Origin of the sequence: Poseidonibacter antarcticus, assembly GCF_003667345.1 — a bacterium.
GTDB lineage: Bacteria > Campylobacterota > Campylobacteria > Campylobacterales > Arcobacteraceae > Poseidonibacter > Poseidonibacter antarcticus.
The window spans coordinates 1-57,671 of record NZ_RCWF01000007.1; the positions used below are offsets into that span (position 1 = coordinate 1).

The window sequence follows — 57,671 nt, forward strand, 5'->3', positions numbered from 1 at the left end:
GTCAAGCTCTTCATCGCTGATAATACTGCAGGGTCCCCTTGTCGGAAACGTAGGTCACTGCCAGCTCTTGAGTATTTTTATTTCAAATTAGCTTAGCTTTTTACACTTTTTTAGTGTTTTAAGCTAAGCTTTTTTTTTGCGCGCGTTTTTTGCATAAAAAAAGGTCAATCTTTCGATTAACCTTCTTTTTTATTTCTATTTATTAGATTGATTCTAATATTTCAATTGATATAATTTTGTCTTTTTGTTCTATTTGATCTAGTACTGCAAAACTATCACTATCATCTGCTTGGATTTCTCCAAATACTGTATGATGTCTATCTAAATGAGGACAAGGAACAAAACATATAAAGAATTGGCTTCCACCTGTATTAGGACCTGCATGAGCCATTGCTAAGCTACCTTTTTTATGTACTTGTTTATCTTTATCTACTTCACATTCAATTGCCCAATCTGGACCACCCATACCTGTTCCATCAGGACATCCACCTTGAGCCATAAATCCAGGGATTACTCTATGAAAATTAAGGCCATTGTAAAAACCATCATTTGCTAATGTTGCAAAGTTTGCAACTGTATTTGGTGTTTCTTTATTGAATAATTTAATTAAAATTATTCCTTTATCTGTTGTAAATTTTGCATATTGGAATTTTGCTAATTCTTCTGTAGTATAATTATATTTTTTTAATTCTTTTCCGAACATTTTGTACCTTTTATTTATTTTCTGGAATTATATCGTTTTTAGGTGTTAGATAGTTTAATTTGATTAGATTTTTTGTGATTTCTTTAAATACTGGAACAGCAGACCATGAAGCATAATAATAATACCAATATTTTCCTCTTGAGATAGGATTCATAACTGTTACTCCTATTGTATAAGAATTTTTTCCATCATTAACAAAACCAAAAAATGATGAAATATATTTTCTAAGATATCTACCTTTTCTTGCAATTTGTGCTGTTCCTGTTTTCCCACCAATTTCTAAACCATCCATTTTTGCAGCTTTTCCTGTACCTTCATTAACTGTCTGAACTAGTAATTCTTTCATTTTTAAAGCAGTTTCTTTTGAAATTACTTTTTCTGGTTCATTATCATAAGCTTTATATTTATTATCATCATGATACAAATATGAAACTATTCGAGGTGTTCTCATATATCCATCATTGTTAAATACTGTATAAGCTTTCATTAACTGCATAAATGTTGTTGTTATGCCTTGACCGTATGAGTCTGTAGCTTTAAATACATTATCTTCACCATCACGATCTCCTGCTGAATATTGTTTTAAACTATGTATTAGTCCTTTTCTTTCATAAGGTAAATCTATTCCAGTTTTTCTTGCAAGTCCAAACCTTTTATATCCTTCATAAAATTCTGGACCTGATAATCTTTGTGCTATTGTTAAGGTACCAATATTTGACGAATAAATTACAATATCTTTTAATGTTAGATAATGTTTTTTAAATTGATGGTCATCTCTAATTGTAAATCTTCCTAATTTATATCGACCTTTTGGGAACTTACCTTTTTTATTTGCTTTTCCTTTTGTATTATATGCAAAAAATAGTTCGTTTTCTTTGATTCTATTTTTATCTAATACAAGAGAAATTGAAAGAGGTTTTATAACTGAACCTGGTTCAAATTGGTATTCGATTGCATTTACATTTAATGATGGGATATCTTTTTGTCTGATTTTTTCTGGATTAAATCTATTTGAACTTGCTAATGTTAGTATATTACCAGTCTTATTATCTAATACAGATACTATTATTTCATCAGCTCCTAGTTTTTCTTTATATAAATCAAGTGTTAGTTCATTATTTTTTTGAAGTTTCAATGGTATATTTAATTTTAAAGTTGCACCATCAATTCTTTTTCTTATTAATGAATCTTTATCAAATGAAATATATGAAAGTACATCTCTATTACCTTTAAGTATTCCATCTTTTGATTGATTAAGTACTTTATTATAACTTTTCTCTAAACCTTTAATTCCTTTTACTTTTGTTGTACCACTTTTGGTTTCAAATTTAGAAATATAACCTATAACAGGTGTTAGTGTATCTTCGTATGAAAATAATCTTTTTTCTCCACTTTCTCGTATACTTAATCCTCTAAGTATTTTCCCACCTTTTACTTTTCTTGAGATAAATACATTTAATCGTCTTAATTTAAAAGCTAATTCTTTTAAGTTTTTTGCTGTTCTTGAATCTATATTATAAGATAGTACTAAGTTTCCAGGCTTATTCTTTACTTTTTGAAGTTTTTCATTTAACTTGTTATATGGAATATTACTATAAATTGAAAATAAGTGTAAAAATAATTCTTTTTTATCTTGAGCTAAATGTCTAGTATCTATTGAGGCTTTATAAAGCTTTTTTGAAGATGCAATTTTAAAATTATCTGAACTTACAATATCTCCACGAACTGATAATTCTTTTTTTTCACTTTTAAGTGTAGGCATATGTCTATATTCTGTAATAGTTCTAAATACTGAAAAGACAAGTATTAATAGAAATAAAAAAATAATAGCAAATAATATTGCAATTTTTTTTGTTTTATTAATTTTTTCGATTTTATTTGAAGGCATCTTTATCCATAATATTATATAATAAGATATGTATTTTAACAAAAATAAGATTAAAGCAATAAAAAATAATTTATATTGTCAAAAAGCTGATTATACTTTATTGATATTAGTCTCTCTATTAATTTCCTTAAGTGTGATATTCTCGTACTCGCTTAGTATTTATACTGTTCAATTTTATGGATATGATCAATTTCATTTTTTTATTAGACAAGCTATGGTTGCTATTGTTGCCATACTAATAATGTGGACTTTTTCACTTTTTGATCCAGATAAACTAGTTGGAAAAGTAGGAATGACTTTATTTTTCTTATTTTTCTTTTTAATGGCTATTATGCCAGCTCTTCCAAGTTCTATGGTAACAGCATCTGGAGGTGCTAATAGGTGGATAAGATTACCAGGTTTTTCATTAGCTCCTGTAGAATTTTTTAAAATAGGTTTTATATATTTTTTATCTTGGTCTTTTCATAGAAAAGTTATGGACCAGCCAAAGAAAATTGGTTTAAAAAAAGAATCACTACTTTTAGCACCATATTTTTTAACATTTTTAGCTGTAGTTTTCATAGTTGCTTTTATGCAAAAAGATTTGGGACAGGTAGTGCTTTTAGGTATTATTTTAATAATATTACTTATCTTTGCAAATAGATCTTTTAAAATATTTTTAGTATTAGGTGCAGGAGCACTCATAGGTTTAGTTGGATTAATACTTGCTGCTCCTCATAGAATTCAAAGAATTTATTCTTGGTGGGCAATGGTTCAAGATGGAATATTATCATTTCTTCCTTCTTGGGCTGGGCAGTATTTAAGAATTGATGAGTTACCTGAACCGTATCAAGTTTCTCACTCTTTAAATGCAATGCATAATGGAAGTTTTTTAGGACAGGGTATTTCTAATGGTGATATTAAAGTTGGTTTCCTATCTGAAGTTCATACAGATTTCGTTTTAGCTGGAATTACAGAAGAAATAGGATTATTAGGCTTAATTTGTATTGTAGGAATTGTATTTAGCATTATTTGGAGAATATTTAGAATTAGTATTAGAGTTTCAAATCCTATATATCACCTTTTTAGTCTAGGGATTGCATTAATGATTATAATTGCTTTTTTAATAAATTCTTATGGAATATCTGGAATGATACCAATTAAAGGGATTGCTGTACCTTTGCTTTCTTATGGGGGATCATCTATGTTATCTATGTCCATTGCAATCGGTTTAGTTTTATCAATAAGTAGAGTTGTTCCTAGTGAAAGTAAAAAAATAAAAGATAAAGAGGTTTAGAATGAATGGAAGTGTTGTTATAACAGGAGGAGGTACTGGTGGCCATTTAAAAGTTGCTGATGCCTTTGTTGATGAATTTAATAAAAGGGGGATTCCTGTGATTTTTATAGGATCTTCTAATGGACAAGATAGACAATGGTTTGAAAATGATAAAAGATTTAAAGCTACATATTTTTTAGATACTAAAGGGGTAGTTAATAAAAATGGTTTCGGAAAACTTATATCTTTGTTTAATATAATATCAAAAACAAGTTATTGCTTAGGATTATTCTCAAAATATAATGTAAAGACAGTAATCTCTGTTGGAGGATTTTCAGCTGCAGCTGCGACTTTTGCATCAATTATAAAACTTGGATGTAAACTTTATATTCATGAACAAAATTCTGTAATGGGTACTTTAAATAAAGTTACTTCAAGATTTGCAACAGAACTCTTTTCTTCATTTGAAAAAAAATCTAAAATAAAAGATTATCCCGTATCTGAAGAGTTTTTTCAATTAGGAAGAATTAGAGATAAGGTTAAAACAATAGCTTTTTTTGGAGGTTCTCAAGGAGCGCTTGTAATTAATGATTTTGCTTTAAAACTTGCACCAAAACTAAATAAAATGGGTATTAATATAATTCATCAAACGGGTAAAAATGATTTTTCTAGAGTTAAAGAAGAATATAAAAAACTCAATATTAAAGCTGATATTTTTGATTTTTCTAAAGAGATTCCCAAAAAAATGGAAAAAGCAGATTTTGCAGTTAGCAGGGCAGGGGCTTCAACTTTATGGGAGCTTTGTGCAAACTGTTTACCAACTTTTTTTATTCCTTATAAGCATGCAGCAGCAGATCATCAGTATTATAATGCAAAAGATTTAGAAAATAGAGGTTTATGTTTTTTACAAAGAGAAGAAGATTTAAATGAAGAAGATTTTTTCAATGCAATAAATAGTGATATTCACGATATGAGTAAAAAATTAACTTCTTCAATTAATTCAAATGCTGTTTCTTTAATATGTAATATTATAGTTCAAAATAATAAGAAGTAATATTCCAAATAAAATTCTATAAATTCCAAAGGCAACAAAAGTAAAAGTTTCAAGAAATTTTAGAAATAATTTAATAGTAATAAATGCAACAATAAAAGATATGATAAATCCAACGGCAAGATTTACAATATGTACATCAGAGAATAGTTCTTTATAATGCTTCATTAAATCATAAGCAGTTGTAGCACACATAACAGGAAAAGCTAAGAGAAATGAAAACTCTGCACTAGCTTTTCTATTAAGTCCTACTAACATAGCTCCAATAATACTAGAACCTGCTCTTGAAGTTCCAGGTATTAAAGCAAATATTTGAGCTAATCCAATCCAAATTGCTTGCTTGTAAGTTACATCTTCAACATCTAAGGTATGAGTTTTTTTTTCATTATAAAACTTTTCTACAATTAAAAATATAATTCCACCTATAATAAACATATATGCAACTATTTCAATTGAAAACATTGCTTTTACATCTTTTGCAAATAAAAATCCAATACCTGCAATAGGTAAAAAAGCAATAAATACCTTTGTCCATAAACTAATATGTTTAAATGTAAATTTAGAGGGATAGTTTAATATTACAGCTAGAATTGCTGCAAATTGTATAATCACCTCAAAAGCTTTATTGATACTAGTTTGCTCAATTCCTAAGAATTCACTAGCAACTATTAAATGTCCTGTTGATGATATTGGAAGAAATTCTGTAACTCCTTCAATTATTCCTAAGATTATAGTATCGAATATTGTCATATATTATTTTCCCTATTTTGTTAATTTTAAAAAAAGTTTTAAACTTCTTTTTTCTTTTATTCCAATATTATAATCAATTTTTTTTAGATAATCTAAAATATCTTTATTTGATATTCCTGTTCTTTTAGAATATTGATTTAATATGTATGTTGGTATTTTTATATGATTTTTATTAAATTTCTTAGTAAGTTTAGTGAGTTCTTTTTTATTAGAAGAATAACATAAAACTGCAAATACAAAAGGTAGCTTATATTTATCATTCCATTCTTGTGCTAAATCAATAAAGCTTGTCTTTTTATTTTCATGATAATATTTTAGTGCTTTGTCTCCTATTAAAACTTTTCCATTTAGTTTTAATACTTTTGCTAATGCATTAGAAGTTTCACTTTGATAATCTTTTTCATCAATTCCTGGTATTAGTAGTACAGATAATACATCTTTTTTTGCGATAATTCCTAGGTCTAATTTTTTTTCATGTCTTGATGCAATTGATGAAATAAAAGCCGAATCTACTTTTCTTTTTTTTAATTTTTTATTTATTAAAGAGGGATAAGATTTTTTATATTCAATGATTGCTTTAGTCTGTGTTGATCTTATATTTTTCTTTATATACACATGAAATGGTAATAAATTTATAAAATCTATTTTTGCAAAAATCATAATAAGCGAAGTCCTTTAACTTAAAATTCTTTTGCTATAATAATCAAAAAAGAATAAATAAGGGTTTAAAGTGGTTAAAGTAGAATTTTTAGGGCCTATTAATAAAGAATCAATGAATCTTGATATATCTAATTTATCACAGTTGTCTGAAATATTAAAAAAAGATGATGAAGTTTCATTGTGGTTAGAAAACTGTGCAGTTGCAATAAATGATACACTAGTATCAAGAAAAGATATAGAGCTTTTTTCTGGAGATAAAATTTCATTATTACCACCTGTTTGTGGTGGATGATAGAAAAAAGGCAGAATATGAAAAATTTAGAATTATTTGAAGGTAGTTTACCTGTTGAAAAAATTACAAATGCTTGGTATGCTAAATATAAAAGCTCAAATTATGGAGCAATAATTACCTTTGTAGGGGTTGTAAGAGATGAAGATAAAATAGATGGTTTATCTTTTGATATTTATGAACCTATTTTAGATACTTGGTTTAACTCCTGGATAGAAAAAGCAAAAAAATTAAATGCAATTGTTTTAATGGCACATAGTTGTGGCGATGTATTTAATCATGAAAGTTCATATATTGCTGCTGTTTGTTCTCCTAAAAGAAGAGTTGCTTTAGAATTAATAGATGAATTTGTTGAAGATTTTAAAGCTCAAGCTCCAATTTGGAAATATGATATTATAAATGGAAATAGAGTATATGCAAAAGATAGAAGTACAGCAATAAAAGGTTCAGGGATATTATCATGAGAGTAGATTTACACAATCATACAACTTTATGTAATCATGCAAGTGGTACGAGTGAAGAATATTTATTAAGAGCAATTGAATTAGGAATAGATATATATGGATTTTCAGATCATGCACCTATGAATTATGATCCAAAATATAGAATGGATATATCTGATAAACCTTTATATGAAAAAGAAATATTAGATTTAAAAGAAAAATATAAAGAAAAAATTGAAGTTTTATTAGCTTATGAAGTTGATTATCTTGAAGGTTATATATTAGATGAAATAATTAATGCAAAAGTTGATTATCTAATTGGTTCTGTTCATTTTTTAAAAAACAAAAATGATATGTGGGGTTTTGATAATCCTGAATTTATTGGAGTTTATAAATCAAAAGATATTGATACTATATGGACTGAATATTTTGCTGCAATTGAAGCAATGGCAAAAACTGGTTTATTTGATATTGTTGGACATTTAGATTTAATTAAAGTATTTAAATTCTTACCTAAAAAAGATATTAGACTATTAGCAAAAAATGCACTTCTAGCAATAAAAAAATCTAATATGGTTTTAGAAATAAATACAGCAGGCTTGCGAAAACCAATAAAAGAGACTTATCCTTCTAGAACACTTTTAGAATTAGCCTATGAATTAGATATAAATATTACATTTGGTTCGGATGCTCATTCAGTTGATCAAGTTGGTTTTAAATATGAAGAAGGCAAATCTTTAGCAAAAGATATAGGTTATACAAAATGTATGACTTTTTCTAATAGAGACTCTCAATTAATAATTTTATAATTTGAGTATATTAGGAAAAAGTATACTTTTTTTATTACTTGTATAGTTTTTATACACTGATTTTAGCTTATTTTTTATTATTTTTGATAAAATTGTCGCATATATAAATTCAAGGAGCTATAACAATGGGTAAATTTGTTAACAATACAGAAGAGTTTTTTAAATATTGTGAAGATAATGAAGTAAAGTTTGTAGATTTTAGATTTACAGATATGAAAGGAATGTGGCATCACATTTCATATATGATGAGTGCAGTTACTGAAAGTCAATTAGAATTCGGTATGCCTTTTGATGGTTCTTCTGTTGATGCATGGCAGCCTATCAATAAATCGGATATGATTTTAAAACCAGATGTAGGAACTGCTTTTTTAGATCCATTTACAGCTGATTCTACAATTATTGTAATTTGTGATGTTTATGACATCTATAAAAATGAGTTATATGAAAAATGTCCAAGATCTATTGCTAAAAAAGCATTAACTCACTTAAGTGAGTCTGGTGTTGGTGATGTTGCATACTTTGGACCAGAAAATGAATTTTTTATTTTTGATGATATCAAAATCATTGATAATATTAATGAATCATATTATAGAGTTGACTCAGAAGAAGGTGAATGGTCTTCATCAACTGATTATGAAGGTGGGAACATGGGTCATAGACCTGGAACTAAAGGTGGTTATTTCCCAGCACAACCAACAGATTCAATGGTAGATTTAAGAGCTGAGATGATGTTAGTTCTTGAGCAAGTTGGATTAGAAGTAATTTTAGGACACCATGAAGTTGCACAAGGTCAAGGTGAAATTGGTATTGTTTTTGGAGATTTAATTGAAGCTGCAGATAACGTACAAAAATATAAATATGTATGTAAAATGGTTGCACATTTAAATGGTAAAACTTGTACATTTATGCCAAAACCAATGTTTGGTGATAATGGAAATGGTATGCATGTTCACCAATCAATTTGGAAAGAAGGTAAAAACTTATTCTATACAGAAGGTGAATATGGTAATCTTTCTGAAATGGCTAGACATTATGTTGGTGGAGTATTTAAACATGCACGTGCAGTTGCTGCATTTACAAACCCAGTAACAAACTCATACAAAAGATTAATTCCAGGATTTGAAGCACCTTCAATTTTAACTTATTCTTCTCAAAATAGATCTGCTTCTTGTAGAGTTCCTTATGGAGCTGGTGAAAAAGCAACTAGAGTTGAAATGAGATTCCCAGATTCTGCTGCTTGTCCTTATTTAGCATTTGCTGCTATGTTAATGGCTGGTCTTGATGGAATTGCAAATAAAATTGAACCAATTGGTCCAATGGATGAAGATTTATATGAAATGCCTTTAGCTGAGATTAGAGAAAGAGAAATTCCTCAAATGCCTCATACTTTAAGAGGTTCATTAGAAGCTTTAATTAGAGATAATGATTTCTTACAACCAGTATTTTCAAAAGATATGGTTGATACATATCAACATTATAAATTTGAAACTCAGGTTCAACCTGATGAAGCTAGACCAACAGCATTTGAATTTAAAACTACTTATTCTTGTTAATCTAAGGATAAATTATAAAAAAAAGGTAAGTTCAAATGAACTTACCTTTTTTTAGATCTAATTTCTTTACTTAATAAAAACATAATAATAGAGTTCTTTAAAACTCTATTACTTCATCTCCTAAATTTTCTGTAGTAGTATTAATATCTATTTCAGGTAAAGGAGAAGTATCCGTATAGTATTCTGTTTTACCATTTATTTTAGATGTATAAACTTTAGAAGGTTTAATAAAACTTCTAGCTATTTCTGGATGTAACTTTAAATAGTTTTTATAATAATATGAAAATGCAGGAGCAGCTATTCTTCCACCTGTTTCTGATCTTCTCATAGGCTTATTATTGTCATTACCAAACCAAACAATTGTTTCTATTGAAGGTGAATATCCACAAAACCATCCATCTATATTATTATTAGTTGTACCTGTTTTCCCTGCAAGTTCAATACCTGGAACCTTAGCTTGTCTTGCTGTTCCTCTTGTAACAACATCTTTTAAAATAGATGTTATTAAAAATGTTTGTTCTGGAGTATTTATTTCTTTAGTTTGTGGTTCAAAAGTTACCGTTTCTCCAGCATTATTTGTAATTTCTTCAATTATATAAGGTTTTACCTGTGTTCCATTATTTGCAAATATACTATAATATTCACTAAATTCAAGTGGAGATACAGACATTGTACCTAGTGTTATTGACAAATCATTAGGTAGATTTGTAAATCCATATGATTCCAATCCTTTATAAACAATATTAATACCTGTATCTGTTACTAAATTTATTGTTGATAAATTTCTTGAATGAACTAAGGATTCTCTTAAATTGATAAATCCTTTAAAATTTTGTTCATAATTTCTAGGTTGCCATTTTTTATCAACCCCATTAACTGTATAATCATAAGTTCTAGATATATCTATAAGTTGTGAAGCAGGATTTCTTCCTTCATTTAATGCTATTTGGTACAAAAATGGCTTGATAGAACTTCCTGGTTGTCTTTTTGATTGAACTGCTCTATTAAACATAGATTTTTGATAATCAATTCCCCCAACTAATGCTAGTATTTTTCCTGTATTACTTTCAATTGAAACAAGTGCACCATTTAGTTCTTTTACATATGAATCATCATTAGGTTTATTTGATCTTTTTCTAAAATCTAAGTCTCTTTTTAATGCTTGATTATATGATAATTTTAAAGCTTTTTTTGCAATTTCTTGTGCTTCTAAATCAATTGTTAATTTAATTTTGTATCCACCAGATTTAATATCAGGGATATCATCTCTTAATGTTTTGATTACATAATCAATAACATAAGGAGCTTTATTTTTAGTTAGTGTTTGATTATAAATTTTTGGTACTTCTTTAATAGCTGTTTCATACTGCTCTTTATTAATCCAACCTAATGTATTTAGTCTTGTAATAACTTGATTCGCTCGTGCTAAAGAAATTTTTAGGTTTTTTGTTGGAGCATAAAAACTAGGAGCTCTTGGCAGTCCTACTAAAATTGCCATTTCTTTTAATGATAATTCATATAAATCTTTTTTAAAATATCCACGTGCAGCAGTTCTTATTCCATAATATCCATGACCAAAATAAACATTGTTTAAATATCTTTCAAGTATTTCTTCTTTTGTTAAAATAGTTTCAAGTCTAATAGCAAGAAGGGCTTCTTTTATTTTTCTAATAAGTTTTTTTTCACTAGATAAAACTAACATCTTTATTAGTTGTTGAGTTAGTGTACTAGCTCCTTCTACAAAACCTCCTGCTTTAATATCTTTTATAATTGCTCTACTTATAGCATCTGGATTTATACCTATATGTTCGAAATATTGAGTGTCTTCAATTGCAACAAGACCTTCAATAATTCTTGCTGGAATATCGTCATATTTAACATATTCTCTATTTTCACCCGTAAATGTGTTAGCAATTAGTTTTCCATTTTTATCAAAAAATTGTGTACTTTGTTTAGGTGAGTAGTTTACTACTTTATCAATGTCATGTTTTATTTCATCATATAATGTATATAACCATCCTAAAACAGCTAATGTTACAAGTAGAATAAAACCAAAAATGTATTTAATCATATTATTTCCTAAAATCTTTATTTTTAAATGTTGAGTTGATCAATGTTTTTGTATAAGTTTGATAAGGATTATTTAAAATTTCTTTTGTATTTCCTTGTTCAATAATAATTCCATCTTTAATTATAACTATATTTTTACAAATATCTTTTATCGAATCAATATCATGAGTTACAAAAAGAACTAATATATTAAATCTTTGAATTAAATCATTAATCAATTTAATAATATTAGTTTTATTCTCAATATCAAGTGCAGTTGTAGGTTCATCAAGTAATAAAAATTTTATATCTTTACTTAACGCAATAGCAATAATAACTCTTTGTATTTGTCCACCACTTAATTGATTAGGAAACTTATCTAATATTGATATATCTAAATCAACTAATTTCAATACTTCTTCTTTTTTTTCATAGCTACAAAAAAATTGCTTATGTATTTTTGTCATAGGGGATAAAGAAGTAAAAGGATTTTGCGGAATAAATCCAATAGAATTAAAATCTAAATCAAAATTTGAATTAATTTTTTTTTCACAAGTAAGAGTATTTGGTAAGAGATTTAGTAAAGCTTTTAGTGTTAAAGATTTTCCACTTCCACTTTGTCCAATTAATGCAGTTGAATCACTTATATTAAAAGAGATATCAAGCAAGGTTTTATCTTGACTTTTTATCTCTAATTTATTTATATCAATATTTAACATATAAATTAACTTTTTATTAAAGTTTCATCCATTTCTTCTGGAATAGCTAAATTCATTAATTTTAATACAGTGGGTGCTATATTATTTAAACTTCCTGTTTTAACTTCTTTAACTTTTGGTGACATTATAAAGCAGTAAACATCTCCTACTGTATGATTTGTTAAAGTATTACCATTTTCATCTCGCATTCTTTCACAATTACCATGGTCTGATGTTAAAATAAGATTATAATCTAGTTCTTTAACTTTTTCTATAATTAGTCCAAGCTCATAATCAACAGCTTCAACAGCTTTTTTACTTGCTTCAAAATCTCCTGTATGACCAACCATATCACCATTTGCAAAATTTACTACAATAAAATCAGTGTTATTATTCATCGCATCTATAACATTTTTCCCAACTTGTGGTGCACTCATTTCTGGTTGTAAATCATAAGTAGCAACATTTGGTGATGGTGTTAAAACTCTTGTTTCATTTAAAAATGGTTCTTCAAGTCCACCATTAAAAAAGAAAGTTACATGTGCATATTTTTCTGTTTCAGCTGTATGAAGTTGATTTAATCCAGCATTTGAAATTACTTCAGCAAGTGTATTTTTTGGTGTTTCTTTTGGAAATAATACAGGTACAGGAATATTCTTATCATATTGAGTCATTGTTGCAATATGTAAGTTTTCAGAAAATTTTGGAAAATGTGAAAAGTTTTTATCTGCAAACACTGAAGATATTTCTCTCATTCTATCTGATCTAAAGTTACAAAAGATTATTGAATCATCTTTTTTCAATCCTTCATAACCTTCAAAAGCTGTAGGAATAATAAATTCATCATAAACATCTTCTTTATAAGAATTTTCTACAAATTCAGTAGGAGATAATGAAGTTTTTGGAAATGCTAAAGCAATTGCATCATGTCCTTTTTGAATTCTATCCCATCTATTGTCTCTATCCATTGTATAATAACGTCCAGCAATTGTAGCTATTTTAATATCTTCATCGCAAATATCAATAATTTGTTTGATATATTTGTTAGCAGAATCGGGGGCTACATCTCTACCATCAGTAATCATATGAATAAAAACTTTTTTATTTTCTTTCTTAGCAATTTGTGCCATTGCTATTAAATGATTAATATGAGAATGAACTCCACCATCACTTAATAAAGCAAGAAGATGAATATTTTTTGACGAATTTAAACAATCTTTAAATACTTGGTTATCTTTTAAAGTATTTTCTTCTATAGCTATATTTATTTTTACTAAATCTTGATACAAGATTCTTCCTGAACCAATAGTCATATGTCCAACTTCAGAATTACCCATTTGGCCATCAGGTAAACCTACATATTTACCATATGTATGAATTAGCGAATATGGAGTATTTTTAAATAAATTATCATATGTAGGAGTATTAGCTTGCAAAAATGCATTATAGTCTGATGATTTGTTGTATCCAATCCCATCTGTAATTACAAGAATAGTTTTGTTTGTCATTGTTTAAACCTTTTAAAAAGTATAATATAATATAATCGCTGATTATATCAAAATGAAGGTTTGAGTTTGTTTTACTGGTTTTATAGGCATCTAGAGATTAATATTTTCCAATACATTTCAGTTAGAGCTGGAATAAGTTTTATAATTGCATTTTTTTTAACAATGTTTTTATTACCAAAGTTTATAAAATGGGCTAAATCAAAGAATGCATCCCAGCCTATATATGAACATGCACCTTTAGGTCACCAAGAAAAAGCAGGCACTCCTACTATGGGAGGAATGGTTTTTATTCTTGCAACAATAATAGCTACCTTGCTAACGGCAAAGTTAAATAATTTTTATATTATAGGTGGATTAACAACAATTGCTCTATTTTCATTAATAGGGATGCAAGATGATTATTCAAAAATAACTAAGAATAAGAACTCAGCTGGTCTAAGTGCTAGAGCTAAATTAGTATTACAATTTTTATGTGCAGGTATTGTCGGTTTCATTCTATATTATTTTGCACATACAACAACCTTGCATATACCTTTTTATAAATTACCACTATTTGATATGGGAGTATATGCTATTTTATTTTGGATGGTAGTAATGGTATCAGCATCAAATGCAGTTAATCTAACTGATGGTTTAGATGGGTTAGCGACAGTTCCATCAATTATGGCATTTTTTACATTATCAGTTTTAGTTTATATAACAGGTCATGCAATATTGTCTTCTTATCTCTTACTACCAAATATTAAACTTGCAGGTGAATTAGCAATTGTGGGTGCTGGACTTTCAGGTTCATTGATTGCCTTTTTATGGTTTAATTCTCATCCTGCAGAAGTATTTATGGGAGATTCAGGATCACTTCCTATAGGTGCATTTATGGGATATATGGCAATTGTTGCTAAATCAGAAGTTTTACTTGTAATAATAGGTTTTATTTTTGTATTAGAAACATTATCTGTAATTTTACAGGTGGGTTCTTATAAGTTAAGACAAAAAAGGATTTTTCTTATGGCTCCAATTCATCACCATTTTGAACAAAAAGGTTGGAAAGAAAATAAAATTATTGTAAGGTTTTGGATAATTGCTTTTATGACAAATCTTCTTGCATTAATGAGTCTAAAAATCAGATAAAGAGTAATAATGAATACAAATGAAAAAATAAGAGTATTAGGAAAAGGAATTACAGCACAAGCTATCAAAGAGAAATTTCCTAATGCACTATTATATGATGATAAAGATTTCGAATTATATGATTTAAATTCAGAAAAAAGAACTATTGTAAGTCCCGGTATTCCTCCTTTTAATCAAATGATTAAAAAAGCAAAAAATATTCAAAGTGATTATGATTTATTTGAAGATGTAATGCCTTTTTCAATTTGGATATCAGGTACTAATGGTAAAACAACAACTACTCAAATGTGCCAACATATATTAAATAGTCATAATTCTGTTTGTGGTGGTAATATTGGTACTCCTTTAAGTAAATTAGATTTAAAAGCATCTATATGGATTTTAGAGACATCTTCTTTTACCTTGCATTATACAAATATTGCTAAACCTAACATATATATATTACTCCCAATCTCTGAAGATCATATTACATGGCATGGTACATTTAAAGAGTATGAAGATGCAAAATTAAAACCACTTTTATTAATGGAAGACAATGATATAGCAATTATCCCGCAAAAATATAAAGACTACAAAACAAAAGCACGTAAAGTCATATACAAAGATAGTGATGATTTATGTAAAAAATTTGATATTGATAAAAGTAAAATAAAATTTAAAGAACCATTCTTACTAGATGCACTTTTAGCACTTGTGAGTAAAAAAATCATTTCTGATGAAATAGATTATAAAAGAATTAATACCTTTACTATTGATGAACATAAAGTAGAAGAGTTTAACGATAATAAAAATAGAATATGGGTTAATGACTCAAAAGCTACAAATGTTGATGCAACAATAAATGCTCTTGTACCATATAAAGATAAAAGAATTCATCTTATTTTAGGTGGAGATGATAAGGGTGCTAATCTAATTCCACTTTTTGAAAATATAAATAAGCTAAATATTAAAGTATATTCTATAGGAACTAATAGCGATAAAGTTGAAAACTACTGTAATGAGTATAATATTGAAGTAGAGAATTGTAAGATATTAAAAAATTCAGTAATAAAAATAAATGAAAATTTAGAAGATGATTCTATAGGAATACTGTCTCCTGCGGCATCTTCACTAGATCAATTCTCTTCTTATGCCCAAAGAGGAAAAGAATTTAAAGAACTTGTTTTGGGTTTAAGCAAACTTTAAACACCTTGTGTGTATACTTCCACTCCAATTTAAGTAATGGCGCGATAGCTCAGTCGGTAGAGCAAAGGATTGAAAATCCTTGTGTCGACAGTTCGATTCTGTCTCGAGCCACCATTTAAATTAGGTGCTGGTGTAGCTCAGCTTGGCTAGAGCAGCTGATTTGTAATCAGCAGGTCGGGGGTTCAAGTCCCTTCACCAGCTCCATTTACATAGTGCATAGTCTGTAAAGAATAACACTAAACGAAACAATAATTTTCAACGGGAAGGTTGGAGAGTGGTCAAATCCTGCGGATTGTAAATCCGCCGCCTACGGCTTCGAAGGTTCGAGTCCTTCTCTTCCCACCACTATAATGAATGCGGGAATAGCTCAGTTGGCTAGAGCCTCTGCCTTCCAAGCAGATTGTCGCGAGTTCGAGTCTCGTTTCCCGCTCCATTTATTTATTGATTATTGGGAGCTTAGTTTTAAGCACAAATTTTATAACTCTTTATAAATATTTATCCCACTAAGCTTTTTTTTAGTATTAATTTTATATAATACACGCACAAAAATTAATAGATAGTAAAATATCTATATAATTAATAATAAATCCCCTCTGAATAGAGAAGCTACTGGGCTTATCTACTCAGAGGGCAATAACCTAAAACTAGAAGGAAAATTCTATGGCAAAAGAAAAATTTGAACGAAGTAAACCACACGTAAATATCGGGACTATCGGTCACGTAGATCATGGTAAAACTACTTTAACAGCAGCAATATCAGCAGTTTTAACTAACGCTGGTGGTGGAACTATGATGGATTATGATCAAATCGATAATGCACCAGAAGAAAGAGAAAGAGGAATTACAATTGCTACTTCTCATATTGAATATGAAACAGCAACTAGACACTATGCACACGTAGATTGTCCAGGTCACGCCGATTATGTTAAAAACATGATTACTGGTGCTGCACAAATGGATGGAGCTATCTTAGTTATTGCAGCTACTGATGGTCCTATGGCACAAACTAGAGAGCATATCTTATTATCTAAACAAGTTGGTGTTCCTTACATCATTGTTTTCATGAACAAAGAAGATCAATTAGACGAAGAAGATAAAGAAGAAATGTTAGAACTAGTTGAAATGGAAATTAGAGAGTTACTTTCTGATTATGATTTCCCAGGTGATGACACTCCAATTATTGCAGGATCTGCATTCCAAGCATTAGAAGAAGCTAAAGCTGGTGTAAATGGTGAATGGTCTGCTAAAATCATGCAACTTATGGATGCTGTTGATACTTATATCCCAACTCCAAAAAGAGATACTGAACAAGATTTCTTAATGCCTGTTGAAGATGTTTTCTCTATTTCAGGAAGAGGAACAGTTGTAACTGGTAGAATTGAAAAAGGTATCGTTAAAATTGGTGAAACAATTGAAATCGTTGGAATTAGAGATACTATTACTACTACTGTAACTGGTGTTGAAATGTTCAGAAAAGAAATGGAACAAGGTGAAGCAGGTGATAACTGTGGTGTTCTATTAAGAGGTGTTAAAAAAGAAGACGTTGAAAGAGGTCAAGTTTTAATTAAGCCTGGTACAATCACTCCTCATACTGACTTTAGATGTGAAGTATATATTCTTTCTAAAGAAGAGGGTGGTAGACATACTCCATTCTTCTCTGGATATAGACCACAATTTTACGTAAGAACTACTGATGTAACTGGTTCTTGTACACTTCCAGAAGGTACTGAAATGGTTATGCCTGGTGACAACGTTGAAATGACTGTAGCATTAGTTGCTCCTGTCGCTCTTGAAAAGGGAACAAAGTTCGCTATTAGAGAAGGTGGTAGAACTGTTGGTGCTGGTGTTGTTGCAGAAATTATCAAGTAAGGATTGATTTATGGCAAGCGCAAATATAAAAATCGGACTTAAATGTCAAGAGTGTGGTGATATTAACTACACTACTATGAAAAATCCTAAGACTCATACTGAAAAGTTTGAGACTAAGAAATATAGTCCAAGATTAAAAAAACATACTTTACACAAAGAAGTAAAATTAAAGTCATAAGACTTTAAGAAGAAGCAATTATATTGCTTCTTCATCTTATAGTTAGGTCAGTAGCTCCAATGGTAGAGCGCCGGATTCCAAATCCGACGGTTGTGGGTTCGAGTCCCTCCTGGCCTGCCATTTCTCTTAATAAAATAAAATCAATCAAAAATCAGTATTATAAACATATTTAGTTTTACTTAAGTAAAAGTAAAGTTTAACTTAGATATAATTCCCGTCCTATACAAAGAAGTAGAATTTTTTTAAAAGTAGTTTTGACTCTTTTTAAAAGAATTTAAAAGCTTATTATTAATCCGGAGTGAAATAGTGAATAAATTAAAAACATATTATAGAAATGCAAAAGAAGAGCTGTTTAAAGTAATTTTTCCAATTAAAGAACAAATTAGATCTGCATACCTTTCTGTATTTATAGTTGTAACTGTAATCTCTTTATTTTTAGCTCTAATTGATGCAATAATGTCATTAAGCTTATCTTCTATAATAAACTAAGGAACATTATAATGGCACATAAATGGTACGCAATCCAAACTTATTCAGGTAGTGAATTAGCAGTAAAAAGAGCATTAATTCAATTATCAGAAGAACGAGAAGACGGCAAAATAGCTGATGTTTTAGTTCCTACAGAAGATTTAATTGAAGTTAAAAAAGGTAAAAAATCTATAGTTGAAAGACCTTTATATCCAGCATATGCATTTGCAAATATTGATCTAGATACAGGATTATGGCATGCAATTCAATCAATGGCAAAAGTAGGAAGATTTATTGGTGAATCGAAAAAACCTACACCATTATCTGAAAAAGATATTGCAGCTATCTTAGATAAAGTTAATAATAGAGCAGCAGCAAAACCAAAAGTTTCATTTGATGAGGGTGAAATGGTAAGAATAAATGAAGGTCCATTTGCAAACTTTAATGGTATAGTTGAAGATTTTGATATGGCTTCTGGGCAGTTAAAGTTAAATGTTTCAATATTTGGTAGAAATACTCCTGTTGAAATTTCATATACACAAGTTGAAAGAGTAGTATAAAACTTATTTTTTAGGCATTAGGCAAAAAAACTTGCTTCTTACATAGTTTTCTTGCCTAATGCCTAATCATTAAAATCATTAAAAATAAAAAAGGAATATTATGGCTAAAAAAGTTACTGGAAAACTTAAATTACAAATACCTGCTGGTGCTGCGAATCCATCGCCACCTGTTGGACCTGCATTAGGTCAAAGAGGTATCAATATCATGGAATTCTGTAAAGCATTCAATGAAAAAACAAAAGATAAAAAGGGATTTAATATTCCTGTTGAAATTACAGTTTATGCTGATAAAAGTTTCACTTTTGAGTTAAAACAACCACCAATGACTGATTTAATTAAAAAAGTATCTGGAATCAAAAAAGGTTCTGATAATGCTTTAAAAAATAAAATCGGAAAATTAACTAAAGACCAAATTCTGGAAATAGTTGATATGAAAATTGCTGATTTAAATACTGATGATAAAGAACAAGCTGCAAAAATTGTTGCTGGATCTGCTAGATCAATGGGTGTTGAAACAGTATTATAGTATTACTTTTTAGTAATTAAGTCTTACCAGCAGACTTATGAAACGCTGGTAGCAAACAAATAAAATATTGCGGAGAATAAAATGGCAAAAAGATATAAATCATTAAAAGAAAAAATTGAACAAAGAGATTACTCTCTTTCTGATGCTTGTAACTTATTAAAAGAATTAAAATCAACAAAGTTTGACGAAAGTGTTGAAGTTGCAATTAATTTAAATGTTGATCCAAGACATGCTGATCAAATGATTAGAGGTGCAGTTGTACTTCCAAATGGTACTGGTAAAACTGTTAGAGTTGCAGTATTTGCTAAGGGTGTTAAAATGGACGAAGCTAAAGCAGCTGGTGCTGATATTGTTGGTAACGATGATTTAGTTGAAACTGTAATGGCTGGAAATATTGATTTTGATGTTTTAATTGCAACTCCTGATTGTATGGGACTAGTTGGAAAATTAGGTAGAGTTTTAGGACCAAAAGGTTTAATGCCTAATCCTAAAGTTGGAACAGTTACTATGGACGTTACTAAAGCAGTTAATGATGCTAAAGGTGGTCAAGTAGCATATAGAGTTGATAAAAAAGGTAATATGCAAGCAGCAGTTGGAAAAATTTCTTTCTCAACAGAAGCTATTAAAGAAAATATTGAAGCATTTATTGCAGCAATTAACAAACAAAAACCAGCATCTGCAAAAGGTAGATTTTATACTAATGCAGCTGTTTCATTAACTATGTCACCATCAATTAATGTTGATGCTTCAGAATTAATGGATATTAAATAAGGATTCTTCCTTATTTAATAAAACATTCAATAGTGTTGATAAAGTCAATATTTTTGAGTGTTCAAAGCACTGAAATAAAAACTGAAGACAGTGGGTTAAAAACTTCCCGTTTTTAATAAGTCCTACCGAAGTCGATGTTTTGAAGGGAGATAAAAATGAAAAAAGAACAAAAATTTGAGATAATTGAAAATTTAACATCTGAATTTAAAGATTCTCAAGCTATTGTAGTATGTGGATATAATGGAGTAACTCATAAAGAGTTAGAATCATTAAGAATCGATGCTAGAGCTAATGGAACTAAAGTTCAGGTTGCTAAAAATACTCTTGTAACTGTTGCAATTAAAAATGCTGAGTTAGGAGAAGTATCTTTAAGTGGTACAAATATTTTCTTATGGTCTGAAGATCAAATTTCTGCTTGTAAAGTTGCTGATAAATTTGCAACTGCTAACAAAGAAAAATTTGAAATCAAATCTGGTATTATTGAAGGTGAAATGGCTGATCTTGCAACTGTTAATGCATTTGCTAAATTACCATCTAGAGAAGAACTTCTTGGTATGCTTGCAGCTACTTGGATGGCTCCACTTACAAACTTTACTATTGGGCTTGATGCTCTTAGAAAGAAAAAAGAAGAAGAGGCAGCTTAATTTTTTAAGCTATTAATAAAAAAATATAAATAAATATATAATTAAGGAATATTACATGGCAATTTCTAAAGAAGAAGTATTAGATTACATTTCTGGTTTATCAGTACTTGAATTATCAGAATTAGTAAAAGAATTTGAAGAAAAATTTGGAGTATCTGCACAACCTGTTGCAGTAGCTGGCGTAGCTGGTGGAGCTGTTGAAGCAGCTGAAGAAAAAACTGAATTTGATGTTATCATCAAAGATGCAGGTGCTAAAAAAATTAACGTTATTAAAGTAATTAGAGCGTTAACTGGTTTAGGATTAAAAGAAGCAAAAGCTGCTGCTGAAACTGCTGGTACAGTAGTTAAAGAAGGTATCTCTAAAGAAGATGCTGAAGCTGCAAAAGCTGAATTAGAAGCTGCTGGAGCAACTGTAGAAGTTAAATAATTACACTTGTAATTTATTGAAACTTGTTATACAAGGCTTAAATGCCTTGTATAAAGATTAGCATCTTTGAAGGCTAAGGTTAGAATTTAACGAAATTTTAACCCTATCCTTTACGGATGCTTTTGTGCTTTATACACTATAAAGCTTAAACTAAACCAAATTTTACTACAAGGCCGATAATGTTAAACTCTTTAAAATCTGGTAATAGACTTAGAGTTGATTTTGCAAAAAATCCTCAACAAATCGAAATTCCAAACTTATTACAATTACAGCAAAATTCATATGATACTTTTTTAATGATTGGTCAAGATGACCGTACTGCTGCTGGAATAGAGAAAGTTTTCAAGTCTATTTTCCCAATACACGATGCCCAAAACAGAATTACTTTAGATTACTTAGGTAGCGATGTTGGTAAACCTAAATATGATGTTCGAGAATCAATGGTAAGAGGTCTTACTTATTCAATTCCTTTAAAAATTAATATTAGATTAACTTTATGGGATCTAGACGAAAAAACTGGTGAAAAAATTGGCGTTAAAGATATGAAAGAACAAGCTCTATTTATTAGAGAAATTCCTTTAATGACTGATAGAACTTCATTTATTGTTAATGGTGTTGAAAGAGTAGTTGTTAATCAACTTCACAGATCTCCAGGTGTAATTTTCAAAGAAGATGAATCTAATACAGCTGATAACAAATTAATATACACTGGTCAAATTATTCCTGATCGTGGTTCTTGGTTATATTTTGAATATGATGCAAAAGATATCCTTTATGTTAGAATTAATAAAAGAAGAAAAGTACCAGTTACTATTTTATTCAGAGCTTTAGGTTATTCTAAAGAAGATATTATTAAATTATTCTACCCAATTTTAAATGTTAAAATTAAAAATAATAAATTCTTAACTGAATTTAATCCTGATGATTTTACAGGAAGAATTGAGTTTGATGTTAAAGATGAAAAAGGTAATTTAATTGTTGCTGCTGGAAAAAGACTTACTGCAAGAAAAGCTAAAGCTTTAGTTGACGGTGGTTTAGAATTAGTTGAGTATCCTATTGAATTATTAATGGAAAGATATACTGCAAACACAATATTTGATCCAGAATCTGGTGAAGTATTATTTGATGCATTAACTAATTTAGATGAATTAAAATTAAAAAAACTTTTAGATTTAGGTTTTGACAATTTTGATATTGCAAATGATTTAGCTACAGGTGTTGATAACTCTATTATTAATGCATTCAAACAAGATGCTGAATCTTTAAAATTATTAAAACAAACAGAACAAATTGATGATGAAAATGATTTATCAGCAATTAGAATCTATAAAGTTATGAGACCAGGTGAACCTGTTACTAAAGAAGCTGCTAAAGAATTTGTTAAAAAATTATTCTTCGATCCAGAAAGATATGATTTAACAAGAGTTGGTAGAATGAAAATGAACCATAAATTAGGTGTTAATGTTCCTGAATATGTAACAGTTCTTACTTATGAAGATGTTATTAAAACAGTTCAATACCTAGTAAAAGTTAAAGCTGGACATGGTCATATTGATGATAGAGATCACTTAGGAAATAGAAGAATTAGAGCAATTGGTGAGTTATTATCAAATGAATTACATTCTGGTTTAATAAAAATGCAAAAAGCTATCAGAGATAAAATGACAACATTATCTGGTACTTTAGAAGATATTATGCCTCATGATTTAGTAAATTCAAAAATGATTACATCAACTATTACTGAATTCTTTACATCTGGGCAGTTATCACAATTTATGGATCAAACTAATCCATTATCAGAAGTTACTCATAAAAGAAGACTTTCTGCACTTGGTGAAGGTGGACTTGTTAAAGAGCGAGCTGGATTCGAAGTAAGAGATGTTCACGCAACTCACTATGGAAGAATTTGTCCTGTTGAAACTCCAGAGGGTCAAAATATTGGTCTTATTAATACATTATCAACTTTCTCTAAAGTTAATGAATTAGGATTTATCGAAGCTCCATATAAAACTGTTAAAGATGGTGTTGTAACGGATGAAATTAAATATTATACTGCAACTCAAGAAGAAGGTTTAATAATTGCTCCAGGATCAACTAAAGTTGACGATAATGGTAAAATAATTGAAGCATTAACTGAAGCTAGACAAGATGGTGAAATTTTATTAGTTGATAGAAACAAAATTCAATTAATTGATATTTCTTCACAAATGGTTATGGGGGTTGCAGCTTCACTTATTCCATTCTTAGAGCATGATGATGCCAATAGAGCCTTAATGGGATCAAATATGATGAGACAAGCTGTTCCATTAATTAGTCCAAATGCTCCTGTAGTTGGTACTGGTTTAGAAAAAACAGTAGCAAGAGATGCATGGGAAGCTATTAAAGCAAAAAGAGCTGGTACTATTGAAAAAGCTGATGCAAAGAATATTTACATCAGAGGTGAAGATGAAAACGGTGCTTTCATTGATCATTATAATGTAGCTAAAAACGTTAGAACAAATAATAATACTTCATTTGGTCAAAGAATTGGTACAAAAGAGGGTGCATTTGTTGAAGCTGGTCAAGTAATTGCTGATGGTCCTTCAATGGACAATGGTGAATTAGCTGTGGGTGTTAATGCAATGGTTGCCTTTATGCCTTGGAATGGATACAACTATGAAGATGCGATTGTTTTAAGTCAAAGATTAATTAAAGAAGACGCATTTACATCTATTCATATTTATGAAAAAGATGTTGAGTGTAGAGAGCTTAAACATGGTAATGAAGAAATTACTAGAGATTTACCTGGTGTTAAAGAAGAATCAATTACACATTTAGATAATTCTGGAATTGTTAAAGTTGGTACTTACATTAAACCTGGAATGATTTTAGTTGGAAAAGTTACACCTAAAGGTGAAATTAAGCCAACACCAGAAGAAAGATTATTAAGAGCTATCTTTGGTGAAAAAGCTGGTCATGTTATTAATAAATCATTAGTAGCTGCTACTTCTATGGAAGGAACGGTTGTTGATGTTAAAGTATTCACTAAAAAAGGATACGAAAAAGATGAGAGAGCTATTGCTGAAATTGAAGCAGAAAAAGCTGAGTTAGATGTAAAACATCATGACAAACTTTTAATGTTAGATAGAGAAGAAATTTTAAAAATAAATGATTTATTATCTAAATCTTTATTAGTAAAAGATCTTGAATTAGATGATGTAATATATGAAAAAGGTAAAAATTTACCTGTTGAAGTATTAGGAAATGTTAATAGATTTGCAATGAAAAAAGTTGTTGCATCTTTTGGTCCTGATGTTGAAAAAATATATAATGACATTAAAGAACATTTTATTAAACAAAAATCTCAATTAAGAGATGATCATGAAGAAAAACTTACTGTTTTAGAACATGATGATATTTTACCTTCAGGTGTTATTAAACAAGTAAAAGTTTATGTTGCAACTAAGAGAAAAATCAAAGTTGGTGATAAAATGGCTGGACGACATGGAAATAAAGGTATTGTTTCTAATATTGTTCCTCAAGTTGATATGCCTTACTTAGAAGATGGTTCAACTGTTGATGTTATTCTTAACCCACTTGGAGTACCTTCGCGTATGAATATTGGTCAAATTTTAGAAGTTCACTTAGGTTTAGTTGGGAAAAAACTTGGAGCACAAATTCAAGATATATTTGATGCTAAAAAAGCTGATTTTATCCAAGAACTTAGAGCTAAAATGACTGAAATTGCTTCTGTTGCTAAACTTATGAATGGAAAAGAATTTATGGATTCTTTAACTGATGAAGAATTAGTTGCATATGGTCAAGATTGGACAAAAGGTGTTAGATTTGCAACACAAGTATTTGATGGTGTAAAACAATACGAATTTGATAAATTATTTGAATTAGCTAAGATTGATTTAGATGGTAAGACTACATTAACTGATGGTACAACTGGTGAAATTATGAGAGAAAGAGTAAATGTAGGTTATATGTATATGCTTAAACTTCATCACCTTGTTGATGAAAAAGTGCATGCAAGATCTACTGGACCTTACTCGCTTGTAACACAACAACCAGTTGGTGGTAAAGCATTATTCGGTGGTCAAAGATTTGGGGAAATGGAAGTTTGGGCTTTAGAAGCATATGGTGCTACTAATGTTCTTAAAGAAATGTTAACAACTAAATCAGATGATATCGAAGGTAGAACTAAAGCTTATAGAGCAATTGCTAATGGTGAAAACGTTCCAGCTTCTGGTGTTCCAGAAACATTCTTTGTATTAACTAAAGAGCTTAAAGCTCTAGGACTTGATGTAGAGATTTTTGAAGAGGTAGAAACTAATGAGTAAAACTGAAAAATTATTACAAGCTATTGAAATAAAAGAGTTAGAAAGACCGACAGATTTCTCGGCCTTTCAATTAAGACTAGCTAGTCCTGAAAAGATTCTTTCATGGTCATCTGGTGAAGTTAAAAAACCTGAAACTATTAACTATAGAACACTTAAACCTGAAAGAGATGGTTTATTCTGTGCTAAAATTTTTGGACCTGTAAAAGATTATGAATGTCTTTGTGGTAAATACAAAAAAATGAGATACAAGGGTGTTGTATGTGAAAAATGTGGGGTTGAAGTAACTTCTTCAAAAGTTAGACGACACAGAATGGGACATATTGATTTAGTATCTCCTGTTGCACATATTTGGATGGTATCTTCACTTCCAACTAGAATTGGTACGCTTTTAGGTGTTAAATTAAAAGACTTAGAAAGAGTATTATATTATGAAGCATACATCGTTAGCGATGCTGGTGATGCATACTATGATAATGAAAAAAGTAAAAAAGTTTTAAAATATGATATTTTAAACGAAGAACAATATAGAACTATTTCTGATTTATTCGAACACACTGGATTTGCTGCTAATATGGGTGGTCAAGTTGTAAGAGATTTATTAGAAACTATGGATTTATTTGAATTACTTGCTAAATTAAAAGAAGACATGGGTGCTACTAAATCAGAAGCAAAAAGAAAAACTTTAATCAAAAGATTAAAAGTTGTTGAAAACTTTATTAATTCTGGAAATAGACCTGAATGGATGATGTTAACTCAACTTCCAGTTCTTCCACCTGATTTAAGACCTCTTGTATCACTTGATGGTGGTAAATTTGCTGTTTCTGATGTTAATGATTTATACAGAAGAGTTATAAACAGAAATAACAGACTTAAAAGATTAACAGAACTTGATGCTCCTGAAATCATTATCAGAAATGAAATGAGAATGCTTCAAGAAGCTGTAGATGCATTATTTGATAATGGTAAAACTGCTAATGCTGTTAAGGGTGCAAATAAAAGACCTTTAAAATCATTATCTGAAATTATTAAAGGTAAACAAGGAAGATTTAGACAAAACTTACTAGGGAAAAGGGTTGACTTCTCTGGTAGATCTGTAATTGTTGTTGGACCTACACTTAATATGGACCAATGTGGTATTCCTAAAAAAATGGCTATTGAGTTATTTAAACCACATTTAATGGCAAAACTTGAAGAAAAAGGTTATGCAACTACATTAAAATCTGCTAAAAGATTAATTGAAGCAGAAACTAATGAAGTATGGGAATGTTTAGCTGAAATTGTTGATGATTATCCTATTATGTTAAATAGAGCACCAACATTACATAAACTTTCTATTCAAGCATTCCACCCAACATTAATTGATGGAAAAGCAATTAGACTTCATCCTCTAGTTTGTGCTGCCTTCAATGCCGATTTTGATGGGGATCAAATGGCTGTTCACGTTCCATTATCACAAGAAGCTGTTGCTGAAGCAAAAGTTTTAATGATGTCTTCAATGAATATTCTTTTACCAGCTTCTGGTCGTGCAATTGCTGTACCATCACAAGATATGATTTTAGGTATTTATTATCTATCATTAGAAAAAGATGGTGTTAAAGGTGAACACAAATTATTTACAGGTGTTGATGAAGCTTCTATTGCTTTAGAGATGAAAGAAATTGATCTTCATGCTAAAATTAGAACACAAATGGATGGAAAAATAGTTCATACAACTGTTGGTAGATTAATTGTTCATGAAATTTTACCTGATTTTGTTCCTTTAAATTTATGGAATAAAATTTTAAAGAAAAAAGATATTGGTATTTTAGTAGATTATATTTATAAACATGGTGGTTATGAAGTAACTCCAAAGTTCTTAGATAATCTTAAAAACTTAGGTTTTAAATATGCAACATCTGCTGGTATTTCAATTTCAATTGATGATATTAATGTACCTGAATCAAAAGTTGGTCACGTAACTAAATCTAAAAAAGAAGTTATTGAAGTTCAAAAACAATTCTCTCAAGGTTTATTAACTGAGCAAGAAAGATATAATAAAATTATTGATATTTGGACTGAAGTAAATAATAAACTTGGTACTGAAATGATGAACTTGGTTGAAGCTGATAAAGATGGATTTAACTCTATTTATATGATGGCTGATTCAGGTGCAAGGGGTTCTGCGGCACAAATTAGACAACTTGCTGGTATGAGGGGTCTTATGGCTAAACCTGATGGTACTATTATTGAAACACCAATTATTTCAAACTTCCGAGAAGGTTTAAATGTACTTGAGTACTTTATTTCTACTCACGGAGCTAGAAAAGGTCTTGCGGATACAGCTTTAAAAACTGCCAATGCAGGGTATTTAACAAGAAAATTAATTGATGTATCTCAAAATGTAAGAATTACAATGGAAGATTGTGGTACTCACGAAGGTATTGAAATTACTGATATTACTTCTGGTAATGAATTAATTGAGTCACTAGAAGAAAGAATCACAGGTAGAGTAATTGCAGAAGATATTATTGATCCAATTTCAAATGAAATTCTGTTTACAGAAGGAACTTTAATTACTGAAGAAAATGCAAGAGTTGTTGCAGAAGCTGAAGTAAAAGCTGTTACTATTAGAACACCATTAACTTGTAAAGTTGAACATGGTTTATGTTCTAAATGTTATGGTCTTAACTTAGGTGAGCAAAGAAAAGCAACTCCAGGTGAAGCAGTTGGTGTTGTTGCAGCTCAATCTATTGGTGAGCCAGGAACACAACTTACACTTAGAACTTTCCACGTTGGGGGTACTGCAAGTGCCACTCAAACTGAAAGAGAATTAAAAGCAGATAAAGAAGGTTTTATTAGATATTACAATATTAAAAAATATACTAATTCTACTGGACATACAATTGTTGCAAATAGAAGAAATGCAGGTATTTTATTAGTTGAACCTAAAATCAATGCTCCATTTAAAGGTAAAGTTACAGTTGAAACTTTACATGAAGATACAATTTTAACTATTACTAATGGTAAAGATAAAAAACAATATTATCTAAGAAAAAATGATGTTGCTAAAGCAAATGAATTAGCAGGTGTTTCTGGTAAAATTGAAGGTAAATTATATTTACCATATAAAAATGGTGATGAAGTAGATGAAAACGAATCTATAGTTGAAATGATTAAAGATGGTTGGAATGTTCCAAATAGGGTACCATTTGCATCAGAATTAAGAGTTGAAGATGGAGCACCTATTACTTCTAAACTTCTTGCTAAAGCAAAAGGTTTTGTTAAATACTATAAATTAACTGGTGACTATTTAGAAAGAAGAGACGATGTTAAAGCTGGAGATAAAGTTGTTGATAAAGGTTTATTCTCTGTTATTGTTGATTCTGAAGGTAGAGAAGCTGTAAGACATTATGTTGCAAGAGGTTCTCTTGTACAATTAGATGATAATGTTGAAGTTGAAAAAGAATCTGTTATTGCAATTCCTGAAAATGATGAACAAGTTGTAATTGCAGAATGGGATCCATATGCAAACCCAACAATTGCAGAAAAAGCGGGGACACTTTCTTTTGAAGATATTATTCCTGGAATTACTGTTGCTGAGCAATTTGATGAATTAACAGGAACTTCAAAATTAGTTGTTAATGAATATATTCCAAGTGGTTATAAACCAACAGTTGTATTAGCAACAGAAGATGATGAAATTATTAGATATTCTTTAGATCCTAAAACATCTTTAAATATTTCAGAAGGTCAAAAAGTACAAATTGCTGATATTATTGGTAAAACACCAAAAGCAACACAAAAATCAAAAGATATTACTGGGGGTCTTCCAAGAGTATCTGAATTATTTGAAGCTAGACGTCCAAAATCTATTGCACTTTTATCTTCATTTGATGGTATTGTTTCTTTTGGTAAACCATTAAGAAATAAACAAAGAATTATTGTAACTGATGAAAATGGTAATAAAGCAGAATATTTAGCTGAAAAATCTAAACAGATTTTAGTTAATCAAGGAGACTTTGTTCATGCTGGTGAAGCATTAACTGATGGTCAAACTTCTCCTCATGATATTCTTAGAATTTTAGGTGATAAAGCTTTACATTACTTTATTGTTTCTGAAGTACAACAAGTATATAGATCTCAAGGGGTAAATATCGCTGATAAACATATTGAGGTTATTACATCTCAAATGTTAAGACAAGTTTCTATTCTTGATGGTGGAGATACTAAATTTATTGTTGGGGATATGATTTCTAAGAAAAGATTTAAAATTGAAAATGATAGAATTATTAAATTAGGTGGAGAACCTGCTATTGCTGAACCTTTATTATTAGGTATTACAAGAGCTGCTGTTACATCAGATTCTATTATTTCTGCTGCATCTTTCCAAGAAACAACTAAGGTATTAACAGAGGCTGCAATTTCAGCTAAAATGGATATGTTAGAAGACTTAAAAGAAAATGTTGTTATTGGTAGAACTATTCCTGTTGGAACTGGTCTATACAAAGACAAAAAAATTAAATTTTCTTCAAGCGAACACAATTAAAAAAACAATAAGGCTTTAGCCTTATTGTTTAAACTTACAAATGGATTTATTCTCACTATTTCTAATTTTTATTGCTGTTGAACTATTTGAATCTAATTGGCAAAAGTCAGATTCAATGTATGGATTAATTGCTAATAATTATAAAATCTATCAAAAAAATATATTTGTTTATTTTACTTTACACCTATCATTTTTTTACACAATGTTCATATCAGTATATTTAAATAACTTTTCTTTTTGGATGAGTTCAATCTTAATAATCAAATTTTTAGATATTGCATTTAAATTATCTTTAATGCAAAAAATATCAAAAGGTTCAAGTCTAGAAGAAATAATGCCAATAAATATCAAAATGACTCCACTTTTTAGATATATGAATGTCTTAATCTATCCACTTTCTTTTCTTTTTGCTGTTGGATTAATTTAATATACACAAAAATAAGAACTTTTCTAAACTAAAATAAAAAACACAAAAAATTAAATTTTATCATATTTATATTTTGCTAATATATTAAAATAAATAAAAAGGAATATATATGCAATATTTAGTAATCGCTTATGATAATGAAAACTCACTTGATAAAAGAATGGATGCAAGAGCTGCTCATGTTGAAGGTACTCAAAAGTTAATGTCTGAGGGTAAAATAATTACAGCTTGTGCAATGATTGAAGAAGAAGAAATGGTTGGATCAACTGTTGTTACAAACTTTGAAAATGATGAAGAATTAAATGATTGGTTAGATAATGAACCTTATGTAAAAGGTGGAGTTTGGAATATGGATGAAATTCAGATTGTGCCAGTTAAAGTAATGCCAAAAGCTTAGTTAATATATCAAATAAGCCCATATATTTGGGCTTATTACTACTTATAAATTTTATATCTAATCATATTAAATCAGGCTTAGTTAAGTTTTTTCAGATATTAATCAAACTGTAAAAAAGTGAGTACCTGAAAAAATTATAAAAATATAAAAATTTAAATTTGTTTGTGATTTATTTCTACTAACTTGGTCATTTTATTCTTTTTGACTTAATTAATGATACTTAATAGGAAATTTGTATTTATAGTTATTAAATTTTTTGTCAATTACATACAATCCATTTTCATATTTAGAATTAATATTATTCTTTCTTCAGAATTTTTTCTAAAGTCTATATTGTAGCTTCATATATTGATATAAAATTAATTTCTAGTATAATATTTAAAAAAGGTTATTCAATGAGAAATATTATTTATCATTATTGTAGTGTTGAAGCTTTCAATGCTATTATTCAAAATAAAACAATATGGTTAAGTTCTGTTTATAATTTGAATGATTATAAAGAAATACATTGGATTAAAGATAAAATTTTTAAGAAAATTCAAAACTCTATTACAAAAGATAATTTTCAAAAATATAAAACTTTTGAAGAGTTATATTCAAAACAATTACCAAATGTATATATTGCATCTTTTTCACAAGGTTCTGATTTATTAAGTCAATGGCGAGCTTATGCAAATGATGGTTATGGTGTTGCCATTGGTTTTAACAGTGATTATTTTAAAAAAAATAAAATGATAAAAACTTCACAGGTTTTATATGATGAAATTTGTCAAGAAAAACAAATTGATTTAATGCTTAAGCCTTTAGATAATTTAGATTGTGATATTGATATTAATTCAATTGAGTTTAAAAATATTTGTAAAGAGATAATAATTGATATAAATAATTTATCTGCACGATCTAAAAATGAACTTTTTAAAGAAGAACAAGAAGTAAGACTTATTCATAATCCAAAAATAATTGATGATAAAAAAAACAAAAAGTTTATATTTAAAGATAATTTATCCAAAATGAAATTTAGATCTGTTTGTGGAAACTTGATTCCTTATTTTGAATTAAAATTTGAAGAAGAAATAAAAGATATCCCAGCTATCTTAGAGATTGTAAAAGGACCAAAAAATAAATTTATAGAACAAGAAGTGAAAATATTTCTTTCTCTTAATGGTTTTTATAGCGTAGATATTAAAAGCTCAAAATCATCTTATAGATAACAAATACCTTAAATTTGGATATACTAGCAAATATAAAACACGATAGGATTAAAATGAAATTTAATGATTTAAATTTAGAAACACAAAAACAATTACACACACAGTTAACACAATATATGAATAATCTTGGTGGAATGAACTTCTTTTTACAAATGATGGAAGATATTAGAGATGAAAAGCCAAGTTCATTATTAAATAAAACTGCAATATACCATTTTAAACAAGGTAAAATTACTTGGGGTAAATCAATTTATAAAGATACATTGACTTTATTGTTTTCAGCAATAAGAAAAGAAGAAAAAGATGGGGATATGTTAAATAACTTAAACCCAAAAGCATATAAAGAAACTATGAATATGATGAGAGCATTAAAGCCTGTTACTATTACAATATCATCAGATGATGAAGCTAATACTAATACTTTTAGTTTTAATATTTTAGATTCAAGTGAGCCTAAAAAAACTAAAATAGATTTAATGTTTAAAGTTATTTATTTTTATAATATAGAGTTTGCAAAAGATGCTCTAAATTTTAAAGCATAGGAAAAATAATGGACGGTAAAAAAAGAATTAATATTAAACCAGGTCTTACAGTAAATATAGTTTTAAAAGAAGATCAAAGAACTGGTAGATTAACAAAGGGCGTAGTGCAAGATATTCTAACAAAATCTCCTACACATCCTCACGGAATAAAAGTAAGAACTACTTTTGGTGAAGTTGGACGTGTACAAGAGATTTTATAAAGATATAAAGGTTATATACCTTTATATCTTTTATAAAATAGTAAACATAAAACAACTCCAATTAAAGCCATCCCTGCACCAACAAGTGACGGATAATTAAAACTAAGTCCAAACAATAATGGAATACCTCCAAATAATGCACCTAAAGAGTTGGATACATTAAAAGCCGCTTGAATAAAAGCAGCCCCTAACATTTCTGAATGTTTTGCACTTTTTAACATAATCATATTAATAGGCGAGCTAATTGACATTGCAAGTGCTCCACAAATAAAAGTAAGTATTATTGATACTATTTTATTTTCTGAGAATAAAAATACCAAAATAAGAGCAATTACCATTAGTGTAAGTAAAAATATAGAAGCTATAACTGGATCTTTCTTATCAGCTAAATATCCACCAAAAATATTCCCAACAACCATTCCTCCCCCTGCAACTGCCATCATATAAGAAACACTTCCCATTTCAAATCCTGACACATGAATAAGAAGTGGAGCTATATAACTGAACCAAGCAAATAAACCTCCAAATCCAATAGAAACAATAGTTAAGATATGCCATGCTTTAATTGTTTTAAAAAACTCTAATTCTTCCTTAAATGTAACACTTCTAAGAGCTTTTAAATGTGGTAAATAAAGGTAAAGAAATAAAATAGTTAATAATCCTAAAAATGAAACAATTCCAAAAGCATATCTCCAATGAAGATGATGTCCTAGAAAAGTAACAAGAGGGACCATTAATAAAATTGCTAAGGTTAATCCTGTAAATATTGAAGCAATAGCTTGTGCGGCTTTTCCTTCTTTTGCTAATTTAGAAGCGACAACTGTAGCAACACCAAAAAAAGCTCCATGTGGAAGACCAGATAAAAATCTTGATATTAAAAGAGTATTATAATCAGGTGCAATAATTGAAAAAGCATTAAATATTGTAAACATAATCATTAATGTAATTAAAATATATTTTGGTGGAAATTTTGCACTAAGTGCAACTAAAACAGGTGCACCAACTACAACACCTAATGCATAAGCAGAAATCAAATGACCTGCTACTGGAATTGAAACATTAATAGAACTTGCAATATCAGGGAGTAATCCCATTATTACAAATTCAGTAGTACCAATTGCTAAACCACCTAAGGCTAATGGAAATAATTCTTTTGTCATTGTTTAGTATCTTTTTAATTGATTTTTTTGAAATTTTAGTAATAAATTTTTTATTAACTTAAAAAGTATAACTATTATTTGCAAAAAATTCTGTTAAAGAGTAATTAAGTTTAAATTCAGTATAATCCCTCTACTTTTTAGAAAACCTAATTGTTTCTCTAGAATGGAAGTATCGTTTCAGCTTTATGTTGAGGTAAACGAGAAGCATGAGCATTGCTTTAATTGCTCTAACCAATTTAAATAGGGAATCTCATATAATATTATAATGGATTACTCTACAATATATCAAAGGGAAAGAATGCCAACTATCAATCAACTTGTTAGAAAAGAGCGAAAAAGAGTGATTAAAAAATCAAAATCACCTGCACTTGACAAATGTCCACAAAGAAGAGGAGTTTGTACTAGAGTATATACTACAACTCCAAAAAAACCTAACTCGGCTTTAAGAAAAGTTGCAAAAGTTAGATTAACAACTGGTTTTGAAGTTATTTCATATATCGGTGGAGAAGGTCACAACCTTCAAGAACACTCTATTGTGTTAGTAAGAGGGGGTAGAGTTAAAGATTTACCTGGTGTTAAATATCACGTAGTTCGTGGTGCTTTAGATACTGCTGGTGTTGCAAACAGAACTGTTGCAAGATCTAAATACGGTACTAAAAAACCAAAAAAATAAGGTAGAAGGATAATAAAATGAGAAGAAGAAAAGCTCCAGTTAGAGAAGTAATGGCTGATCCTATCTACAATAGTAAAGTGATCACAAAATTTATTAATACAGTAATGTTAGATGGTAGAAAATCTACTGCACAAAAAATTATGTATGGTGCAATTGCAAACTTAGATACAAGAGGCGAAGAGTCTGGTATTGAAGTATTTGAAAAAGCAATTGAAAATGTTAAACCACTTTTAGAAGTTAAATCTAGAAGAGTTGGTGGAGCAACTTACCAAGTTCCTGTTGAAGTTAGACCTGTAAGAAGACAAACTTTAGCGCTTAGATGGTTAGTAGAAGCTGCTAGAAAAAGAAATGAAAGAACTATGGTAGAAAGATTAGCAAACGAATTATTCGAATGTGCTAATGACAGAGGTGCTTCATTTAAGAAAAAAGAAGATATGCATAGAATGGCCGAAGCTAATAAAGCATTCGCTCATTATAGATGGTAGGGAATTAAGATGGCAAGAGAAACACCACTTAACAGACTTAGAAATATCGGAATTGCTGCACATATTGATGCAGGTAAAACTACAACAACTGAAAGAATTTTATTCTATACAGGTGTTGAACATAAAATTGGTGAAGTTCATGATGGTGCTGCTACTATGGACTGGATGGAACAAGAGCAAGAAAGAGGTATTACAATTACTTCTGCTGCTACAACTTGTCACTGGAAACACCCAAAAACTAACGATGACTTAATGATCAATATTATTGATACTCCAGGTCACGTTGACTTCACTATTGAAGTTGAAAGATCTATGAGAGTACTTGATGGTGCCGTAGCTGTATTTTGTTCAGTAGGTGGGGTTCAACCACAATCTGAAACTGTTTGGAGACAAGCAAATAAATATAGAGTACCAAGAATGATTTTCGTTAATAAAATGGATAGAACTGGTGCTGATTTCTTTAATGTTGAAGCACAAGTTAACGAAAGATTAAAATCAAATGCTATTCCTATTCAAATTCCTATTGGTGCTGAAGAAAACTTCCAAGGTGTTGTTGATTTAGTACAAATGAAAGCTATCGTTTGGGATTTAGATGCTGCGATGGGTTCAAACTACCATGTTGAAGATATTCCTGCTGATTTACAAGAAAAAGCTGAAGAATATAGAGAAAAAATGGTTGAAGCAGCTGCTGAAGCTGATGATGCATTAATGGAAAAATACCTTGAAGGTGAAGAATTAACTGAAGAGGAAATCGTAGCAGGTCTTAAAAAAGGTTGTCTTAATATGACAGTTACTCCTATGACTTGTGGTACTGCATTTAAAAATAAAGGTGTTCAAACTTTACTTGACGCTGTTGCAATGTACTTACCATCTCCATTAGAAGTTGAAGATATTAAAGGTGAAACTCAAGAAGGTGAAGCTGTAGTTGTACCATCTACTGATGATGGTGAAGTTGCAGGACTTGCATTCAAAATTATGACAGATCCATTTGTTGGACAATTAACTTTCACAAGAATCTATAGAGGTGTTCTTAAGTCTGGTACTTATGTAATGAACTCAACTAAGATGAAAAAAGAAAGAATTGGTAGACTTTTAAAAATGCATGCTATCAAAAGAGAAGAAGTTACTGAATTATATGCTGGAGAAATCGGTGCAGTTGTTGGTTTAAAATCAACAATTACAGGTGATACTTTAGCATCTGCTGAAGATCCAGTTATTTTAGAAAGAATGGATTTCCCAGAACCAGTTATTTCTGTTGCAGTTGAACCTAAAACTAAAGCTGACCAAGAAAAAATGGGTATTGCTTTAGGAAAATTAGCTCAAGAAGATCCATCATTTAGAGTTGCTACTGATGAAGAATCTGGACAAACTATTATTTCAGGAATGGGTGAATTACACCTTGAAATTCTTGTTGATAGAATGAAAAGAGAATTTGCAGTTGAAGCTGAAGTTGGTGCTCCTCAAGTTGCATATAGAGAAACTATTAAAAATGCAGTTAAACAAGAATACAAATACGCTAAACAATCTGGTGGTAAAGGTCAATATGGTCATGTTTATTTAACTATTACACCAATGCCTGCAGATTCTGAAGAAAACTACGTGTTTACTTCATCTATCAAAGGTGGTTCTGTTCCAAAAGAATACGTTCCTGCTGTTGATAAAGGTTGTCAAGAAGCTATGGCTGGTGGTATCCTTGCTGGTTATCCATTAGTTAACATTGCAGTTGATTTATATGATGGTTCTTACCATGATGTGGATTCATCTGAAATGGCGTTTAAATTAGCTGCTTCAATGGGATTCAAACAAGGTTGTAGAAGTGCTGCTGCTCAACCTGTAATTCTTGAACCAATTATGAAAGTTGAAATTGAAACTCCTGAAGATTATATGGGAGATGTTATCGGTGACGTTAACAAAAGAAGAGGACAAGTTCAATCTATGGATGATAGAGCAGGTGTTAAACTTGTTGTAGCAATGATTCCATTAGCTGAAATGTTCGGTTACTCTACAGATTTAAGATCTATGTCTCAAGGTAGAGCAACATATTCTATGATTTTTGATAACTACATGGACGTTCCTAAGAATGTTTCTGAAGAAATCATTAAAAAGAGAAATGGTTAATAGCTTTAAGTAAATGACACTTTTGTGTCATTTATAGTTATTAACAAGATTTGTTTTGTTTATTAAAAGTCTTTGATTTTATAATTAGACAACAAATTTTTGTATAGAAAAAAGGGATATGCTAAATGCATATCCCTTTTTTTTTGCCTAATTTCTTTGCCTCGCAAACATATGGTTATTTTAAAAGTATTTATTATATACTATTATCAAAAATTATATATATTAGATAAAAATAGAGGTAAATTTGAGATCAAATAAAAATCAAGAACTAGTATCTCCACTTCGTAAAGCTGGAATTGTTTTAAGACCTTCAAGTCCTAAATTAAAAACTGTATATGTAGAAATTAAATCAATATTAGAAAAAAATAATATTGAAGTTTTTTTAGAAGATAATTCTGCAAACATGATTAATGACAAGGGTTTAGCATTAGATGAATTATGTACTAAAGTTGATTTTCTTGTTTCAGTAGGTGGGGATGGTACTTTACTATCAGTTGTAAGAAGATCTTTTGCTTTTAATAAACCTGTTTTAGGTATAAATTTAGGAACACTGGGATTTTTAACTGATATTTCTATGGAAGAATTAGAAAATTTTATTATTGACCTTAATAATAACAATTATAGAATAGATAATCGTATGATGATTAAAGGTACACTAAATCTAAATAGTTTTGTTGCTTTTAATGATATTGTAATTACTAGAAAATCAATTTCTTCAATGATTAAAATAGATGCAAAAATTGATAATAAACATTTCAATTCTTATTATGGAGATGGTGTAATTATATCAACTCCTACAGGCTCAACTGCTTATAATTTATCCGTAGGTGGTCCAATTGTTTATCCTTTAACAGAAGCTTTTATTATAACTCCTGTTGCTCCCCATTCATTAACTCAAAGACCACTAGTAATGCCAGCAGATTTTCAAATAGAATTTACAAGTACTGATTCAAATGGTGCTGTTGTAATTGTTGATGGACAAGATATTTATGAATTAGAACAAAATGAATCTATCAAAATTAAAATTGCAAAACAAAGTGCGAGAATGTTACATAGATGTAAAAGAAATTATTTTGAAGTATTAAATGAAAAATTAAGATGGGGAAATAAATTTAATGATTAATAGAATTTATATTAAAGACTGTTTGTCATTTCAAGAAATTGATTTAGAATTTAGTACAGGTTTAAATGTTTTTACAGGTCCAAGTGGAGCAGGTAAATCTATATTAATGCAAGCAATTTTATCACTATTTGCATTAAGTGATGTAAAAGCTAGTTTAGGTGAAGTTTTAATAAGTGATTCAAAAGTTATTGATGAGTTATATGATTTAGAAACAAATGATGATATTATTATTAAAACAATAAAAAAAGAAAATGTTAGATTTTTTATAAACAATCAAACTATTTCTAAAAAAAACTTAAACGCTTTTTCTTCTAGATTAATCAAACATTTAAATTTAAAAGATACCTCTGATTTTGAAAGTAATAAGTTATTAAATTTTATAGATAAATTATGTAAAAAAGATTACAAAGAATTTGCCAAAATAAAATCAGAATTTGATGTATTATACAAAGAATTAATGATAACACGAAAAGATCTTAAAAAGATTATTGCAGATGAATTAAAAATTGAAGATTTAAAAGAGTTTACAAAATTTGAAATTGATAAAATAGAAACAATAAATCCAACAGTTGATGAGTATGAAGAATTAAATTTATTAAAAAGAAAACTTTCCAAAAAAGACAAAATTGAAGATGCAATAAAAAGTGCTTCAACTATTTTAAATTATAGACAAGATGTTTCAAATACCTTAGAACTTTTAGAAGAAGATTCAAGTTTTTTTGATGAAACAATGAATGAACTAAATAATATTTTTGAAAAATTTAATGATTCTTTATATGAATTAGAAGATATAGATATTGAAACTGTATTAAATAGGATTGAAAAATTATCATCATTGCAAAAAAGGTTTGGTTCTATTGCTCAAGCTTTAGCTTATAAAGATGAAAAAATAAAAGATTTAGAATCATATGAAAATATTACTTTTGAAAAGTCGGTATTAGAAAATAAATTAGCTTCTTTAACTAATGATATAGATAAGTTATCAAAACAATTATCAGTATATAGAAAAAAAAGTTTATTAACACTTGAAAAAAAAATAAATAAATATTTAAAGTTTTTATATTTATCAAATGCAAAAATTACTTTGTTAGATAAAAATTTAGATTCATATGGAATTGATGAAGTACATTTTGAATTAAATGGCGTTAGCTTAAATACAATTAGTTCAGGTGAGTACAATAGATTAAGATTAGCACTATTAACTTCTATGAGTGAATTTGATATTATTGAAAATGGAGTTTTATTTTTAGATGAAATTGATGCTAACTTAAGTGGAAAAGAAAGTGATGCAATTGCAAATGTATTATCTACATTATCTAAATCTTACCAAATCTTTGCAATATCTCATCAACCTCAATTAACTTCAAGTTCACATCAACATTTTTTAGTGGATAAACATAATGGAGTTTCTACTATTAAACTATTAAATAAAGATGAAAGAATCAATGAAATAGCTAGAATGATAAGCGGTGAAGAAATCACAACTAATGCAATAAATTTTGCAAAAAACTTACTAATTAAAAAATAAAAAATTTGGTAAAGTAAAATTTACCAAATTTATAAAATAACTCAAAATATAAAAAATATTCTAATCAAATCCCTTTAAATCATAATTATAGACCTACTTCTTAGTATTTATAAGCTAATCATAATTTTATAATAAGCTATTGTTATATTAATTTTTATTATATAGATAAGAAGTAATAAATAAGTTTTATTTATACTTGATATTTTAGTTTCAATTAAGATTTTAAAACTATAATTATATACTTTAGTTGGTATTCTTTTAATATACCAAATTAAATAAGGAGGGGAAATGACGAAAATTAGTAAAAATTCTGAAAAGAGTTTAAAGTTAAATTCTTTAGAGCAATCTAGTAGAAGAAACTTTTTTAAAAAAACAGCTATTTACTCAGCTAGTGCTTTAACTGCCGCAACAGTTTTAGCTCCAATTAAATTAAAAGCTGATGATGAGAATATTATACATCAGGTAGATTGGGGAACTAAGCTTGGTGATAGAGTTGATAAAAACCCTTATGGTGTACCATCACTTTATGAACATAACAATGTAAGAAGAGTTCATGATTTATTATCATCAGGTGATAGATATGCAACTGTATCAATGTCTCCATTACACCAACAAGAAGGAATTATTACACCAAATGGTTTATTCTTTACAAGAAATCATGGTGGAACAGCACAAATTGATCCTAATAAATATAGACTTATGATTCATGGTTTAGTTAAAAAACCAATTGTTTTAACATTAGAACAATTAAAAAGGTATCCATCAGAATCTAGAATTCACTTTATTGAGTGTCCTGCAAATGGATCTACTGGATGGAGAGGACCTCAATTTAATAACTTGCAATTTGTTAAAGGTATGATGAGTTCAGCTGAATGGACAGGAGTAAAACTTTCTGTTCTTTTAGAAGACTTAGGTCTTAAACCTGAAGCGCAATGGGCTTTAGTTGAAGGTAGTGATAACTCAGAAATGGGAAGAACTCTTCCAATTGAAAAAATCTTAGATGATGCAATGCTTGTTTGGGGACAAAATGGTGAACCATTACGACCAGAACAAGGTTATCCAGTTAGATTGTTAGTACCAGGTTGGGAAGGTAATTTAAATGTTAAATGGGTTAAAAGAATAGAATTTTCTGATAAACCATGGCATTCAAAAGAAGAAACATCTAAATATACAATGTTGCAACCAAGTGGTAAAGCTATTAACTATTTCTGGCCAATGGAAGTAAATTCAATTATTACTTCACCATGTCCTGAAGTTCCTTGGACTGATTTGAAAAAAGGTGATATGGTAGAAATATCTGGAATTGCTTGGTCAGGTCGTGGTACTATTAAAACAGTTGATATTTCACTTGATGGTGGAAATAATTGGGTTGAAGCTCCTTTAAAAGGTTTAGTTTTACCTAAGTCATGGACTAGATTCTCATATATTATTAAATGGGATGGAAAGAAAAAAGTTCTATTATCAAGAGCAATTGATGATTCAGGGCATATTCAACCTTCAATTGACAAATTAGTTGGAACAGTTGGAGTTGAGGGTATTTATCATAGAAATCCAATTGTAGGTTGGGAAGTAACATCAAAAGGAGTTGTAAATAATGTACATGTTAGATCTTAAAAAATCATTATTAGCAGTTGGTGTTGTAACTTCACTTTTAGCAACTAATGCAGCTGCAGTTGAAAAAAATATTGATGGTGCAGTTATTTATCCTGTAAAAGATGGAAAATATACTGCTTATTCAGTAAATCAACAAAAGAAAGAAGGTTTTAGTTCATACGGTAGAACTCCTACTAAAAATGAAATTAAAGCATGGGATACAGATGTAATGCCAGATGGGCATGGTTTACCTGTTGGTTCTGGTTCTGTTGAAGATGGAGATGAATTATATGAAGCTCAATGTTCAATGTGTCATGGTGACTTTGGTGCTGGTGGAGTAGGTGGCTATCCTACATTATCAGGTGGACAAGGATCACTTAAAAATCAATTAGGATTAAATGGAACAGAAGCTCCAAGAAAAACTATTGGTTCTTATTGGCCTTATGCAAGTACACTTTTTTGGTACATTAAAACTGCAATGCCTTTCCCTCATCCAAAATCTTTAAGCGATGATGAAGTTTACGCAATTACAGCATACTTATTATCTGTAAATAGTATTAAAGTAGCAGGTGAAGAAATCGATGATGAATTTGTTTTAAGTAATGAAAACTTCAAAGATATTAAAATGAATAATACTGATGGTTTCTATCCTGTAGATCCAAGTAGACATGATTTAAAAGAACAAAGAGGTCCTTTAGCTCAAGGTACAAGATGTATGAAAGATTGTAATCAACCTAAACCTGTAAGTATCGCAGCTGAAATTGACGTTGGTTTTTATCCTGCAATTAGTACAAAAAAAGACTTGCCAAAAACCAAAGAAAATGCTACAGTATCAAAAGCTGCAAAAGTTTATGAAGCTAGTTGTAGTGCTTGTCATGCTAATGCTGCAATAGGGGCTCCTGTTCTTGGTGATAAAGATGCTTGGGCTGCTGTTGTTGAAAAAGGTATAGATAAGGTTTATGCAAATGGAATTAATGGATTAAATGCAATGCCTGCTAAAGGTGCTACGGATTTATCCGATGAAGAATTCAAAGAAGTAGTTGATTATATGATTAACTCAAGCAAATAAAGGGGAGAACTAATGAAATTAGTAAAAAGTTTACTATTAGCATCAGCTATTAGTGGTTTAATCACAACTAGCAGTTTCGCAAATGATGATTTAGTTAAAAAAGGTGAAAAAATCTTTATGACTAAAAATTTAGGTAACTGTTTAGCATGTCATGCTGCAAATGGAAAGAATGTTGATGGACCTGGAAGTATGGGACCAAAATTACAAGCTTTAGAACATTGGCCTGATGAAGCACTATATCAAAAAATATATGACCCATATACTACTAACCCAATTTCAGCAATGCCAGCATTTGGTAAAAATGGTTGGTTAGATGATTCAGAAATAAAAGCAGTAGTTGCTTATTTAAAAACAATTAAATAATTAATATAAAAGGAAATAAAATGAACAGAAGAAATTTTTTAAGCTTAGGATTAGGTGCATTGGCTGTTTCAATGCTACCATCAACTTTAAGTGCTATTAACTTTAGAGAATCAAAACCAGAAGCATGGACTACTACAAAAGTTGAAGATTCAATTAAAGCAGTTTTTGGTGATCTTCCTAAAGGTGAAGGTAAAATTAAATTAAAAGCTCCAGATATTGCTGAAAATGGTGCAGTTATTCCTGTAACTATTTCTACAAAATTAAATTCTAAAACTGTAGCAATTTTTCAAGATGCAAATCCTGAAAGTACTGTAGCTGTATTTAGTGTTCCTGAAAATGGAATTATTGACTATTCTGTAAGAATTAAAATGGCTAAAACAGGTACTGTTACTGTTGTAGCAAATGTAGATGGGAAATTAATTTCTGCTTCTAAACTTGTAAAAGTAACTATTGGTGGATGTGGAGGTTGATTTAAATCAATACCCATTTAGATATTAATAATAAATAATGAATAGAAAATAAAAGGAAATATATTATGGCAAAAAAAACAAGAATTAAAGCAAAATTAAAAAAAGATATTATTACTGTAAAAGCTATGGCTAATCACCCAATGTTAAGTTATATAGAAGCAAAAAATGCAAAAAAAGAAGCTAATTTTATTACTTATATGGTAGCAAAAGTTAATGACAAAATTGTTTATGAAGTATCAACAAGTCAGTTCTTATCAAAAAATCCATATATTAAATTTAAATTTAAAGGTGCAGCAAAAGGTGATTTAGTTGAAATCACTTGGACTGATTTAAAAGGTACAACACAAGTTAGTAGTGCAAAAATTAAATAATTACATAATAAACAATTAATAAGGAGAGCTTATGTTATTGAAAATCGTAAAAGCTACAACTTTGGCTGCAATAGCTACTTGTGCATTAAATGCAAGTGACTTTAATGCTCAAGCAGAAAAAGATAGATTAGCTTTAATTAAATACTTTGAAGCAAAATTTGAAGACCCTGAAAAAAATAGAAATACATTCTTTCCATATTCAACAGATGATGAATTAAAGAATTCTATTGCAAAAGGTGTTAAATTTGAAGAATTTTCAAAAGGTAATTATGCTTTTAATATTGATGGTAAATCTCAATATGAAGAATTAAAAGAAATGCCACCTTATGAAGATGCAATTGATGAGGGTGAAGAATTATATACTAAAAAGTTTGCAAATGGTAAATCTTTTGCTTCTTGTTTCCCTAATCCTGCAATTGGAGCTGATTATCCAATGTATGATGATAAAAAGAAAGAAATTATTACTTTAACTCAATCAATTAATACTTGTTTAACATCAAATGGTGAAAAACCTTGGAATACAAAAAAAGGTAACATGGCTAAATTACAAGCTTACTTTGCTTCAGCTACAACAGATGAAGAATTGAAAGTTAATGTTACTATTCCAAGTGCCGATGCAGCAGCTGCTTATGAAAGAGGAAAAGAATATTATTACTCACAAAGAGGTTATTTAAAACTTTCTTGTGCAACTTGTCATGTTCAAGGTGCAGGATTAAGAGTTAGAAATGAAAAGCTTTCTCAATTTGTAGGACAAACTACACACTTCCCTGTATTTAGATTAAAATGGGATGGATTAGGTACATTAGAGAGAAGAGTATCAGGTTGTATTAAAGATCAAGGTCAAGTTCCACCAAAAGATAATAGTAAAGAAATGAAAGAATTAATATATTTCTTATCTTATATGTCAAATGGTTTAACTGTTGATGGTCCAGATATTAGAAAATAGGGAGTTGATTATGAAAAAAATATATAAAGCTACGCTAGCTACACTCTTTTTATCTACATTTATTGGGACTTCTTTAAGTGCTAATGATATTACTAAACTAGATGTAAAAAATGAGTGTAATGTTAAAGCAAATGGTATTAAAAAAGTATTAGCAACAGCTAGTAAGTATAATATTATTGCGAAAAAAGAAGGTGTTGAATTCAAAAGATTGGGTATGACTAATACACAATATATTGATGGAACAATGAAAGCAATAACAGAGGGTTCAAAAACTGTTGATATTGTTAATGCTAAAAATAAAAAAACTGGAGAGGTTTCTACTGAATATGCAGCATGGAGAGCTTGTTCATTTGCTATAAGTGCACTTCAACAAAAAGAAGAAGCCAAAACAACTTGGAAACTTGCAATGCCAGGTAATGGTTTTGAATATTAAATTAAATTAATTTAAAAATACATTTAAAAGCCAAGATTAACACTTGGCTTTTTTATTAAATAAAATAAAAGGAAATATAATGAAATTATTAAATAAATTACTTATTGTAACAGCTTTTTCAGGTTTAGTTGCAAGTTCAGTTTTAGCAGAAGATTCATCAAATTATGTACCAATTTCAAAAGGTGTTAAGTCAATTGATATAAATTTAAACGATGAAAAATTTACTATTATGAGAAATCAAACTCCTGGAAATAAAATATCTCCATTATATGATACAACTTTTAGAGGTGTTCCTCAACCGATTATTTTAGCAAAAGGTTTAGAAACTTTAGGAGAATTAGAGTTTATTGATTTAATGAAAAAAGCTCAAACAGATGAAAATATTGCAATTATTGATTCAAGAAAACCAGGTTGGTTTGATAGATTAAGAATCCCAGGTGCGATAAACGTTCCATTTACAAATTTTGAAGAAAAAGATACTGCTATTGAAATGATGGAAGATGAAATGGGTGTTGTTCAAAATGATGACGGTACTTTAGATTTTTCTAATGCAAAGACTTTAGCGTTATATTGTAATGGTTATTGGTGTGGTCAAACTCCAGGAATGGTTAAAAATGCAAAATTTGCATTATTAAAAATGGGATACCCAGTTGAAAAGATTAAATACTACAGAGGTGGTATGCAAGCTTGGACTTCATTAGGTTTTACAGTTGTAGGATCTGGAAAATAATTTAATATTATAAAATAGGGATAAACATGAGTAAATTAAGTAGAAGAGAATTTATATATATGATGTCAGTACTTGGTGCTGCTCCTGTATTTGCAAATTCTCACACAAGAATGACAGATACTAATAAACTAGAAGATTATTATAAATTAAAAAGCTTTGGTAATGTAAGACTTCTTCATATGACAGATTCTCATGCACAATTAATGCCTGTATACTTTAGAGAACCAAGTGTAAACTTAGGACTTCATGGTAACTATGGTAAGCCACCTCATATTGTTGGTGAAAAACTATTAGATTATTATGGTATTAAAGGTAATAAAAGATTAGAATATGCATATTCATGCGTAAACTTTGAAAAACATGCAAAAGTTATGGGGCGTGTTGGTGGATTCTCACAACTTAAAACTGTAATTGATTTTTTAAGAAATAATTATGGAAAAGAAAAAACACTTATGTTAGACGGTGGAGATACATGGCAAGGAAGTGCAACAGCTCTTTACACTCGTGGTAGAGATATGGTTGGTGCAATGAACTTACTAGGTGTTGATATTGCTGTTGGACATTGGGAGTTTACTTATAAAGCTGAAGAAATTTTAGCAAATGTAAAAGAACTTGATGCAGAATTTTTAGCACAAAATGTTTTTGTAAAAGAAGATGCATTAATGGATGGTGCAGAAGCTTATGATGAAGATTCAGGATTAGCTTTTAAACCGTATACAATTAAAAAAATGGGAAATGCAAGAGTTGCAGTTATTGGTCAAGCTTTCCCTTATACAACTATTGCAAATCCTCAAAGATTTATTCCTGATTGGACTTTTGGGATTAAAGATGAAGAAATGCAAGAGTTAGTTGATACTATTAGAGATGAAGAAAAACCAGATGCTGTTATTGTTTTATCTCATAATGGTTTTGATGTTGATCAAAAAATGGCAGAAGTTTGTACTGGAATTGACTTTATTATGGGAGGTCATACTCACGATGGTGTTCCAGAAGCAGTTCCTGTTAAAAATGAAGAGGGAACTACTTATGTATGTAATGCTGGTTCAAATGGTAAGTTTTTAAATGTTCTTGATTTAGATATTCAAAATGGAAAAATCAAAGATTTTAAATTTACACTTCTTCCAATTTTCTCTGATTTAGTTCCTGAAGATAAAGAAATGAAAGCTTATATTGAAAAAGTGAGATTACCATTTATAAAAGATTTAAATAGAACTATTGCTACAACTGAAGAGACTCTATTTAGAAGAGGTAACTTTAATGGTTCATGGGATCAGATTATTTGTGATGCATTGATTGATGTAAAAGGTGCAGATATTTCACTTTCACCTGGATTTAGATGGGGTACAACTGTAATGCCTGGTCAAGATATTACATTTGATGATTTAATGACACAAACAGCTATGACTTATCCTGAAACGTATGCAAGAGATATTACAGGTCAAGGAATTAAAGATATTTTAGAAGATGTTGCAGATAACCTATTTAACGCTGATCCATTTTATCAACAAGGTGGAGATATGGTTAGAACTGGTGGTATTTCTTATAAAATTGATCCAAAAGCTAAGATGGGTAGCAGAATTTCTGATATTCAACTTACTAAAAATGGAAAAAAACTTCAAGCTAGTAAATCTTACAAGGTTGCTGGTTGGTCAACTGTTGGTTCTAAATCACCAGGTGAACCAGTTTGGGAAACAGTTGAAACTTATTTAGGAAATGTAAAACATATTGTAAATTTAAGAGTAGATACTCCTGATATTATTGGTGTTAAAAATAACCCAGGAATTATATAATATCTTAAAAAATGAAAATCAAAAAGTATAAGGAATAAGTCTTTATACTTTTTTGATTTAATAAACAGTTTAATTTTATTATTTTAACTGTTTATTAAATCAAAATGGAGGAATATCTTTTGTTAATAAAAACTTTGTTATTAATATCCGTATTTTTTATTACATATTTAAGTGCAGATTTTAAAGAGGGTAAAAAAATATTTTTACAAAAATGTTCATCATGTCATAGTAAATATATTGATATGAAAATAATCAAAAAAAACTTTTTTGAAAATGAAAATAAAACTTTAAAGATGACTTCTCCAAGTGAAAATATGCTAGCTTATGCAATTATGGATAGTCCCAAACATTTAGGTGAAAAAGATGATCCTGAAATGCAACAAATTGAAATTGAAGAATTTTTAAAAGATTATCTTGAAAATCCTGATCTTAATAATACTATTTGTGAAGGAAGAATAATTCAATATTATAATAAAAAACTTCCTAGTAATTATGATTTAAGCAGTGAAGATATATCAAATTTAGCAATTTATTTTATGAACTACAAAGAAGAAAGATTAAAAAACAATAGTACAAAAATAGAGTTAAAAGTTTTACCAAATAATTTTAATGAGGAAAAACTATTAAAAGAAGCTAAGAAACAGCAAAAAAGAATACTTATTTATGCAACTGCTAAAACTTGTCATTTTTGTAAAAAGATGGACAAAGAAGTACTAAGTTTAAGTGATGTTAAAAATGAAATCAAAAAAGATTTTATTTTATTAAAAGTTGATATTGAAGATAGCTCTTTACCTTTTAATCTTGCAAAAAATTATAGAGGAATGACACCAACTTTTTTTGCAATTAACAATGATGGGAAACTTCAAAATAAATATCCAGGTTCTTGGAATAAAAAAGACTTTTTATTAATATTAAAGGAAAATAGTAAATAAATGAAAAACATTGGTAAAGTAATTGAAATATTTAGTGCAGATAAAAACTCTTCAGGATTTCCTAGACCAATAGTAGAGCAACTTGATATTATAAAAGATTATGGTATTAAACACGATAAATTTGCTGGTAAAAATCAAGATAAAACAGTAATGATTGTTGGTTTAAAAGCTTATACAATTGCAGAAGAAAATGGTATAAATTTAGATTATGGTAGTTTTGGTGAAAATATTTTATTTGACTTTGATCCACATAAATATAAAGTTGGTTCAACTTTTCTAATTAATGATGTTAAGTTAGAAATTACACAAAATTGTACTATTTGTAATCACTTAGGTGTTTTCTCACCAGACTTACCTTCATTAGTAAGAGAACATAGAGGTTTATATTGTAGAATAATAAGCAGTGGTATAATCACTAAAGAAAATATAGTTTATATAAAGGAAGAAATATAATGAAGAAAATATTATTAGTTTTATTTTTTACTGTTTTTGTTTATGGTGAGTCAACATTTAGTAATCCCCAGCCTTCATTTGAAAATCCAAGGAAAGTTGTTTTTCAAATGTATGATTCAAATCTTGAAAAAGTAAATCATAATTTAGGAACAATTTATAATATTTTAAAAGAATATCCTGAAGAATCTTTAAAAATTTCAGTTGTTGCTTATGGTAATGGAATGAGAGCTTTAAGAAAAGATTATGATAAAAATACACTTGCTAGAATAAGTTCACTTATGGAATATGATGTTGAGTTTTTTGCATGTAAAAATACTATGGAAAGTATGAATTGGACAAAAGATGAATTTATTGATGATTTAATTTATGTTCAAGCTGGAATTGTTGAATTTATTGAAAAACAAGTTGATGGATATGTTGGAGTTAATGCATATTAATTTTATTTAAAAAGGTTAAAAAATGTTAAAAAAAGTTTTATTTTTATTATTAGTCGCTTTTATATCTTTTTCATTTGCAAAACAGATTAATCAATCTTTATGCGATGAAAAAGGAGATGGTTTTATTTATGCTGGGAATGAGTGTATAAATTACTCAATGTTTGAAGGTGATGATAATGATAGATTAATCATAATCGTTCCTGGAACATGGGATGAAGGAAGTAATGTTCTTGGAAGATATACTCCTTTTGCTGAAAATATAAATATGACAACAGATGTTAGTACAATAGCTATTGCACTTCCTGGGTATTCAAAATCTTCACTTAATCATTTAAAATCAATTGGTAGTAAAGAGTATAATCATCAAGCAGCTACAAAAGAGTATGTAGAATTTTTAGAAAAACTAGTAATTGCCCTAAAAGATAAATATAAAAGTAAAGAAATCACAATTATAGGACATTCAGCTGGTGCTATGATGAGTGCATCATTAGCTGGTTTAAATAATAAGCTTTTAAAAAATGTAGTATTAGTAGCAGGTAGATATGAAAGACCTGATTATGCAAATGAAAAACATCTTTTAGCTATTGATGTATTAGATAAGATGAATAAAAATACAAAGTTTATTATGATTTATGGTACTGAAGATAAAATCTCAAAACCTAGTGTTACAAAAGACTTCTATAAAAAAATGAAAAAACAAGGATTAGATGTAGAACTTGTTGAGGTAAAAGATGCTGGACATATTGATTTAGATATGACAGATAGAAGTGTAGAAGCAATTAGTTCATTATTTGAAGAAGAATAAATGGATAAGAAAAAACAGTTAGTTTTCAATTTAAACAATTTCTTATTATCAACGTCACACGTATTAGATTTTTTAGAGTCACAATATAGTAATACATCAGATAAACATTCAAAAAATGTTGCTTTTTTATCTTTGAAAATTGGACAGAAACTAAATCTTAGTCCAGAAGAGATGTCTGATTTATGTGCTTATAGTTTATGTCATGATATTGCACTAAATGAAGTAAGAAAAAAAGATATGGCTTATTATGAATTAAGTGAAGAGAAAATAAAAGATTTTCCTTTTTTATTAGCTAAAAATAATATATTAAAATATCAAAGAGAAAGATATGATGGTCTTGGACCTTTTGGATTAAAGAAAAAAGAAATACCTCTTCTTTCTTTAATACTTTTTTTTACACAAACATTAGATGAAGAGTTTGATTTAGCAAAAAAAGATATTGAAAATAGAAAAGATATAATCTCTTTTGCAAAAGAAAATTCAAATATACTTTTTGATGAAAATATAGTAAATGCATTTTTAGAAGTAAGTTCTAAGATAGATTTTTGGATAGATATTCAAAATGAAAATGATATTATTTATTTTATATTTAATAATCTGCATGATTTCACAAGAGTCTTAGATTTTGAAGATGTATTAAAAATAACAAGTGTTTTAAATGATATATTAGATAATAAATCAACTTTGGTAAAAAATGCTAAAAAAATGTGTGAATTTTATGAATTTGAGCATAAAGATAAATTTACTTTTATGATTACTGCTTCATTATGTAATATTGGAAAACTGTTGATTCCTTTAAATATATTAGAAAAAAGTGATAAATTAACAATAAATGAATATGAAGATATAAAAGCCTATCCTTATCATAGTAAAAAAACATTAACTAATATTATGGGCTTTAATGATATTGCTCTTAGCACTTGTAAAATTCAAGAATTATTAGATGGTTCTGGTTATCCTTATAATTTAGAGGCAAAAGACTTAAGCTTAAAAGATAGATTATTAGCTACTTTAAATATTTATACATCTTTATGTAGTGAAAAAAACTATAGAAATGCTTATTCTCATAATCAAGCTATTAATATATTAAAAAAATTAGCGAATGATAAAAAATTAGATATATCAATTATTGAAGATATAGATAAAAATTTATTAAGTATTTAATTTTTTTCTATTATTAAAAAATAATAATAATGATTCGCTAAATTAAAGATAATATAGCTACTATTATATTACTTAAACAATAAATAACGGAGAAACGTATGTTTTCAAATATCTCTATAAAAGTAAAGTTATTACTATTGGCTCTTATTACAATAGTTTTTATATCTTTATCTATTGCAATTGATTCTATTTATTCAATAAATCAATTTTCAGATCAAAATGTAGAAAAGTATAAAAAGAATGCTTATGAAAAAAAAGAAAAAGAGTTACAAAACTATATTTCATTAGCAATGAAAACAGTAGATGCTTATCATAAAAGAACAGAAATCTCAAAGATAAAACTAGAAGTTCAAGATAATTTAAAAATACAAACAAATTTTTTATTTTCAATTTTACAAGCTGAATATGAAAAATTAAAAGGTGTTTTATCAGAAGATGCACTTAAGTATAGATTAAAAACTATAGTAGAAGAGAGTAGATATGGTAAAACTGGATATTTTTGGATCAATGATACAAATGCTGTTATAGTAATGCATCCTTTTAAACCACAGTTAAATGGTAAAGATCTTACTAATTATAAAGATAAAGGTGGAAAGCAAATATTTAAAGAATTTGCAGATTTAGCAAAAGCAAAGAATGAAGGTTTTGTTGACTATGTATGGCCAAAACCTGGATTTGAAACTCCACAGAAAAAAGTATCTTTTGTTAAATTATTTAAACCATATAACTGGGTAATAGGAACTGGAGAATATGTATCAGATGTTTCTTCAAAAATAAAAAAAGAAGCTTTAGAAACTATTAGTCAAATGAGATATGGTAAAACTGGATATTTTTGGATTAATGATTCTTCACCAAAAATGATAATGCATGGAATTAAACATGATTTAGATGGAAAAGATTTATCAAATATTAAAGATAAGACAGGGAAATATATATTTAAAGAATTTTCAAAAGTTGCAAATGCTGATAAATCAGGTGGCTTGGTAAAATATATGTGGCCAAAACCTGGATTTGATGTAGAACAACAAAAATTTTCATATGTACAGAAATTCGCAGCTTGGGATTGGGTAATTGGAACAGGTGTTTATATTGATGATGTTGAAGCTGATATTTTATTAATGAAAGAAAATACTTCAGAAGAAATTAATGATATTATAATAAGCATTATAATTTTTTCATTGATTGCAATATTATTAGTATATATAATCTACTCATTTTTAATTAATAAAGCAATTATTACACCACTTTGGAATTTAAATGAAGTTATAAAAAATATGTTAAAAAATGATTCAAATACTAACGAAATTGAAAAATCTTCTAATGATGAGGTAGGTAAACTAGTTGATAGTTTTAATGCTTATATCCGTAAATTAAAAGATGGTGTAGCTGAAGATGCAAAAGTAATTGAAGAAGTTGATGATGTAATTACTAAAGTTAATAATGGATTTTACGTATATAAAGTACAGAAAAATTCTAATAATCCACAAATTCAAGAATTAAGAAATTCAATTAATTCAATGATTGAAAAAACAAATGAGAATTTAAGTGTATTAAATAATACTTTACTAAGATATGGAAATTCAGATTTTACATTTGATAGAAAAGAAGCTTCTAGTGAAGTAAGTGGAATTATTTCTTCTATTAATTCAAGTACAAAATTAATAGGTGTTACTGTTTGTGAATTATTATCAATGATTGTTTCAAGTGGTAAAAAATTAAATACTGATACCAATATTTTATCTACATCTGCAAATAATTTATCAAGTTCAGCAAATGAACAAGCTGCATCTTTAGAAGAAACGGCAGCAGCATTAGAAGAGGTAACTTCAATTGTTAAATCAAATGTTCAAAAAGTACATCAAATGTCTTCTTTAGCAAATGATTTACAAATATCATCTAATGAAGGTCAAAATTTAGCTTCGAAAACAACACAGGCAATGGATGATATTGATAAACAAGTTAATTCAATTAATGATGCAATTACAGTAATAGATCAAATTGCATTCCAAACAAATATACTTTCTTTAAATGCAGCAGTAGAAGCAGCGACAGCAGGAGAGGCAGGTAAAGGTTTTGCAGTTGTTGCACAAGAGGTACGAAATTTAGCAAATAGATCAGCAGAAGCTGCAAAAGAAATTAAAGGTATTGTTGAAACAGCAACGTTAAAAGCGAATGAGGGAAAAGTTATTGCCAATAATATGATTGGTGGATATACTGACCTTAATGAAAAAATTACTCAAACAATAGAATTAATTGAAGATGTATCAAGTGCAAGTATTGAAGAGGAAAGTGGAATTGTTCAAATAAATGATGCTATAAATACCTTAGATCAAGTAACTCAAGTTAATGCAAGTTCTGCTACTACTATTAGTAATTTAGCAAATGAAGTTTCAGGACTATCTGAGAATTTATTAAAAATAGCAGATCGAGCAAATTTTAATGAATCAAGTTTAAATGAAATTTCAGATATTGATTTGGTATTCAAAATTTCTAAATTAAAAAATGATCATATTAAATTCAAAAATACAAATTTTGAAAAAATAGGAACAACTAATATTTCTTGGTCGGTAACTAAATCTAGTGATTGTGATTTAGGAAAATGGATCAAAGAGCAAGAAAAAAACGCTAAAGAATTTACAAAAAATATAAATTGGAAGAATTTAAAACATAGTCATGAACTTGTACATAGTAGTGTACAAGAATATATAAATGAAACTTGTAAAGATGACGCTGATAATGATAATTTAACGATGTTCGCAAAACAGTTAGATAAATCTACTCAGGAAGTTTTTATTGCATTAGATCAAATAAAAAAAGATAATGTTATAGCTGATAAAAGTAAAGTAGAAAAAGCCACTCCTATTACTAGGATAAAAGAAGATAAGTATAAAGGGTCTAAAACTACAGTAAACACATCAGTGAACAGGGTAATAGAATCAAAAGTATCAAATAATGATGACGATGAATGGGAAAGCTTCTAAGAAGCTTTCTTTTTTAATTTGGTTTAATTGTCGGGAAACCTAAACTTAACCATGATTGAATTCCACCTCTATACCATTTAAGTTTTTCTTCTGGATATCCAATAGCAATTAAGTTTTTCATAGATAGAGGTGATTGTCCACACCAAACTCCATTACAAAATAGTAATAATTCTTTTGCATTCGTAAAATCATAACCGTCATCTGTAATTTCAACACCTAATATATCCATCGCATCAACAAAATCATCAGGATATTGAGCCTTATTCAAGTGAATAAATGGAACATTAACAGCACTAGGTATTGTTTGATTTAAATACCAATTTACAGTTCGTGAGTCAACTAAAAGCATATTTTCATTATCATTTGCTTTGTCAATAAAATCTAAAACTTCAATTTCACCATAAGTTTCAACCTTAGGAGAATATTTTATTGGAGAAACTTTTCCTAAATAAGTAATAAAACTTTTTTTACAATCTTGGGGAACTTTTTCATCTACTAAATTCCCACCTAAAATAGTGCTAGGATTAAATTTAACACCTTTACAATTATCTGGTTTCTCTCTTTTTATTGTGATGCTCTTTATTTCATCATTAGAATCTGTATATGAAACATCCACACCAATTGTCTCTAAGGAAGAAGCACTTAAAAAACTACTTACTAGTATACTTGATATTATTAACTTTTTCATTTTATTCCTTTGTATAATATAGTTATTTATTATATATTATTAATTTTAAAGTTGACTAAAATACTTTGATATTATAATTATATAAAATTTAGGTATAATTGCGCTTTTAACAAATATTAATAAATTATAAATATTACCAAGGACACATTATGAATAATAACAAAGTAGAATTACTATCACCTGCAGGAAGTTTAGAAAAAATGAAAATTGCAATAAACTACGGTGCAGATGCAGTTTATGCTGGAGTTTCTCACTTCTCTTTACGAATTAGAGCAGGTAAAGAATTTACATTTGAGACATTTAAAGAAGGGATTGAATATGCACATGCTCGTGGAAAAAAAGTATATGCAACAATCAATGGATTTCCTTTTAATTCACAAATTGATTTACTAAAAAAACACATTGAAAAGATGGCAGAACTTAAACCTGATGCTTTTATCGTAGCAGCTCCTGGTGTTGTTAGATTATGTAGAGAAATAGCACCTGAGATTGATATTCATTTATCAACACAAGCTAATGTTCTTAATTATCTAGATGCTCAAGTATTCTGGGATATGGGTGTTAAAAGAATTGTTGTTGCACGTGAAATATCATTAAAAGATGTTATTCAAATTAAAAAGCATTTACCAGAAATGGAAATAGAGATTTTTGTGCATGGTTCAATGTGTTTTGCTTATTCTGGAAGATGTTTGATCTCAGCTGTTCAAAGTGGACGAGTTCCAAATAGAGGTTCATGTGCAAATGATTGTAGATTTAATTATACGTTATATGCAGAAAGTGAAAATCAAAGTACATTATTTAGACTTGAAGAAGATCCAGGTGTTGGAACGTATATTTTTAATTCAAAAGATATGAACTTAGCTTCGCATATTCAAGAAATTCTTGATTCAGGTGCAGTTGATTCACTTAAAATTGAAGGTAGAACTAAATCTCCATATTATGCAGCAGTAACAGCACATGCATATAGAGAAGCAATTGATGATTATTATGCCAATACATTTGATGCCGATAAATATCAAAGAGAACTTCATACTACAAAAAATAGAGGTTTTACAGATGCTTATTTAGTTCATAGACCATTTGATAAATTGGATTCTCAAAATCATGAATATGCATTATCAAAAGGTTCATATGAAGTTACTGGACTTATTACAGAAGATGAAAAGCATTTTATGTGTAAGTATAAAGTTTATCCAAATCAAGATATAGAAATTTTCACTCCAAAAGATACAAAAATCGTTGAATGTGATAACGAAATTGGGAAAATTTACAAAAAAGAAGATGGAATTTATTATATTAATTTCAAAAAAATCTTAACTGAAACAAATAAGCAAATGGAATCTGTTCATAGTGGTAATACTAATAAAATTCAATTACCAGGTACATTGCCTTATTTAACAATATTAAGAACAGAAAATACTGAAATATAGGTATTTAATAAAACAATGATTTTTTTTAGAGTTTCCCAAAATATTAATATAAAAACTACTGATGGTACTTTAGTTGCTTACCACAAATTTAAAATGCCATCAAACTTAGAGAACGAGACTGTTTATATCTCAACTCAAAATGATTTTGAGGATTTAAAAGAAGTTTTTAAAAATGTAGATAAAGTAAAATATACTACAAGATTTTTGAAAGAAGATAAAATTAAAAGCTTAGCAAATTTCCCTATTGAATTGGGAATTTCTAATGAGAATGAATATTTAAAATCTCTTAAGTATGAAAAAGATATAAAAAAAAATATTATAAAAGATAAAGAAGAAATAATTTCTTTATTGAATGATTCAAAACAAGTTGATTTATATAAACAATTAGTATCTAAGAAAAAAGATGAAGTATCGATAGTAATTATTGGCAGACTTGGAAAAAGTATTAGTGAAATGATAAGTGCATCAACAGCACTTAGAATTTTATATGATAAATTAAAAGAAGTTTTTAAAAATGTTAAAATGGATTTATATATAAATGCATCAAATAACAATTTTTATTCAAGAGATAGACAAATTTATCTTAAACAGAATTTTATAAATGAAGTATTGCCACTAAGTATTACAAGTAAGAAATTTTTTACTTATGATTATTTTATTGATAATAGTTCTGTGATTGAAAAATCATCTTATTTTCAGAACTTAAATTATGTTGATGCGTGGTTATATAAGTTTGGATTAGATTATAAAAAAATACCTTCTTCTTTAAAATATAATGAATTAAGTATTGATAATATTAAAGTCTCAAAAAGTCTAGAAAATAAAATAAATTTATTAAAAACAAAAGGAAAAATACTTTTATTTCATCCTTTTTCAGCAAGTGTAAAAAA

General features: G+C 28.6%; 54 protein-coding genes and 5 tRNA genes (1 of these 59 running past the window's edge). 50 read left to right on the forward strand and 9 right to left on the reverse strand.

Features of this window, described 5'->3' with window-relative positions:
- Nucleotides 1–202: 202 nt before the first annotated feature.
- Nucleotides 203–703: a peptidylprolyl isomerase gene (locus tag D9T19_RS09300; RefSeq protein WP_121627963.1), complete on the reverse strand. Its 501-nt coding sequence runs from the start codon at nt 701–703 to the stop codon at nt 203–205.
- A 10-nt stretch (nt 704–713) separates the two neighbouring features.
- Nucleotides 714–2,591: a peptidoglycan D,D-transpeptidase FtsI family protein gene (locus D9T19_RS09305; protein WP_121627964.1), complete on the reverse strand. Its 1,878-nt coding sequence runs from the start codon at nt 2,589–2,591 to the stop codon at nt 714–716.
- Between the two features lie 28 nt (nt 2,592–2,619).
- Here D9T19_RS09305 and D9T19_RS09310 point away from each other — a divergent pair, with 28 nt between their 5' ends.
- Together D9T19_RS09310 and D9T19_RS09315 are read left to right on the forward strand one after the other, a co-directional pair.
- Nucleotides 2,620–3,867 carry an FtsW/RodA/SpoVE family cell cycle protein gene (locus D9T19_RS09310; RefSeq protein ID WP_121627965.1) on the forward strand — a complete coding sequence of 416 codons (1,248 nt, stop codon included), beginning with the start codon at nt 2,620–2,622 and terminating at the stop codon, nt 3,865–3,867.
- 1 nt (nt 3,868) lies between these two features.
- Nucleotides 3,869–4,900 carry a UDP-N-acetylglucosamine--N-acetylmuramyl-(pentapeptide) pyrophosphoryl-undecaprenol N-acetylglucosamine transferase gene (locus D9T19_RS09315; RefSeq protein ID WP_121627966.1) on the forward strand — a complete coding sequence of 344 codons (1,032 nt, stop codon included), beginning with the start codon at nt 3,869–3,871 and terminating at the stop codon, nt 4,898–4,900.
- Here D9T19_RS09315 and D9T19_RS09320 read toward each other — a convergent pair.
- Nucleotides 4,862–5,647 (reverse strand): undecaprenyl-diphosphate phosphatase, encoded by a 786-nt coding sequence (locus tag D9T19_RS09320; RefSeq protein ID WP_121627967.1) that lies wholly within the window; start codon nt 5,645–5,647, stop codon nt 4,862–4,864. The two genes, D9T19_RS09315 and D9T19_RS09320, sit on opposite strands and share 39 nt — an antisense overlap.
- A 12-nt stretch (nt 5,648–5,659) precedes the next feature.
- Entirely contained in the window at nt 5,660–6,307 is a 648-nt protein-coding gene (locus D9T19_RS09325) for an MqnA/MqnD/SBP family protein (protein ID WP_121627968.1), read from the reverse strand.
- 70 nt (nt 6,308–6,377) lie between these two features.
- Here D9T19_RS09325 and D9T19_RS09330 point away from each other — a divergent pair, with 70 nt between their 5' ends.
- The 4 genes from D9T19_RS09330 to glnA all read left to right on the forward strand — a co-directional run bounded on the left by D9T19_RS09330 (nt 6,378) and on the right by glnA (nt 9,401).
- Nucleotides 6,378–6,599, forward strand: a complete 222-nt coding sequence (locus tag D9T19_RS09330) for a MoaD/ThiS family protein (RefSeq protein WP_121627969.1) — start codon at nt 6,378–6,380, stop codon at nt 6,597–6,599.
- A 17-nt stretch (nt 6,600–6,616) separates the two neighbouring features.
- Entirely contained in the window at nt 6,617–7,060 is a 444-nt protein-coding gene (locus tag D9T19_RS09335) for a molybdopterin synthase catalytic subunit (protein ID WP_121627970.1), read from the forward strand.
- Nucleotides 7,057–7,848, forward strand: coding sequence for a histidinol-phosphatase HisJ (gene hisJ, locus D9T19_RS09340; protein WP_121627971.1), 792 nt, complete (start codon nt 7,057–7,059; stop codon nt 7,846–7,848). Before D9T19_RS09335 ends, hisJ begins: the two co-directional genes overlap by 4 nt.
- Nucleotides 7,849–7,973: 125 nt before the next feature.
- Nucleotides 7,974–9,401 carry a type I glutamate--ammonia ligase gene (glnA, locus tag D9T19_RS09345; protein WP_121627972.1) on the forward strand — a complete coding sequence of 476 codons (1,428 nt, stop codon included), beginning with the start codon at nt 7,974–7,976 and terminating at the stop codon, nt 9,399–9,401.
- Between the two features lie 97 nt (nt 9,402–9,498).
- On the opposite strand, the gene D9T19_RS09350 is transcribed toward glnA, so the two are convergent.
- Genes D9T19_RS09350 through gpmI form a run of 3 tightly spaced genes read right to left on the reverse strand, consistent with a single transcriptional unit; the run spans nt 9,499 to nt 13,656 of the window.
- The gene (locus D9T19_RS09350) at nt 9,499–11,472 is read right to left on the reverse strand and encodes a transglycosylase domain-containing protein (RefSeq protein ID WP_121627973.1); all 1,974 of its coding nucleotides are present in this window, start codon (nt 11,470–11,472) and stop codon (nt 9,499–9,501) included.
- Between the two features lies 1 nt (nt 11,473).
- Nucleotides 11,474–12,169 (reverse strand): ATP-binding cassette domain-containing protein, encoded by a 696-nt coding sequence (locus D9T19_RS09355; RefSeq protein WP_121627974.1) that lies wholly within the window; start codon nt 12,167–12,169, stop codon nt 11,474–11,476.
- Nucleotides 12,170–12,174: 5 nt separating this feature from the next.
- Complete coding sequence (gene gpmI / locus D9T19_RS09360) at nt 12,175–13,656, reverse strand: 2,3-bisphosphoglycerate-independent phosphoglycerate mutase (protein ID WP_121627975.1); 1,482 nt, start codon at nt 13,654–13,656, stop codon at nt 12,175–12,177.
- A 66-nt stretch (nt 13,657–13,722) separates the two neighbouring features.
- Here gpmI and mraY point away from each other — a divergent pair, with 66 nt between their 5' ends.
- The 22 genes from mraY to D9T19_RS09470 all read left to right on the forward strand — a co-directional run bounded on the left by mraY (nt 13,723) and on the right by D9T19_RS09470 (nt 33,039).
- Nucleotides 13,723–14,784 (forward strand): phospho-N-acetylmuramoyl-pentapeptide-transferase, encoded by a 1,062-nt coding sequence (mraY, locus tag D9T19_RS09365; RefSeq protein WP_121627976.1) that lies wholly within the window; start codon nt 13,723–13,725, stop codon nt 14,782–14,784.
- A gap of 9 nt (nt 14,785–14,793) precedes the next feature.
- Complete coding sequence (gene murD / locus D9T19_RS09370) at nt 14,794–15,969, forward strand: UDP-N-acetylmuramoyl-L-alanine--D-glutamate ligase (protein WP_322900276.1); 1,176 nt, start codon at nt 14,794–14,796, stop codon at nt 15,967–15,969.
- 38 nt (nt 15,970–16,007) lie between these two features.
- A tRNA-Phe gene (locus tag D9T19_RS09375) sits at nt 16,008–16,083 on the forward strand.
- Nucleotides 16,084–16,095: 12 nt separating this feature from the next.
- Nucleotides 16,096–16,173: transfer RNA gene (locus D9T19_RS09380), tRNA-Thr, on the forward strand.
- A gap of 56 nt (nt 16,174–16,229) precedes the next feature.
- Nucleotides 16,230–16,314, forward strand: a tRNA-Tyr gene (locus D9T19_RS09385).
- A gap of 11 nt (nt 16,315–16,325) precedes the next feature.
- A tRNA-Gly gene (locus tag D9T19_RS09390) sits at nt 16,326–16,402 on the forward strand.
- 227 nt (nt 16,403–16,629) lie between these two features.
- A complete protein-coding gene (gene tuf / locus D9T19_RS09395; protein ID WP_121627978.1) occupies nt 16,630–17,838 on the forward strand; it encodes an elongation factor Tu in 1,209 nt (402 codons plus the stop codon).
- 10 nt (nt 17,839–17,848) lie between these two features.
- On the forward strand, nt 17,849–18,016 hold the full coding sequence (gene rpmG, locus D9T19_RS09400; protein WP_121627979.1) for a 50S ribosomal protein L33: 168 nt from the start codon (nt 17,849–17,851) through the stop codon (nt 18,014–18,016).
- Nucleotides 18,017–18,060: 44 nt separating this feature from the next.
- Nucleotides 18,061–18,136, forward strand: a tRNA-Trp gene (locus D9T19_RS09405).
- Nucleotides 18,137–18,322: 186 nt separating this feature from the next.
- Nucleotides 18,323–18,505, forward strand: coding sequence for a preprotein translocase subunit SecE (gene secE, locus D9T19_RS09410; protein ID WP_121627980.1), 183 nt, complete (start codon nt 18,323–18,325; stop codon nt 18,503–18,505).
- An 11-nt stretch (nt 18,506–18,516) separates the two neighbouring features.
- Nucleotides 18,517–19,044, forward strand: coding sequence for a transcription termination/antitermination protein NusG (gene nusG / locus D9T19_RS09415; protein WP_121627981.1), 528 nt, complete (start codon nt 18,517–18,519; stop codon nt 19,042–19,044).
- Nucleotides 19,045–19,144: 100 nt separating this feature from the next.
- Nucleotides 19,145–19,570, forward strand: coding sequence for a 50S ribosomal protein L11 (gene rplK / locus D9T19_RS09420; protein WP_121627982.1), 426 nt, complete (start codon nt 19,145–19,147; stop codon nt 19,568–19,570).
- An 81-nt stretch (nt 19,571–19,651) separates the two neighbouring features.
- Nucleotides 19,652–20,341, forward strand: coding sequence for a 50S ribosomal protein L1 (gene rplA / locus D9T19_RS09425; protein WP_121627983.1), 690 nt, complete (start codon nt 19,652–19,654; stop codon nt 20,339–20,341).
- A 155-nt stretch (nt 20,342–20,496) separates the two neighbouring features.
- On the forward strand, nt 20,497–20,985 hold the full coding sequence (gene rplJ, locus D9T19_RS09430) for a 50S ribosomal protein L10 (RefSeq protein WP_121627984.1): 489 nt from the start codon (nt 20,497–20,499) through the stop codon (nt 20,983–20,985).
- Between the two features lie 55 nt (nt 20,986–21,040).
- Nucleotides 21,041–21,412, forward strand: a complete 372-nt coding sequence (rplL, locus tag D9T19_RS09435; protein ID WP_121627985.1) for a 50S ribosomal protein L7/L12 — start codon at nt 21,041–21,043, stop codon at nt 21,410–21,412.
- A 179-nt stretch (nt 21,413–21,591) separates the two neighbouring features.
- Nucleotides 21,592–25,737, forward strand: coding sequence for a DNA-directed RNA polymerase subunit beta (rpoB, locus tag D9T19_RS09440; protein ID WP_121627986.1), 4,146 nt, complete (start codon nt 21,592–21,594; stop codon nt 25,735–25,737).
- The gene (gene rpoC, locus D9T19_RS09445; protein WP_121627987.1) at nt 25,730–30,262 is read left to right on the forward strand and encodes a DNA-directed RNA polymerase subunit beta'; all 4,533 of its coding nucleotides are present in this window, start codon (nt 25,730–25,732) and stop codon (nt 30,260–30,262) included. Before rpoB ends, rpoC begins: the two co-directional genes overlap by 8 nt.
- Before the next feature lie 40 nt (nt 30,263–30,302).
- A complete protein-coding gene (locus D9T19_RS09450; protein ID WP_121627988.1) occupies nt 30,303–30,689 on the forward strand; it encodes a hypothetical protein in 387 nt (128 codons plus the stop codon).
- Between the two features lie 109 nt (nt 30,690–30,798).
- Complete coding sequence (locus D9T19_RS09455) at nt 30,799–31,086, forward strand: YciI family protein (RefSeq protein ID WP_121627989.1); 288 nt, start codon at nt 30,799–30,801, stop codon at nt 31,084–31,086.
- Between the two features lie 395 nt (nt 31,087–31,481).
- A complete protein-coding gene (locus D9T19_RS09460; protein WP_121627990.1) occupies nt 31,482–32,297 on the forward strand; it encodes a DUF2971 domain-containing protein in 816 nt (271 codons plus the stop codon).
- Nucleotides 32,298–32,350: 53 nt separating this feature from the next.
- Nucleotides 32,351–32,839 (forward strand): hypothetical protein, encoded by a 489-nt coding sequence (locus D9T19_RS09465; protein WP_121627991.1) that lies wholly within the window; start codon nt 32,351–32,353, stop codon nt 32,837–32,839.
- A gap of 5 nt (nt 32,840–32,844) precedes the next feature.
- Nucleotides 32,845–33,039 carry a YwbE family protein gene (locus tag D9T19_RS09470; RefSeq protein ID WP_121627992.1) on the forward strand — a complete coding sequence of 65 codons (195 nt, stop codon included), beginning with the start codon at nt 32,845–32,847 and terminating at the stop codon, nt 33,037–33,039.
- A gap of 11 nt (nt 33,040–33,050) precedes the next feature.
- Here D9T19_RS09470 and D9T19_RS09475 read toward each other — a convergent pair whose 3' ends face one another.
- A complete protein-coding gene (locus D9T19_RS09475; protein ID WP_121627993.1) occupies nt 33,051–34,199 on the reverse strand; it encodes an MFS transporter in 1,149 nt (382 codons plus the stop codon).
- A gap of 298 nt (nt 34,200–34,497) precedes the next feature.
- Here D9T19_RS09475 and rpsL point away from each other — a divergent pair, with 298 nt between their 5' ends.
- The 20 genes from rpsL (at nt 34,498) to D9T19_RS09575 (ending at nt 54,663) form a co-directional block, all read left to right on the forward strand.
- The gene (gene rpsL, locus D9T19_RS09480; protein WP_076088232.1) at nt 34,498–34,872 is read left to right on the forward strand and encodes a 30S ribosomal protein S12; all 375 of its coding nucleotides are present in this window, start codon (nt 34,498–34,500) and stop codon (nt 34,870–34,872) included.
- A 17-nt stretch (nt 34,873–34,889) separates the two neighbouring features.
- Nucleotides 34,890–35,357 carry a 30S ribosomal protein S7 gene (gene rpsG, locus D9T19_RS09485; protein ID WP_121627994.1) on the forward strand — a complete coding sequence of 156 codons (468 nt, stop codon included), beginning with the start codon at nt 34,890–34,892 and terminating at the stop codon, nt 35,355–35,357.
- A 9-nt stretch (nt 35,358–35,366) separates the two neighbouring features.
- On the forward strand, nt 35,367–37,475 hold the full coding sequence (gene fusA, locus D9T19_RS09490; protein ID WP_121627995.1) for an elongation factor G: 2,109 nt from the start codon (nt 35,367–35,369) through the stop codon (nt 37,473–37,475).
- Between the two features lie 244 nt (nt 37,476–37,719).
- Nucleotides 37,720–38,598 (forward strand): NAD(+)/NADH kinase, encoded by an 879-nt coding sequence (locus D9T19_RS09495; RefSeq protein WP_121627996.1) that lies wholly within the window; start codon nt 37,720–37,722, stop codon nt 38,596–38,598.
- Nucleotides 38,591–40,126, forward strand: a complete 1,536-nt coding sequence (locus D9T19_RS09500) for an AAA family ATPase (protein WP_121627997.1) — start codon at nt 38,591–38,593, stop codon at nt 40,124–40,126. Before D9T19_RS09495 ends, D9T19_RS09500 begins: the two co-directional genes overlap by 8 nt.
- 288 nt (nt 40,127–40,414) lie before the next feature.
- A complete protein-coding gene (gene soxC / locus D9T19_RS09505) occupies nt 40,415–41,740 on the forward strand; it encodes a sulfite dehydrogenase (RefSeq protein ID WP_121627998.1) in 1,326 nt (441 codons plus the stop codon).
- Nucleotides 41,721–42,788, forward strand: coding sequence for a c-type cytochrome (locus D9T19_RS09510; protein ID WP_121627999.1), 1,068 nt, complete (start codon nt 41,721–41,723; stop codon nt 42,786–42,788). The genes soxC and D9T19_RS09510 overlap by 20 nt, the downstream gene beginning before the upstream one ends.
- Nucleotides 42,789–42,800: 12 nt before the next feature.
- Nucleotides 42,801–43,151, forward strand: coding sequence for a sulfur oxidation c-type cytochrome SoxX (gene soxX / locus D9T19_RS09515; RefSeq protein ID WP_121628000.1), 351 nt, complete (start codon nt 42,801–42,803; stop codon nt 43,149–43,151).
- A gap of 20 nt (nt 43,152–43,171) precedes the next feature.
- Nucleotides 43,172–43,621 (forward strand): thiosulfate oxidation carrier protein SoxY, encoded by a 450-nt coding sequence (gene soxY, locus D9T19_RS09520; RefSeq protein ID WP_121628001.1) that lies wholly within the window; start codon nt 43,172–43,174, stop codon nt 43,619–43,621.
- Nucleotides 43,622–43,686: 65 nt separating this feature from the next.
- Nucleotides 43,687–43,992, forward strand: a complete 306-nt coding sequence (gene soxZ / locus D9T19_RS09525; protein WP_121628002.1) for a thiosulfate oxidation carrier complex protein SoxZ — start codon at nt 43,687–43,689, stop codon at nt 43,990–43,992.
- A gap of 31 nt (nt 43,993–44,023) precedes the next feature.
- On the forward strand, nt 44,024–44,938 hold the full coding sequence (gene soxA / locus D9T19_RS09530; RefSeq protein WP_121628003.1) for a sulfur oxidation c-type cytochrome SoxA: 915 nt from the start codon (nt 44,024–44,026) through the stop codon (nt 44,936–44,938).
- Between the two features lie 10 nt (nt 44,939–44,948).
- Complete coding sequence (locus D9T19_RS09535) at nt 44,949–45,371, forward strand: hypothetical protein (RefSeq protein ID WP_121628004.1); 423 nt, start codon at nt 44,949–44,951, stop codon at nt 45,369–45,371.
- 79 nt (nt 45,372–45,450) lie between these two features.
- A complete protein-coding gene (locus D9T19_RS09540; RefSeq protein ID WP_121628005.1) occupies nt 45,451–46,101 on the forward strand; it encodes a rhodanese-like domain-containing protein in 651 nt (216 codons plus the stop codon).
- A 26-nt stretch (nt 46,102–46,127) separates the two neighbouring features.
- Nucleotides 46,128–47,891, forward strand: a complete 1,764-nt coding sequence (soxB, locus tag D9T19_RS09545) for a thiosulfohydrolase SoxB (RefSeq protein WP_121628006.1) — start codon at nt 46,128–46,130, stop codon at nt 47,889–47,891.
- 119 nt (nt 47,892–48,010) lie between these two features.
- A complete protein-coding gene (locus tag D9T19_RS09550) occupies nt 48,011–48,823 on the forward strand; it encodes a thioredoxin family protein (protein WP_162984571.1) in 813 nt (270 codons plus the stop codon).
- A complete protein-coding gene (locus D9T19_RS09555) occupies nt 48,824–49,276 on the forward strand; it encodes an MOSC domain-containing protein (protein WP_121628008.1) in 453 nt (150 codons plus the stop codon).
- Nucleotides 49,276–49,713 (forward strand): DsrE family protein, encoded by a 438-nt coding sequence (locus tag D9T19_RS09560; RefSeq protein ID WP_228197997.1) that lies wholly within the window; start codon nt 49,276–49,278, stop codon nt 49,711–49,713. Before D9T19_RS09555 ends, D9T19_RS09560 begins: the two co-directional genes overlap by 1 nt.
- Before the next feature lie 22 nt (nt 49,714–49,735).
- Complete coding sequence (locus D9T19_RS09565; protein WP_121628010.1) at nt 49,736–50,518, forward strand: alpha/beta hydrolase; 783 nt, start codon at nt 49,736–49,738, stop codon at nt 50,516–50,518.
- A complete protein-coding gene (locus tag D9T19_RS09570; protein ID WP_121628011.1) occupies nt 50,519–51,682 on the forward strand; it encodes an HD-GYP domain-containing protein in 1,164 nt (387 codons plus the stop codon). It abuts the gene before it with no gap.
- A 98-nt stretch (nt 51,683–51,780) separates the two neighbouring features.
- Nucleotides 51,781–54,663 carry a cache domain-containing protein gene (locus D9T19_RS09575; RefSeq protein ID WP_121628012.1) on the forward strand — a complete coding sequence of 961 codons (2,883 nt, stop codon included), beginning with the start codon at nt 51,781–51,783 and terminating at the stop codon, nt 54,661–54,663.
- 13 nt (nt 54,664–54,676) lie between these two features.
- Here the strand turns inward: D9T19_RS09575 and D9T19_RS09580 are convergent, their stop codons facing one another.
- Complete coding sequence (locus D9T19_RS09580) at nt 54,677–55,351, reverse strand: rhodanese-like domain-containing protein (RefSeq protein ID WP_121628013.1); 675 nt, start codon at nt 55,349–55,351, stop codon at nt 54,677–54,679.
- 149 nt (nt 55,352–55,500) lie between these two features.
- On the opposite strand from D9T19_RS09580, the gene D9T19_RS09585 reads away from it, so the two are divergent.
- Nucleotides 55,501–56,781, forward strand: a complete 1,281-nt coding sequence (locus D9T19_RS09585; RefSeq protein WP_121628014.1) for a peptidase U32 family protein — start codon at nt 55,501–55,503, stop codon at nt 56,779–56,781.
- 15 nt (nt 56,782–56,796) lie between these two features.
- On the forward strand, nt 56,797–57,671 hold the 5' portion of the coding sequence (locus D9T19_RS09590) for a glycosyltransferase family 9 protein (protein WP_121628015.1). The gene runs 433 nt beyond the window's last position; 875 of the gene's 1,308 nt are visible here — the first part of the coding sequence; the start codon lies at nt 56,797–56,799; the stop codon falls past the right edge of the window.

What these genes read in the sequence shown, in the direction of transcription:
- D9T19_RS09300 (WP_121627963.1), bottom strand. Translation starts at nt 703, where the DNA reads ATGTTCGGAAAAGAATTAAAAAAATATAATTATACTACAGAAGAATTA.
- D9T19_RS09305 (WP_121627964.1), bottom strand. Translation starts at nt 2,591, where the DNA reads ATGCCTTCAAATAAAATCGAAAAAATTAATAAAACAAAAAAAATTGCA.
- D9T19_RS09310 (WP_121627965.1), top strand. Translation starts at nt 2,620, where the DNA reads ATGTATTTTAACAAAAATAAGATTAAAGCAATAAAAAATAATTTATAT.
- D9T19_RS09315 (WP_121627966.1), top strand. Translation starts at nt 3,869, where the DNA reads ATGAATGGAAGTGTTGTTATAACAGGAGGAGGTACTGGTGGCCATTTA.
- D9T19_RS09320 (WP_121627967.1), bottom strand. Translation starts at nt 5,647, where the DNA reads ATGACAATATTCGATACTATAATCTTAGGAATAATTGAAGGAGTTACA.
- D9T19_RS09325 (WP_121627968.1), bottom strand. Translation starts at nt 6,307, where the DNA reads ATGATTTTTGCAAAAATAGATTTTATAAATTTATTACCATTTCATGTG.
- D9T19_RS09335 (WP_121627970.1), top strand. Translation starts at nt 6,617, where the DNA reads ATGAAAAATTTAGAATTATTTGAAGGTAGTTTACCTGTTGAAAAAATT.
- hisJ (WP_121627971.1), top strand. Translation starts at nt 7,057, where the DNA reads ATGAGAGTAGATTTACACAATCATACAACTTTATGTAATCATGCAAGT.
- glnA (WP_121627972.1), top strand. Translation starts at nt 7,974, where the DNA reads ATGGGTAAATTTGTTAACAATACAGAAGAGTTTTTTAAATATTGTGAA.
- D9T19_RS09350 (WP_121627973.1), bottom strand. Translation starts at nt 11,472, where the DNA reads ATGATTAAATACATTTTTGGTTTTATTCTACTTGTAACATTAGCTGTT.
- D9T19_RS09355 (WP_121627974.1), bottom strand. Translation starts at nt 12,169, where the DNA reads ATGTTAAATATTGATATAAATAAATTAGAGATAAAAAGTCAAGATAAA.
- gpmI (WP_121627975.1), bottom strand. Translation starts at nt 13,656, where the DNA reads ATGACAAACAAAACTATTCTTGTAATTACAGATGGGATTGGATACAAC.
- murD (WP_322900276.1), top strand. Translation starts at nt 14,794, where the DNA reads ATGAATACAAATGAAAAAATAAGAGTATTAGGAAAAGGAATTACAGCA.
- tuf (WP_121627978.1), top strand. Translation starts at nt 16,630, where the DNA reads ATGGCAAAAGAAAAATTTGAACGAAGTAAACCACACGTAAATATCGGG.
- rpmG (WP_121627979.1), top strand. Translation starts at nt 17,849, where the DNA reads ATGGCAAGCGCAAATATAAAAATCGGACTTAAATGTCAAGAGTGTGGT.
- nusG (WP_121627981.1), top strand. Translation starts at nt 18,517, where the DNA reads ATGGCACATAAATGGTACGCAATCCAAACTTATTCAGGTAGTGAATTA.
- rplK (WP_121627982.1), top strand. Translation starts at nt 19,145, where the DNA reads ATGGCTAAAAAAGTTACTGGAAAACTTAAATTACAAATACCTGCTGGT.
- rplA (WP_121627983.1), top strand. Translation starts at nt 19,652, where the DNA reads ATGGCAAAAAGATATAAATCATTAAAAGAAAAAATTGAACAAAGAGAT.
- rplJ (WP_121627984.1), top strand. Translation starts at nt 20,497, where the DNA reads ATGAAAAAAGAACAAAAATTTGAGATAATTGAAAATTTAACATCTGAA.
- rplL (WP_121627985.1), top strand. Translation starts at nt 21,041, where the DNA reads ATGGCAATTTCTAAAGAAGAAGTATTAGATTACATTTCTGGTTTATCA.
- rpoB (WP_121627986.1), top strand. Translation starts at nt 21,592, where the DNA reads ATGTTAAACTCTTTAAAATCTGGTAATAGACTTAGAGTTGATTTTGCA.
- rpoC (WP_121627987.1), top strand. Translation starts at nt 25,730, where the DNA reads ATGAGTAAAACTGAAAAATTATTACAAGCTATTGAAATAAAAGAGTTA.
- D9T19_RS09450 (WP_121627988.1), top strand. Translation starts at nt 30,303, where the DNA reads ATGGATTTATTCTCACTATTTCTAATTTTTATTGCTGTTGAACTATTT.
- D9T19_RS09455 (WP_121627989.1), top strand. Translation starts at nt 30,799, where the DNA reads ATGCAATATTTAGTAATCGCTTATGATAATGAAAACTCACTTGATAAA.
- D9T19_RS09460 (WP_121627990.1), top strand. Translation starts at nt 31,482, where the DNA reads ATGAGAAATATTATTTATCATTATTGTAGTGTTGAAGCTTTCAATGCT.
- D9T19_RS09465 (WP_121627991.1), top strand. Translation starts at nt 32,351, where the DNA reads ATGAAATTTAATGATTTAAATTTAGAAACACAAAAACAATTACACACA.
- D9T19_RS09475 (WP_121627993.1), bottom strand. Translation starts at nt 34,199, where the DNA reads ATGACAAAAGAATTATTTCCATTAGCCTTAGGTGGTTTAGCAATTGGT.
- rpsL (WP_076088232.1), top strand. Translation starts at nt 34,498, where the DNA reads ATGCCAACTATCAATCAACTTGTTAGAAAAGAGCGAAAAAGAGTGATT.
- rpsG (WP_121627994.1), top strand. Translation starts at nt 34,890, where the DNA reads ATGAGAAGAAGAAAAGCTCCAGTTAGAGAAGTAATGGCTGATCCTATC.
- fusA (WP_121627995.1), top strand. Translation starts at nt 35,367, where the DNA reads ATGGCAAGAGAAACACCACTTAACAGACTTAGAAATATCGGAATTGCT.
- D9T19_RS09500 (WP_121627997.1), top strand. Translation starts at nt 38,591, where the DNA reads ATGATTAATAGAATTTATATTAAAGACTGTTTGTCATTTCAAGAAATT.
- soxC (WP_121627998.1), top strand. Translation starts at nt 40,415, where the DNA reads ATGACGAAAATTAGTAAAAATTCTGAAAAGAGTTTAAAGTTAAATTCT.
- D9T19_RS09510 (WP_121627999.1), top strand. Translation starts at nt 41,721, where the DNA reads ATGTACATGTTAGATCTTAAAAAATCATTATTAGCAGTTGGTGTTGTA.
- soxX (WP_121628000.1), top strand. Translation starts at nt 42,801, where the DNA reads ATGAAATTAGTAAAAAGTTTACTATTAGCATCAGCTATTAGTGGTTTA.
- soxY (WP_121628001.1), top strand. Translation starts at nt 43,172, where the DNA reads ATGAACAGAAGAAATTTTTTAAGCTTAGGATTAGGTGCATTGGCTGTT.
- soxZ (WP_121628002.1), top strand. Translation starts at nt 43,687, where the DNA reads ATGGCAAAAAAAACAAGAATTAAAGCAAAATTAAAAAAAGATATTATT.
- soxA (WP_121628003.1), top strand. Translation starts at nt 44,024, where the DNA reads ATGTTATTGAAAATCGTAAAAGCTACAACTTTGGCTGCAATAGCTACT.
- D9T19_RS09535 (WP_121628004.1), top strand. Translation starts at nt 44,949, where the DNA reads ATGAAAAAAATATATAAAGCTACGCTAGCTACACTCTTTTTATCTACA.
- D9T19_RS09540 (WP_121628005.1), top strand. Translation starts at nt 45,451, where the DNA reads ATGAAATTATTAAATAAATTACTTATTGTAACAGCTTTTTCAGGTTTA.
- soxB (WP_121628006.1), top strand. Translation starts at nt 46,128, where the DNA reads ATGAGTAAATTAAGTAGAAGAGAATTTATATATATGATGTCAGTACTT.
- D9T19_RS09555 (WP_121628008.1), top strand. Translation starts at nt 48,824, where the DNA reads ATGAAAAACATTGGTAAAGTAATTGAAATATTTAGTGCAGATAAAAAC.
- D9T19_RS09560 (WP_228197997.1), top strand. Translation starts at nt 49,276, where the DNA reads ATGAAGAAAATATTATTAGTTTTATTTTTTACTGTTTTTGTTTATGGT.
- D9T19_RS09565 (WP_121628010.1), top strand. Translation starts at nt 49,736, where the DNA reads ATGTTAAAAAAAGTTTTATTTTTATTATTAGTCGCTTTTATATCTTTT.
- D9T19_RS09570 (WP_121628011.1), top strand. Translation starts at nt 50,519, where the DNA reads ATGGATAAGAAAAAACAGTTAGTTTTCAATTTAAACAATTTCTTATTA.
- D9T19_RS09575 (WP_121628012.1), top strand. Translation starts at nt 51,781, where the DNA reads ATGTTTTCAAATATCTCTATAAAAGTAAAGTTATTACTATTGGCTCTT.
- D9T19_RS09580 (WP_121628013.1), bottom strand. Translation starts at nt 55,351, where the DNA reads ATGAAAAAGTTAATAATATCAAGTATACTAGTAAGTAGTTTTTTAAGT.
- D9T19_RS09585 (WP_121628014.1), top strand. Translation starts at nt 55,501, where the DNA reads ATGAATAATAACAAAGTAGAATTACTATCACCTGCAGGAAGTTTAGAA.